Annotated in this window: 63 protein-coding genes and 1 riboswitch (1 of these 64 running past the window's edge); of the genes, 8 read left to right on the top strand and 55 right to left on the bottom strand. The window is 52.9% G+C overall.

Annotated elements, in window-relative coordinates; genetic code table 11:
* Positions 1-668 carry the final stretch of a phosphoglycerate dehydrogenase gene (serA, locus tag POTG_RS15850; protein ID WP_009225850.1) on the top strand. 922 nt of this gene lie to the left of the window's left edge, so the window shows 668 of its 1,590 coding nt (coding positions 923-1,590); the start codon falls outside the window, past its left edge; its stop codon occupies positions 666-668.
* A gap of 126 nt (positions 669-794) precedes the next feature.
* Here the strand turns inward: serA and POTG_RS15845 are convergent, their stop codons facing one another.
* The 17 genes from POTG_RS15845 to ribD form a co-directional block, all read right to left on the bottom strand.
* Complete coding sequence (locus POTG_RS15845; protein ID WP_009225849.1) at positions 795-2,234, bottom strand: ATP-binding protein; 1,440 nt, start codon at positions 2,232-2,234, stop codon at positions 795-797.
* Positions 2,235-2,951, bottom strand: a complete 717-nt coding sequence (locus POTG_RS15840) for a response regulator transcription factor (RefSeq protein ID WP_009225848.1) — start codon at positions 2,949-2,951, stop codon at positions 2,235-2,237.
* Between the two features lie 66 nt (positions 2,952-3,017).
* A complete protein-coding gene (gene ccsA / locus POTG_RS15835) occupies positions 3,018-4,283 on the bottom strand; it encodes a cytochrome c biogenesis protein CcsA (protein ID WP_009225847.1) in 1,266 nt (421 codons plus the stop codon).
* Entirely contained in the window at positions 4,280-5,950 is a 1,671-nt protein-coding gene (resB, locus tag POTG_RS15830) for a cytochrome c biogenesis protein ResB (protein ID WP_009225846.1), read from the bottom strand. The genes ccsA and resB overlap by 4 nt, the downstream gene beginning before the upstream one ends.
* A gap of 22 nt (positions 5,951-5,972) precedes the next feature.
* Complete coding sequence (locus POTG_RS15825) at positions 5,973-6,500, bottom strand: peroxiredoxin family protein (RefSeq protein ID WP_036645802.1); 528 nt, start codon at positions 6,498-6,500, stop codon at positions 5,973-5,975.
* A gap of 463 nt (positions 6,501-6,963) precedes the next feature.
* Positions 6,964-7,710 carry a pseudouridine synthase gene (locus POTG_RS15820; RefSeq protein WP_036645800.1) on the bottom strand — a complete coding sequence of 249 codons (747 nt, stop codon included), beginning with the start codon at positions 7,708-7,710 and terminating at the stop codon, positions 6,964-6,966.
* Positions 7,711-7,846: 136 nt separating this feature from the next.
* On the bottom strand, positions 7,847-8,380 hold the full coding sequence (locus POTG_RS15815; RefSeq protein WP_009225843.1) for a spore maturation protein: 534 nt from the start codon (positions 8,378-8,380) through the stop codon (positions 7,847-7,849).
* Positions 8,381-8,386: 6 nt separating this feature from the next.
* The gene (locus tag POTG_RS15810; protein WP_036645798.1) at positions 8,387-9,016 is read right to left on the bottom strand and encodes a nucleoside recognition domain-containing protein; all 630 of its coding nucleotides are present in this window, start codon (positions 9,014-9,016) and stop codon (positions 8,387-8,389) included.
* A gap of 50 nt (positions 9,017-9,066) precedes the next feature.
* Positions 9,067-10,266, bottom strand: coding sequence for a D-alanyl-D-alanine carboxypeptidase family protein (locus POTG_RS15805; protein WP_009225841.1), 1,200 nt, complete (start codon positions 10,264-10,266; stop codon positions 9,067-9,069).
* Positions 10,267-10,405: 139 nt separating this feature from the next.
* Positions 10,406-10,897, bottom strand: a complete 492-nt coding sequence (gene ytfJ / locus POTG_RS15800) for a GerW family sporulation protein (RefSeq protein ID WP_009225840.1) — start codon at positions 10,895-10,897, stop codon at positions 10,406-10,408.
* Complete coding sequence (locus tag POTG_RS15795; protein WP_009225839.1) at positions 10,870-11,553, bottom strand: DUF2953 domain-containing protein; 684 nt, start codon at positions 11,551-11,553, stop codon at positions 10,870-10,872. The genes ytfJ and POTG_RS15795 overlap by 28 nt, the downstream gene beginning before the upstream one ends.
* A 203-nt stretch (positions 11,554-11,756) precedes the next feature.
* On the bottom strand, positions 11,757-12,425 hold the full coding sequence (gene scpB, locus POTG_RS15790; protein WP_009225838.1) for an SMC-Scp complex subunit ScpB: 669 nt from the start codon (positions 12,423-12,425) through the stop codon (positions 11,757-11,759).
* Complete coding sequence (locus tag POTG_RS15785; protein ID WP_016311754.1) at positions 12,394-13,191, bottom strand: segregation and condensation protein A; 798 nt, start codon at positions 13,189-13,191, stop codon at positions 12,394-12,396. The genes scpB and POTG_RS15785 overlap by 32 nt, the downstream gene beginning before the upstream one ends.
* Positions 13,192-13,309: 118 nt before the next feature.
* Positions 13,310-13,777: a 6,7-dimethyl-8-ribityllumazine synthase gene (gene ribH, locus POTG_RS15780; protein ID WP_009225836.1), complete on the bottom strand. Its 468-nt coding sequence runs from the start codon at positions 13,775-13,777 to the stop codon at positions 13,310-13,312.
* A gap of 62 nt (positions 13,778-13,839) precedes the next feature.
* Complete coding sequence (locus POTG_RS15775) at positions 13,840-15,081, bottom strand: bifunctional 3,4-dihydroxy-2-butanone-4-phosphate synthase/GTP cyclohydrolase II (RefSeq protein ID WP_009225835.1); 1,242 nt, start codon at positions 15,079-15,081, stop codon at positions 13,840-13,842.
* A 147-nt stretch (positions 15,082-15,228) separates the two neighbouring features.
* Positions 15,229-15,903, bottom strand: coding sequence for a riboflavin synthase (ribE, locus tag POTG_RS15770; protein WP_036645792.1), 675 nt, complete (start codon positions 15,901-15,903; stop codon positions 15,229-15,231).
* A complete protein-coding gene (ribD, locus tag POTG_RS15765) occupies positions 15,903-17,024 on the bottom strand; it encodes a bifunctional diaminohydroxyphosphoribosylaminopyrimidine deaminase/5-amino-6-(5-phosphoribosylamino)uracil reductase RibD (RefSeq protein WP_009225833.1) in 1,122 nt (373 codons plus the stop codon). The genes ribE and ribD overlap by 1 nt, the downstream gene beginning before the upstream one ends.
* A gap of 292 nt (positions 17,025-17,316) precedes the next feature.
* A riboswitch (FMN riboswitch) is annotated at positions 17,317-17,479 on the bottom strand.
* A gap of 188 nt (positions 17,480-17,667) precedes the next feature.
* Here ribD and tlp point away from each other — a divergent pair.
* The gene (gene tlp / locus POTG_RS15760; RefSeq protein ID WP_009225832.1) at positions 17,668-17,895 is read left to right on the top strand and encodes a small acid-soluble spore protein Tlp; all 228 of its coding nucleotides are present in this window, start codon (positions 17,668-17,670) and stop codon (positions 17,893-17,895) included.
* 67 nt (positions 17,896-17,962) lie between these two features.
* Here the strand turns inward: tlp and POTG_RS15755 are convergent, their stop codons facing one another.
* The 6 genes from POTG_RS15755 to deoD all read right to left on the bottom strand — a co-directional run bounded on the left by POTG_RS15755 (position 17,963) and on the right by deoD (position 23,565).
* Positions 17,963-18,400: a peptidylprolyl isomerase gene (locus tag POTG_RS15755; RefSeq protein WP_009225831.1), complete on the bottom strand. Its 438-nt coding sequence runs from the start codon at positions 18,398-18,400 to the stop codon at positions 17,963-17,965.
* 142 nt (positions 18,401-18,542) lie between these two features.
* Positions 18,543-19,871 (bottom strand): diaminopimelate decarboxylase, encoded by a 1,329-nt coding sequence (lysA, locus tag POTG_RS15750; protein ID WP_009225830.1) that lies wholly within the window; start codon positions 19,869-19,871, stop codon positions 18,543-18,545.
* Positions 19,872-19,983: 112 nt separating this feature from the next.
* Positions 19,984-21,609: a spore germination protein gene (locus POTG_RS15745; protein WP_442852590.1), complete on the bottom strand. Its 1,626-nt coding sequence runs from the start codon at positions 21,607-21,609 to the stop codon at positions 19,984-19,986.
* A gap of 46 nt (positions 21,610-21,655) precedes the next feature.
* On the bottom strand, positions 21,656-22,078 hold the full coding sequence (locus POTG_RS15740; protein ID WP_016311746.1) for a stage V sporulation protein AB: 423 nt from the start codon (positions 22,076-22,078) through the stop codon (positions 21,656-21,658).
* Entirely contained in the window at positions 22,078-22,719 is a 642-nt protein-coding gene (locus POTG_RS15735; RefSeq protein WP_028538349.1) for a stage V sporulation protein AA, read from the bottom strand. The genes POTG_RS15740 and POTG_RS15735 overlap by 1 nt, the downstream gene beginning before the upstream one ends.
* Positions 22,720-22,857: 138 nt before the next feature.
* The gene (deoD, locus tag POTG_RS15730; protein WP_009225826.1) at positions 22,858-23,565 is read right to left on the bottom strand and encodes a purine-nucleoside phosphorylase; all 708 of its coding nucleotides are present in this window, start codon (positions 23,563-23,565) and stop codon (positions 22,858-22,860) included.
* A gap of 239 nt (positions 23,566-23,804) precedes the next feature.
* Between deoD and POTG_RS15725 the strand changes: the two genes are divergently transcribed.
* Together POTG_RS15725 and POTG_RS15720 are read left to right on the top strand one after the other, a co-directional pair.
* Positions 23,805-24,407 carry a chromate transporter gene (locus POTG_RS15725; RefSeq protein WP_009225825.1) on the top strand — a complete coding sequence of 201 codons (603 nt, stop codon included), beginning with the start codon at positions 23,805-23,807 and terminating at the stop codon, positions 24,405-24,407.
* Positions 24,404-24,946 carry a chromate transporter gene (locus POTG_RS15720; protein ID WP_009225824.1) on the top strand — a complete coding sequence of 181 codons (543 nt, stop codon included), beginning with the start codon at positions 24,404-24,406 and terminating at the stop codon, positions 24,944-24,946. Before POTG_RS15725 ends, POTG_RS15720 begins: the two co-directional genes overlap by 4 nt.
* A gap of 78 nt (positions 24,947-25,024) precedes the next feature.
* Here the strand turns inward: POTG_RS15720 and sigF are convergent, their stop codons facing one another.
* From sigF to POTG_RS15655, 13 genes are all read right to left on the bottom strand, one after another.
* Positions 25,025-25,780 (bottom strand): RNA polymerase sporulation sigma factor SigF, encoded by a 756-nt coding sequence (gene sigF / locus POTG_RS15715; RefSeq protein WP_009225823.1) that lies wholly within the window; start codon positions 25,778-25,780, stop codon positions 25,025-25,027.
* A gap of 11 nt (positions 25,781-25,791) precedes the next feature.
* The gene (gene spoIIAB / locus POTG_RS15710) at positions 25,792-26,220 is read right to left on the bottom strand and encodes an anti-sigma F factor (protein WP_036624713.1); all 429 of its coding nucleotides are present in this window, start codon (positions 26,218-26,220) and stop codon (positions 25,792-25,794) included.
* A 29-nt stretch (positions 26,221-26,249) separates the two neighbouring features.
* Positions 26,250-26,603, bottom strand: coding sequence for an anti-sigma F factor antagonist (gene spoIIAA / locus POTG_RS15705; protein WP_009225821.1), 354 nt, complete (start codon positions 26,601-26,603; stop codon positions 26,250-26,252).
* Between the two features lie 90 nt (positions 26,604-26,693).
* A complete protein-coding gene (locus POTG_RS15700; protein ID WP_009225820.1) occupies positions 26,694-27,884 on the bottom strand; it encodes a D-alanyl-D-alanine carboxypeptidase family protein in 1,191 nt (396 codons plus the stop codon).
* Positions 27,885-28,264: 380 nt separating this feature from the next.
* Positions 28,265-29,596, bottom strand: a complete 1,332-nt coding sequence (locus POTG_RS15695; protein ID WP_009225819.1) for a pyrimidine-nucleoside phosphorylase — start codon at positions 29,594-29,596, stop codon at positions 28,265-28,267.
* 21 nt (positions 29,597-29,617) lie between these two features.
* Positions 29,618-30,454 (bottom strand): purine-nucleoside phosphorylase, encoded by an 837-nt coding sequence (locus POTG_RS15690; protein ID WP_009225818.1) that lies wholly within the window; start codon positions 30,452-30,454, stop codon positions 29,618-29,620.
* Between the two features lie 51 nt (positions 30,455-30,505).
* On the bottom strand, positions 30,506-31,693 hold the full coding sequence (gene deoB / locus POTG_RS15685; protein ID WP_009225817.1) for a phosphopentomutase: 1,188 nt from the start codon (positions 31,691-31,693) through the stop codon (positions 30,506-30,508).
* Positions 31,694-31,726: 33 nt separating this feature from the next.
* Complete coding sequence (gene xerD, locus POTG_RS15680) at positions 31,727-32,698, bottom strand: site-specific tyrosine recombinase XerD (protein WP_009225816.1); 972 nt, start codon at positions 32,696-32,698, stop codon at positions 31,727-31,729.
* A gap of 106 nt (positions 32,699-32,804) precedes the next feature.
* Positions 32,805-33,062, bottom strand: coding sequence for a DUF4227 family protein (locus POTG_RS15675; RefSeq protein WP_009225815.1), 258 nt, complete (start codon positions 33,060-33,062; stop codon positions 32,805-32,807).
* 177 nt (positions 33,063-33,239) lie between these two features.
* The gene (fur, locus tag POTG_RS15670) at positions 33,240-33,713 is read right to left on the bottom strand and encodes a ferric iron uptake transcriptional regulator (RefSeq protein ID WP_009225814.1); all 474 of its coding nucleotides are present in this window, start codon (positions 33,711-33,713) and stop codon (positions 33,240-33,242) included.
* 227 nt (positions 33,714-33,940) lie between these two features.
* Complete coding sequence (gene spoIIM / locus POTG_RS15665; RefSeq protein ID WP_009225813.1) at positions 33,941-34,567, bottom strand: stage II sporulation protein M; 627 nt, start codon at positions 34,565-34,567, stop codon at positions 33,941-33,943.
* 99 nt (positions 34,568-34,666) lie between these two features.
* Positions 34,667-35,875, bottom strand: a complete 1,209-nt coding sequence (locus POTG_RS15660) for an endonuclease Q family protein (RefSeq protein ID WP_009225812.1) — start codon at positions 35,873-35,875, stop codon at positions 34,667-34,669.
* Positions 35,872-36,438 (bottom strand): NUDIX hydrolase, encoded by a 567-nt coding sequence (locus POTG_RS15655; RefSeq protein ID WP_009225811.1) that lies wholly within the window; start codon positions 36,436-36,438, stop codon positions 35,872-35,874. Before POTG_RS15655 ends, POTG_RS15660 begins: the two co-directional genes overlap by 4 nt.
* Before the next feature lie 108 nt (positions 36,439-36,546).
* Between POTG_RS15655 and mciZ the strand changes: the two genes are divergently transcribed.
* Positions 36,547-36,726, top strand: a complete 180-nt coding sequence (mciZ, locus tag POTG_RS15650; protein WP_009225810.1) for a Z-ring formation inhibitor MciZ — start codon at positions 36,547-36,549, stop codon at positions 36,724-36,726.
* A 3-nt stretch (positions 36,727-36,729) separates the two neighbouring features.
* Positions 36,730-37,293: a tetratricopeptide repeat protein gene (locus POTG_RS15645; RefSeq protein ID WP_009225809.1), complete on the top strand. Its 564-nt coding sequence runs from the start codon at positions 36,730-36,732 to the stop codon at positions 37,291-37,293.
* 87 nt (positions 37,294-37,380) lie between these two features.
* Here the strand turns inward: POTG_RS15645 and POTG_RS15640 are convergent, their stop codons facing one another.
* Complete coding sequence (locus POTG_RS15640) at positions 37,381-38,511, bottom strand: M20/M25/M40 family metallo-hydrolase (protein ID WP_009225808.1); 1,131 nt, start codon at positions 38,509-38,511, stop codon at positions 37,381-37,383.
* Between the two features lie 75 nt (positions 38,512-38,586).
* Here POTG_RS15640 and prli42 point away from each other — a divergent pair, with 75 nt between their 5' ends.
* A complete protein-coding gene (gene prli42, locus POTG_RS23455) occupies positions 38,587-38,685 on the top strand; it encodes a stressosome-associated protein Prli42 (RefSeq protein ID WP_085982549.1) in 99 nt (32 codons plus the stop codon).
* Between the two features lie 21 nt (positions 38,686-38,706).
* Here prli42 and lipB read toward each other — a convergent pair whose 3' ends face one another.
* From lipB to lpdA, 5 genes are all read right to left on the bottom strand, one after another.
* Positions 38,707-39,393 (bottom strand): lipoyl(octanoyl) transferase LipB, encoded by a 687-nt coding sequence (lipB, locus tag POTG_RS15635; RefSeq protein ID WP_009225807.1) that lies wholly within the window; start codon positions 39,391-39,393, stop codon positions 38,707-38,709.
* Positions 39,394-39,423: 30 nt separating this feature from the next.
* Positions 39,424-40,821 (bottom strand): dihydrolipoamide acetyltransferase family protein, encoded by a 1,398-nt coding sequence (locus POTG_RS15630; RefSeq protein ID WP_009225806.1) that lies wholly within the window; start codon positions 40,819-40,821, stop codon positions 39,424-39,426.
* A gap of 18 nt (positions 40,822-40,839) precedes the next feature.
* The gene (locus tag POTG_RS15625; protein ID WP_009225805.1) at positions 40,840-41,826 is read right to left on the bottom strand and encodes an alpha-ketoacid dehydrogenase subunit beta; all 987 of its coding nucleotides are present in this window, start codon (positions 41,824-41,826) and stop codon (positions 40,840-40,842) included.
* A 2-nt stretch (positions 41,827-41,828) separates the two neighbouring features.
* Positions 41,829-42,854, bottom strand: a complete 1,026-nt coding sequence (locus tag POTG_RS15620) for a thiamine pyrophosphate-dependent dehydrogenase E1 component subunit alpha (protein ID WP_036645781.1) — start codon at positions 42,852-42,854, stop codon at positions 41,829-41,831.
* Positions 42,855-42,981: 127 nt separating this feature from the next.
* Positions 42,982-44,403, bottom strand: coding sequence for a dihydrolipoyl dehydrogenase (gene lpdA / locus POTG_RS15615; protein ID WP_009225803.1), 1,422 nt, complete (start codon positions 44,401-44,403; stop codon positions 42,982-42,984).
* Positions 44,404-44,565: 162 nt separating this feature from the next.
* On the opposite strand from lpdA, the gene POTG_RS15610 reads away from it, so the two are divergent.
* Positions 44,566-44,892, top strand: a complete 327-nt coding sequence (locus POTG_RS15610) for a DUF2627 domain-containing protein (protein WP_009225802.1) — start codon at positions 44,566-44,568, stop codon at positions 44,890-44,892.
* A 61-nt stretch (positions 44,893-44,953) separates the two neighbouring features.
* Here the strand turns inward: POTG_RS15610 and POTG_RS15605 are convergent, their stop codons facing one another.
* The 13 genes from POTG_RS15605 to POTG_RS15545 form a co-directional block, all read right to left on the bottom strand.
* Entirely contained in the window at positions 44,954-45,163 is a 210-nt protein-coding gene (locus POTG_RS15605) for a hypothetical protein (RefSeq protein ID WP_009225801.1), read from the bottom strand.
* Positions 45,164-45,191: 28 nt separating this feature from the next.
* Positions 45,192-46,139: a cation diffusion facilitator family transporter gene (locus POTG_RS15600; protein ID WP_009225800.1), complete on the bottom strand. Its 948-nt coding sequence runs from the start codon at positions 46,137-46,139 to the stop codon at positions 45,192-45,194.
* A gap of 11 nt (positions 46,140-46,150) precedes the next feature.
* Complete coding sequence (locus tag POTG_RS15595; RefSeq protein WP_009225799.1) at positions 46,151-46,459, bottom strand: ArsR/SmtB family transcription factor; 309 nt, start codon at positions 46,457-46,459, stop codon at positions 46,151-46,153.
* 241 nt (positions 46,460-46,700) lie between these two features.
* The gene (gene spo0A, locus POTG_RS15590) at positions 46,701-47,504 is read right to left on the bottom strand and encodes a sporulation transcription factor Spo0A (protein ID WP_009225798.1); all 804 of its coding nucleotides are present in this window, start codon (positions 47,502-47,504) and stop codon (positions 46,701-46,703) included.
* Between the two features lie 380 nt (positions 47,505-47,884).
* Positions 47,885-49,216, bottom strand: coding sequence for a SpoIVB peptidase (gene spoIVB, locus POTG_RS15585; protein WP_009225797.1), 1,332 nt, complete (start codon positions 49,214-49,216; stop codon positions 47,885-47,887).
* A gap of 99 nt (positions 49,217-49,315) precedes the next feature.
* Complete coding sequence (gene recN / locus POTG_RS15580; protein WP_009225796.1) at positions 49,316-51,055, bottom strand: DNA repair protein RecN; 1,740 nt, start codon at positions 51,053-51,055, stop codon at positions 49,316-49,318.
* Between the two features lie 30 nt (positions 51,056-51,085).
* Positions 51,086-51,535 carry a transcriptional regulator AhrC/ArgR gene (gene ahrC / locus POTG_RS15575; RefSeq protein ID WP_009225795.1) on the bottom strand — a complete coding sequence of 150 codons (450 nt, stop codon included), beginning with the start codon at positions 51,533-51,535 and terminating at the stop codon, positions 51,086-51,088.
* Between the two features lie 69 nt (positions 51,536-51,604).
* A complete protein-coding gene (locus POTG_RS15570) occupies positions 51,605-52,084 on the bottom strand; it encodes a hypothetical protein (RefSeq protein WP_009225794.1) in 480 nt (159 codons plus the stop codon).
* A gap of 156 nt (positions 52,085-52,240) precedes the next feature.
* Entirely contained in the window at positions 52,241-53,104 is an 864-nt protein-coding gene (locus POTG_RS15565) for a TlyA family RNA methyltransferase (protein ID WP_009225793.1), read from the bottom strand.
* 12 nt (positions 53,105-53,116) lie between these two features.
* The gene (gene dxs / locus POTG_RS15560; protein WP_009225792.1) at positions 53,117-55,027 is read right to left on the bottom strand and encodes a 1-deoxy-D-xylulose-5-phosphate synthase; all 1,911 of its coding nucleotides are present in this window, start codon (positions 55,025-55,027) and stop codon (positions 53,117-53,119) included.
* A 176-nt stretch (positions 55,028-55,203) separates the two neighbouring features.
* The gene (locus POTG_RS15555) at positions 55,204-56,079 is read right to left on the bottom strand and encodes a polyprenyl synthetase family protein (protein WP_036645822.1); all 876 of its coding nucleotides are present in this window, start codon (positions 56,077-56,079) and stop codon (positions 55,204-55,206) included.
* Positions 56,080-56,126: 47 nt separating this feature from the next.
* Positions 56,127-56,408: an exodeoxyribonuclease VII small subunit gene (xseB, locus tag POTG_RS15550; RefSeq protein ID WP_009225790.1), complete on the bottom strand. Its 282-nt coding sequence runs from the start codon at positions 56,406-56,408 to the stop codon at positions 56,127-56,129.
* The coding region (locus POTG_RS15545; RefSeq protein WP_009225789.1) for an exodeoxyribonuclease VII large subunit at positions 56,383-56,789 on the bottom strand (407 nt) is incomplete at its 5' end. The genes xseB and POTG_RS15545, both read right to left, overlap by 26 nt.

Below are 56,789 nucleotides of genomic sequence, written 5' to 3'. Positions count from 1 at the left end.
TTAAGAATGCAGTTAATATGCCGCCGGTTGCAGCCAGCGTCATGAACAAGCTGCAGCCTTACTTCGGGCTCGGCGAGAAAATTGGTATTTTCCTGTCTCAATTGAACAATCAGGCTGTCAAAGAAATTCATGTCGATTATGCCGGTGATCTGGCGGAAGTGGATACGCAGCCGCTGACCCGTTACATTATCAAAGGTGTGTTGTCCCGTCATTTCGGTGGCGACGTGAATATCGTTAACTCGATGCACCTGGCGAAGGTCCGCGACATTAACGTAGTGGTATCGCAGGCTTCGGCTACCAAAGGCTTCACCAACCTGATCTCCGTGACGCTCAAGGCTCAGGACGGAGCGGAGCGCCGGGTCGCTGGTACGCTGCTGAACGGATACGGTGCACGCATTGTCCAAATCGACAAGTTCCCGGTTGATGTCGCGCCGGAAGGCCATCTCATCTTCATCTCGCATAACGACAAACCGGGGATCATCGGGCATGTCGGTACCTTGCTCGGGAAGAACGTTGTGAACATCGCCTCCATGCAGGTCGGACGTAAGCTGGTCGGCGGCGAAGCGATCATGGTTCTAACTGTGGATAAAGCAGTAACGAAGGAAGTCCTGGACGAGTTGACGAAGCTTCCGGAAATCAATAAAGCACAGCATATCATTTTCGCGTAACGGCGCGAATCAAGATAACACGAATATTCATGAGGCCGTAGATCAATCATTGTTCCACGATGAACAAGATTTATCTGCGGCATTCAACAAAAAAACATCCCTCTTCGCGAAGGATGTTTTTTGTTATCACGTAGTTTGTCCCGATTCGACAGGAAGCAAGAAATGAAATACGGTGCCCTTGCCGATTTCACTATCGGCCCAAATGGAACCGTGATGGGCTGCGATGATATTTTTGACGATCGAAAGCCCCAATCCCGTCCCGCCGTTCTCACCGCGAACCCGTGCTTTATCGGCTTTATAGAAGCGATCAAAGATATATCGCAAATCTTCGCTCGGAATGCCTACACCGGTATCCGATACGGCTACGTGAAGCTGCTTGCCCATTTCGCCGGTCTCCATATGAGCCTTGACCGTAACCTTTCCTCCTTCCGGCGTATGCCGGAAAGCATTGTCCAGCAGATTGGTCAGCACCTGCTCCAAACGGTCTTCATCGGCTTGCAGCTGCAGCTCTCCGTCTTCCAGCTCCAACACAAGCTCAACCCCGTTATCCTTGGCCCGGACCTGAAATTTACGGTCCACCCGCTCCGCCAATTCACGAAAGTCGATCTTGCGCATGACCATATCCGTATGACCTGCCTCCATCCGGGCCAGGTCCAACAAATCGCGAACCAGCCGTCCCATCCGCAGGGATTCGTCATAAATGACTTGGGCGAGCTCAGCGCTCTCTTCCGGCGAAGAAGCCATACCGTCGAGCAGCGCTTCACTGTACCCCTGCATCATCGAGAGCGGAGTCCGAATTTCGTGAGACACATTGGCCACGAAGTCGCGGCGCATCTTCTCCAAGTTGACTTCTTCGGTTACATCCCGAAGCACGGCAACGGCTCCGCGAACCTCGCCGTCCGAGGACAGCGGCGCCATATGTACGGACCATACGCCTTTCATAACGTGTACATTCATCTTCTGGTCGCTCTCTTGAACCAGCAAACGGCGGAACATCGGAAGCAGCGGTTGCGGAACCATCTGCCCTTCCCCGGCAGAGGCAGGTAAATCCTCCTCCCCATCCTCCGTCAGATCTCCCCAAAGCTGTAATAACCGATCACCCGGCGGGTTGGTTAAAATGACAGCACCCTCGCGGTCCAACGTAATTACCGCATCATTCATGCTTCTAAGCACACTGGAAAGATGTTCCTTCTCGTGCTTTAAGCTGCGGATCGTATTTTCCAGTTCTTCCGCCATATGGTTAAACGTAATGGCAAGCTCACCGATTTCATCACTCGTGCGCAGAGACAGACGCGTGTCGTACTTGCCCTTGCGCACCGCATCCGCAGCCCGAATCAGCTGCTGCATCGGCTGTGTAATCTTCGTGAACAGAAACAAAGCAAAAAACGTTGTGAGCGAAAACCCGATCATTGCGACGATCACAAATAATCGTTTGACCGCTCCAGAGTTTGTAAAGTTCGTATCGATGTAAGGCAGCAGGAACAGTCCCATTAACATCAGGACGCAAGCTACCAAGCAAATGATCGTAATCCACAGCTTACCAACGAGCGTTCTCCAGAAGTTCACTTACTTTGGAACCTCCAGCTTATATCCGACGCCCCATACGGTCGTGATCATGGCAGCGGACTCCGGCGACACCTTGTTCAACTTCTCCCGAAGCCGCTTCACATGGGTATCCACCGTACGCAAATCTCCGAAAAACTCGTAGTTCCATACGTCCTTCAGCAGCTCTTCCCGGGAAAACACCTTATCCGGCGATACTGCCAAATAATGCAGCAGCTCATATTCCTTCGGAGTCAGGCTGACTTCCTGCCCGTTTGCAGTCACCCGATGGGCATCATGCTCAATCACGAGATGAGGGAACACGATATTGTTGCTAGTTCCGCTTTCCTTCGTCAAATAAGCCGTTGCGGAAGCGCGGCGCATGATCGCTTTCACCCGGTAGATGACTTCACGAGGGCTAAACGGCTTCACGACGTAATCGTCCGCCCCAACTTCAAAGCCCTGTACGCGGTTGATTTCCTCGCCTTTGGCCGTCAGCATCAGTACCGGCGTTGCTTTTACTTGTCTCAATCGATTGCAGACCTCGACGCCGTCAATCCCCGGAAGCATCACGTCGAGCAAGATCAGACCATAATCGTTGGAAGTCGCCAATTTCAGGGCGGTCTCCCCGTCTTCGGCTTCATCGATTTCGTAGCCTTCTTTTTCCAAGTACATCTTTAGCAGCCGGCGAATCCGCTCCTCGTCATCGACTACCAGAATGCGGTTTGCTTGATCTGACATTTAACAACAACCCCTTCATCATCTTACCCAATCAGTTGAGCAGTCCATATGGTATTATTGCCTGAGTTAATCGGTACCCGCGTAGGAGTGCAGCCCCGCTATGATCAGATTTACCCCAACCAGTGTAAACATCACGACGAGAAATCCCAGAACAGCCAGCCACGAAGACTTGAGCCCCTGGAAGCCACGCGACAAGCGCAAATGGAGGTAAGCACTGTAAAATAGCCAGGTAATCAGCGCCCATACTTCCTTCGGATCCCAACCCCAGAATCTGCCCCAAGCCTGCTGCGCCCAGATCATGGCAAATACGAGCGCTCCCAGCGTAAAGATGGGAAATCCGATCGCAATCGCCCGGTAACTGATCTCATCCAAATCATCTGGGTCGATTCCCCGCAGTGCGGGCGATAACGCTGTGCCGAGCGGCTTGCGCAAAATTAACCGGAGCAGCAAATAAAGTACGGTACCAGTTAGTATTGCCCAAATTATTGTATTCAGTTTGCGGCCGGCCGTTTCCCCTCTCATCCAGGAAGGAGCATCAAACAAAGGCTTCTTCATGCCGAGGAACGGCTGAATGTGCTCCGGCTCGCTTTGATGCGGACCAACGATCGGTGGCAGATTATAAATTTCTTTATCTTCTATTGTACTATCCTGCTCCACTTGGGTGTCAATCGTTGTCTGATTTTGTACGAAGACAGCTTCATATCCGGCTGCCCGGAAGGCAAAGACGGATACAATGAAGCCCAATACTATAATAATAGAAAAAAGCGTAAATTCAACCCACCATTTTTGACGGCGGCCTGCCTTATCGGTCGCTTTAAAATCCACGGCCCTTAGCAGGTACATTAACCCTGCTACAAAACCAACGGCAAAGAACGCCTCGCCGGTAGCCGCCAGCGTTACGTGGATATAAAGCCAAATGGAACGCAGCGATGGAATCAGCGGCTGAACGTCCTGCGGGAATACAGCAGCGTAAGCCATAATGATAATCGCCAGCGGGAGTGCAAACATCCCAAGCAATATTTTGCGATAAATGATAAAGACAATGGTGAAGGCCACCATAATCATCATGGACAAGAACGTCATGAATTCGTACATATTGCTGACGGGTACATGTCCGCTATACGCCCAGCGGGTACCGCAATAGACAAGATGCGACAGCAACCCAAGCGAGGAAACGGCAAATGAAATGCGTCCCCATTTCTTCTCATGCCGCTTCGGGTCGCGGTTGCGCCACGTCTTGCCTGTTACGGCCACTACATAAAAAATAAAAGCCGCACAATAAAGCAAAAAGGCCGTCATAAATGCGACTCTGCTGATTTCCAAAAAGTTCATGGATGTTTCCCCCTATTTTCCAATGACTTCTCATCCGCTTCTACACCCATCGATTGGAGGAATGCGGAAACTTCGCGGCGCATGCCAAACCAATTCTTGGTCGTATGTCCGCCCAGCGTCAGCTGTCGGCCATCGACACGCAGCCATATGCGGCGATGCTGCCAGTAAAACCCTAAGACCAGTCCAAGCATCACGATCCCAAGACCCAGCCAAACGAACGGCATCGCCCGGTCAACCCGGATGTTCAAATAACTGGACGCTTCGATAAAGTCGACGTCTTCCATCCCAAGGACATCCAGCCGCAGCTTCGATTGTACGCCCCCAAGCTGCTCGTTAATCGCATCCTGCTGGAACCGCTCCTTGTCAACCTGTTTAGGAAAATAAATGTACTGTGCGCCTTCCTCCGGAAGATCCGGTCCTTTGATCAAAAATAAAAAGGCAGGCGCGTTAGGCTCGCCGGAAATGGATACCGGCTTTCCCTCGTCGTTCAGGGAAAAATCCATATATTTATTTTGCAGCGTTAACCGGTAAGGGCCAACTTCATACTCACGCTGGGGATTTCTCATGTCCAATTTGAATTTACCGTAGGATTTCCCGGTTTTAACATCCACTAAGGCTGGCTGCACCGATCTTAGCTTCGGCGTGAGATCAAAGTCGAACTGATACGCTTGAAGTCCTTTGTAACTGAGCGGATCGTTAACCCGAATGGCATGACGCTTGACTTCGCGAAGCTGCGGCTCCTTCGAAGGATCGTCGCAATCCGCCGTGCATTCATACAGTACGGCTTGGGTCTCAAACAGCTTCGGCACAACCTTGCCTCTGGCTTTAAATTCCTCGGACATTTCGTCCTCGCTGTAATATTCAACCGTAAACTTCTCATTTTTCAAATAAAGGTTCGTTTCGGGAATATGCGTGATTTCGCCTTCAGGGAACCAGTAATGTTTGTCCAGATGCAGACCCGGCAAACCGCGGAACAAGACCGCCAGGAGAAAAACGATCAGTCCGATATGAATAATGTAAGGGCCCCAGCGGCTAAACCGCTGTTTCTCTGCCAGCAAGGCGCTGCCGTCTGTATAAACCCGGTAATGCTTCTTTCGCAACGGTTGGACGGCTCGCTGAACCCATTCCGCGCCATCTTCGTTGATTTCCCCTTGATAAACGATTTTCTGCCGGGTGAGAAATTCCAGGTGCTTGCGCACTTTTTGCTTTGAAAGCGCTTTGTAAAGCGGAAGCACGCGATCCAAGCTGCAGATCACAAGCGACGCCCCGATCATAACCAGCAGCAGTATAAACCACCAGGATTCATACGTATGGGACAAGCCCAGCCGGTAATAAATTTCGCCGATCGTTCCGTATTTGTTCTTGTAATAGGTCGAAGGGTCGAAGTTAATGAAGTTGCTTTCCTGTTCAAATATCGTGCCTAACATCGCACCAATCAGTGTGATGATGATCAGATAAATCGCTACCTTGACGGAGGAGAAGAAGTTCCAAATCCGGTCAATGAAGTTGGGATTGGTCCGCTGCGACCGCCGGGCGACCCCGTCGTAACGCATCTCCAGCAGCCCGCCTTGCTGATCCTCCTCAAGCAGCGGTTTGCCGCAGGCTTCGCACAATACGGTTCCCACCCGGTTTTGGTGGCCGCATTCGCATTTTGTATTTTCGATCACCGATTATGTCCTCCTCTCGCCGTCAAAGCCCCACCAGCTGCTTGATTTGGTCATCCAACGTATCCAAATTCAGCTCGCCTTGATGAATGGAGGTAATTTTGCCGTTCTTGCCGATAAAGAACGTCGTTGGCATCGGCACGATGCCGTAATCGCGCGTTGTCGTATTGTCGGAATCAAATAAAATGGGAAAATCCACGCCCGTCTGCTTGACGAAATTTTGTACGGTCATCTCGTCTTCGCCCGTGTTGATGCCCAGGACGACGACGCCTTGATCGCGCCATTTTTCCCATTGGGCTTGTAATGCGGGCATTTCTTTCACGCAATAAGTGCACCAGGTAGCCCAGAAGTTCAAGACCACCGATTTGCCCTTATAGTCGTCTAACGTATGTACCTGTCCATCCAAACCGAGCAGTTTAAACGTCGGCGGATTCCCGCCTTGTTTAGGTTTATCGGCCTCGCCGCCGGACACTGCGGTCCCGATCGCATATCCGCCTAGGATGACGATCAACAGCAAGATGACGATTTGGATCGGCCGTCTCGCCTTCCCCATAGTTAACTTCCTTTCTATGAAAAATATCATGAAGTGTTGAACAAATCGTGAACACTCTATGAACATTATATCGGAATTCGCCGCAGTTTCAGCCCGGGGAAATATGAATATTATGTGACGCGCTAGAAATGAGGTGAAAATGCGATGAAAGGGCGGTAAGGTGAAAAGATTCGTATGATCCTGCTATCGCTTATAGGCCTTGATGTTGTTTGAACGACAGGTTAGCTACGACTGGGGCAACCGGGCAAAATGTTCTTACGATCGCTGTTGCTCGCGGAATTCTTAATCATAACAAGTTCAAGGTAGAATTCCGCTCACAAAGGCGAACGCTCCGCTTCTCCAGAATCATTTTATCCTTTTGCCATTCTCCGTATTTTTGTTCAATCTACAAGGCAAGACCTTGACGCTTCGCTGTTCAGAATCGTTCCACCCTGTTGCCTTTCGCCTCCAGTTCACCGCATTTCTAGCGCTTTGGAGTGGGGGGAGTAGTGGTGCGGGCGAGTTTGTAGAGGCTGTCGACTTCTTCTTTGGTCAAATGGCGGTACAGGCCGCGTTTGAGGTTACCCAGAACCAAATCACCAAAGGAGATGCGCTTGAGCCGTGTCACCGGGTGCGAAATCGCATCAAACATGCGGCGCACCTGACGGTTTCGGCCCTCATGAATTGTGATCGAGATGGTTGCGTATTTCTCCTCCGGGTCAATGTCATAGTACTCGACCTCGGCTGGTGCCGTCATCCCATCCTCCAGCATCACACCTTGCTTCAGCTTGTCCAGCGCTGTACCATGCGGTACCCCTTTGACCGTTGCCAGATACGTCTTCGGTACATGATGCTTTGGATGCGTCAGCAAATGCGCAAATTCGCCGTCATTGGTCAGCAGCAGTAGACCTTCCGTATCGTAGTCGAGCCGGCCTACTGGATAAACCCGCTCCTTGATTCCTTTTAAGTAATCGGTGACGATTTTCCGGCCTTGGGGATCGGAAGCGCTCGTGATGACGCCTTTCGGTTTATTGAACATCAGGTACAGCTTCTTCTCCGCGCCGATTGGCTTGCCCTCAACGGTAATCACATCCACGGACGGATCAGCTTTCGTGCCCAGCGTCGTAACGGTCTCACCATTGACTTGAACCTTGCCGCTTAGAATTAATTCCTCGCATTTACGGCGCGATGCCACACCGGCAGCGGCCAAAATTTTCTGTAATCTTTCCATATTTGCATTAGTCACCTCATACACATGATACCCACCTCATGGAAAAATCACAATAGCAGTCCCCATAAACCGCAAAAACCGCCCCATCAGCGAAGTGCTGCAGGCGGTTCAACGATCATAAAAGGTATGTAGTTATTTAACCGAATAAGAGCAAGCAAACGACGATCGCAGCGATAAAGCCAACGACATCCGAAAATAATCCAACCTTTAAGGCATAACGGCCGTTCCGGATCCCCACGGCCCCGAAATACACCGTCAAAACGTAAAGCGTTGTATCGGTACTTCCTTGAATAGTGGAAGCGATCCGGCCGATCATCGAATCTGGACCATAGGTTTTGATCAGGTCAGTTGTAAAGGCCAGTGAGCCCGTCCCGGTCAAAGGCCGAAGAAACCCAAGCGGCAGCACTTCCGGCGGAACATGAAGCCAGGATAGAAAGGGCGTCATCCACCCGACAAAGAAATCGAGCGCCCCGGAAGCGCGGAACACGCTGATTGCCACCATCATGCCAACCAGATGCGGGATGATCCCTATGGCGGTTGAGAACCCATCCTTCGCTCCGTCGACAAACGACTCATAGACCGGTACTTTTTTGAAATAAGCATAAAGCGGAATAAAGGCAATCATCACCGGTACGGCCCAAGCCGAAATAAGATTCACCCAATCGAGCAAAATGCCTCACCCTTTCAGCGAAATATCGGGTGGCGCCGAGATCCGCGGCGGTGTACAATACGTGTTCCGTCTGCGATACCAGCGATCAGCGACGATAGCCGCCCCTGTGGCGATGGCTGTCGCAAGCAGCGTCGACCCCACGATTTCTGCCGGATTCGCAGAATGGAAGTTGATGCGGATCGCAATCAACGTGGTGGGAATCAACGTAATGCTGGCGGTGTTCAGGGCCAGCAAAGTACACATGGCCGGGGAGGCCGTTTGTTTGTCTGGGTTCAGCTCCTGCAACGCCTGCATGGCGCGGATTCCCATCGGCGTAGCTGCGTTCCCAAGGCCAAGTAAATTCGCGCTCATGTTCGATAAAATATACCCCATCGCCGGATGGTTCTTCGGCACGTCAGGGAACAAATAAGCAACAATCGGTCCAAGCAGCCTGGAGATCGTCTTCACCAGGCCAGAATCCTCCGCCAGTCGCATGATCCCAAGCCAAAACACCAACACGCTGATTAATCCAAAACATACGGTTACGCCGGTCGCAGCCCCGTCAAACGCCGCTTGCGTCACCGTACCGATATCCCCTTTAATAGCTGCAAAGAGAAACCCAATCAAAATAAGTGCAAGCCATATTTTGTTGACCATTCGTTCTGCCCCTCCTTCGCCCAGTCTTGCCTCTCTCCCTTTACCCCACATCAAATATCAAACAACAAGGTTTGCAGCACCTTCTTTAACGCCGCAGACCAATCAGAAGGCCATTGAATCACCTGATGTTCCGAAGCGGATCCATAGGCTCCGCCGACATTCGGCTCATTCCCGTTGCCCATGATGGCGGGATTGTAGCTGGCCTTATCGTACACCGGCACCGTGCCGATTTCTTCTCCATTTAATCGAACGCTGATTCGCCCGCGATAACCAAACGAGCCTGTACGCGCCTCCACTAACTTCAGCCTTCTCTCAACTTTGCCGACTTCCTCCGGGGCCAGCGCATATTTGAAATCCGCCCCGGTCACCAGACCGTTTTCAATCGCTTGCCCTTTGCTGATCAACGTTGTCAGAGGAAAGTTCGCAAAACTGTAATCCAGCAGCTTGCGGTGATCATTCCAATCATCCCCGTCGTTTAATGTGACGACGGCGATTTGCTGTCCATTGCGGGTCGCGGAGCTCACCAAACAACGTCTTGCCGTCTTCGTATAGCCGGTTTTCACACCGTCTGCCCCGTCGTAGAAACGCAGCATCTTGTTCTTGTTTAACCACTTATAATCCCACGGATCATTGGGGTTTGGCGCGGTTTTGCTGGGTGTTCGAACGATCTCCTTAAAGTGCGGATTTTTCAATGCATAGCTTGTCAGCTTGGCCAAATCGTTGGCTGAAGAATAATGCCCTTTGGCATCTAAACCATGAGGATTTTGAAAATGGGTATGGGTTAATCCGAGAAGCTTGGCCTTTTCATTCATCAAATAAACGAAGCCTTCCTCCGAGCCGCCCACATGCTCCGCAATCGCGGTCGCTGCATCATTGCCTGAACGGAGCATCAGCCCGTATAGCATATTTTCCAGACTCATCTCTTCCCCTAAATGGAGATAGAGGGATGAGCCCTCCTTCCCGTATGCGTTCTTTCCAACGGTAACCATATCCGACAGTTTGCCGTGCTCGATCGCGACGATGGCGGTCATGATCTTGGTCAAGCTGGCGATGGGCAACTCGTCATCTCCGTGCAAGCTGTACAGTAGGCGACCCGAGGTCACGTCAATGACCGCAGCGGCCTGAGCATGGATCGAGGGCGCATCGGGAGCAGCTTGTACAGCCTGCGGATTCAACCAGGCGAACAGCAGAACCGCGGCCAATAAGCAGCAAAAGGAGTGTAATCTGCGGTCATGTGAATCTTTCTTCATAAGTTGATTCCTCCGGTAACAGGTACTATAGCAGGTACTTGTTTACTTATATGCAATTTTGCAAGAGAGTATGTCCCACCTAAAATCAAGAAAAAGACCCCTCCCGGCAGCCCGGAAAGGATCAACGGTCAAAAGGCAGTTATGCAAAAGGATTTATGCCGGTTCGGACGGCCGATTCCTGCATCTGGGCAGCTTGCGCTGTTGCCATCGCTGCATTCGCAGTTGCATTCTGGTTCGGGAACATGGACTGGATTCGGTCGATGATACCAGGTACGGTATCAATGATTTTTTCGACAAGATGTGTTTGGTTATCCAGCGGCACAATGTGTACGCCCGGCTTTCCTACGACGAGGAACGCGATCGGATTAATCGAAACCCCGCCGCCGCTACCGCCGCCAAACGGGCGGACATTGCTGTTCTCAGAAGAGCCTGTGGTCGATTTATTGTGTTCGTCATCAACAATAAAATCGCTCCCCCCGGCAGCAAAACCGAAGCCCACGCGGCTGATTGGCAAAATCACGCTGCCGTCCGGCGTTTCGACCGGTTCACCCACGATCGTGTTGACATCAACCATTTCCTTGATGTTTTCCATGGCGGTTTGCATTAGTCCTTGAATAGGATGGTCAGCCATTTCTTAACTCCTCCCTTCACTTTTAGCACGCGAACTATAAGTACCAGTCCAGCATAGATAGCATAACCGCAGCGAATTTGCGCTATGCAGCGGAATTCCGTGGAAAATAACGGCTTACTGTCGAATACAGGAACGACAAACAATTTAGGTCTCTGCTTCAAAGAAATATAACGGGTAAGCCAGCCAACAATCGTCGCTTTAACTCCCCATAGTACCCCCGTTAACGTCGCGGTATGGGCCGCATCCTCTAACGCGATGTTCGTTGACCATTCCAGCTTGCGGAAGGAGACGCGGCGAAGTGTGGATTGAAGCCAGACCCGCAGCCCGCTGGTCGCTTGAAGCAAACGTTCGAACTGATCCATCCATTGCTCGACCTTGTCTTTGTTCACCTCGTGGTCGACGCTGGTGGATTCCTTTTGCAGCACGTTCTCTGGCTGATTTTTCTCGATCTGCACACCGTCACGCCAATTTTTAATCCGGATCGTAGGTACCTGGTAACGTAAGTGAACAAAGCCATAGAGCATCGTAACTTCCAGCAACACCATGTCATCCCGATTTTTCTTGCGCAGGGTCAAATTGAACGTAATGGTAGACAGCAAAATCAAGGCAGCTATTAGCAGCAGCAGGATCAGGATGCCTCCGAGCCAAATCCACACGGGAAAGCCCTCCATACCTATCAGATAAAATACTCCATCGTAGTATGGCTATTCCAAAAGGAAATCATTCGATACGTTTCACGATTTAAGCAAAGTGTTCGATAACAAACTTAATGCGTTTTGGGGCCGAATAACAAACGATCCCGTCTCAATTTGAGCGGGATCGTCGGTTCGTTCTGCCTGCGGTTTCTTTGCGGATGTCCTCATAAATTCCCTGGTTCCATATCATCGGGATTTTCCCCCGGTGACTCCTCCTCCTTTGCAACAAAATCCTGATTTACATCATCAAACGTCAGCTGTTGTTCCTCTAAGCGCTGGAACAGGAGCTGCGTCTCCTCCTCCAGCTCCTCGGCACTTTCGAAATCGGCCAAGTCCGGCAAATCCTTTAGGCTGGCCAGTCCAAAATAGTCCAGAAACGCTTTGGTGGTCCCGTACAAAATTGGACGCCCGATCGCTTCAGCGCGGCCCACTTCTTCAATTAAATCCTTGTTGACCAGGGAATGAATCGCCCGCTCGGATTTCACCCCCCGGATTTCCTCAATCTCTACCCGAGTAATCGGTTGACGATAAGCGATAATCGATAACGTTTCAAGCGCAGCCTGGGATAAGGTCGAACGCGAAGGCGAATAAGCCAGCCGTTCGAAATAAGGGGCATGCTCCGGAAGCGTCGCCAGCTGGTAGTTGCCGGCGATTTGCACGATTTGCAGTCCTCTGCCGGCTCGCTCGAAGGACGATTTCATATCCAGCAAGGCATCGGACACCACCTCTTGCCGCTGCTCCGTCACTTCAGCCAGCTGTTTGAGGCTTAAGCCTTCCTCACCTGCCAAGAAGAGCAACCCCTCAATAATCGATTTCAATTCCTGAAAATTCATCGATACTTCCTTCCCCTCTCCACTCCATAACAATATCGTCGAAAAGCCGGTTCTGATAGCAGACGATTTGCTTCATCTTCATCAGTTCCAACACGGCCAAAAACGTGACGACGATTTCGTGCCGACTCATCTCCGTATGCAGCAGCTTGGAAAAGAGCAACCTGCCGCCTTTCCCCACATGCTCGAACGCGGACACGACTTCCTTCAGCCGGTCCTTAACGGAAATTTCGTCGCGGTGAATCCGCGCCACCGTGTTGCGCTTGGCTGCCCGACGCATCGCCTTCTGGAAGACGGCAATCAAATCAGCAGCATGCAGCCCTTTCACAGGGTTCTCCTGCACCTCCGGCATAAACGGCGTCAGATCCTCCGGTTCTTTCGAGAAAATCAAGCTGCGCTCCCATTCGCGTTCATGCAAATGCGCAGCGATCCCTTTATATTTACGGTATTCGATCAGCTTGCGGATGAGCTCGTCCCGAGGATCCTCTTCCTCCTCAAACAAGTAATCGAAATCATCGTCCATTTCGATGACGGGTGGTTTCGGCAGCAGCTGCTTACTCTTGATCGACAGCAGCGTCGCAGCCATGACCAGAAACTCGCTGGTGACCTCCAGCTCAAGCTCCTGCATGTCTTGCAAATATTCGAGGTACTGATCGGTAATCTCACTGATGGAGATTTGATGGATATCAATCTCGGCTTTATCGATCAGGTGCAATAGCAAATCCAGCGGCCCCTCGAAGGTTTCCAGCTTATACGTTACTGTCGTCAATGAACATCCTCCACCCGTAAGCAAACATGTATGTACATAAGTTTACCTTAAAAATGGTTTGTTGCAAAAGAAAAATGTAGTACCCCTTCGGCTCAGGGGTACTACATTAAGATAAGCATTATTGCAGCTGTTTCGTCAAGTTCGCCATTTCGATAGCTGCCAGTGCGGCATCCCAGCCTTTATTTCCGGCTTTCGTTCCGGCACGTTCGATCGCCTGCTCGATATTTTCGGTCGTTACGACGCCAAAGATCGTAGGCACGCCGGTTTTAAGGCCAACGGCAGCAACGCCTTTGGAAACCTCGTTGCAGACATAATCATAATGAGTGGTGGAACCGCGGATGACCGTACCCAGTGTAATGACTGCATCGTATTTGCCGCTCTCCGCCAGCTTCTGTGCCGCAAACGGGATTTCAAATGCCCCCGGTACCCAGGCGACATAAATTTCTTCCTCTTTGGCTCCATGCCGTTTCAATGCATCCAAGGCGCCGGAAAGCAGCTTGCTTGTAATAAATTCATTAAAGCGGCTGACCACGATCGCATATTTTAACCCGTCCGATACTAAATGCCCTTCAAATACGTTTGCCATGATTCATCAAACCTTTCTATTAGTAGAGTTAGATCATTGCTAAGAGGGAGTTTGCTTCGCCTTTAAACGCGAGTGGAGGATTCATCCTGCTCCACATCGTCAAATTTGAGCAAATGCCCTAATTTCGCTTGTTTGGTATGCAAGTACTTGGTGTTATCCTCGTTCTCTTTCATTTGGATAGGTACCCGTTCGACAACCTCCAGGCCATAGCCCTCCAAGCCTTTGATTTTACGTGGATTGTTGGTCATCAAGCGAATTTTGCGGACACCCAGATCCTTGAGAATCTGCGCCCCAATTCCGTAATCGCGCAGGTCTGCCGGAAATCCAAGCTTCAGGTTGGCATCCACCGTATCAAAGCCTTGCTCCTGCAGCTTGTAGGCCTTCAGCTTGTTAACCAAGCCAATGCCGCGGCCCTCCTGGCGCATATACAGCAGCACGCCTTTGCCAGCTTCCTCAATCTGGCGCAGTGCGGCTTCGAACTGCGGTCCGCAGTCGCAGCGGTGAGAGTGGAACACATCCCCGGTCAAGCACTCGGAGTGCACCCGCACCAGCACCGGCTCATCGCCGTTGATCTCACCTTTGACGAGCGCAACGTGTTCTTTATTATCCACGTCGTTCGTATAAGCGACGGCGCGGAATTCGCCGTAATCGGTTGGCATGCGCACTTCCACTTCGCGATTAACCAGCTTCTCCTTCTCATTGCGGTAATGGATCAGGTCCTTGACGCTGATCAGTTTAAGATCATAGGTTTTGGCGATCTCCACCAAATCCGGCAGCCGGGCCATCGTCCCATCTTCTTTGATGACCTCGCAGATGACGCCGGCTGGATAGGCACCGCACATCCGGGCCAGGTCTACTGCTGCTTCCGTATGGCCGGCGCGGCGCAGCACGCCGCCTTTCTTGGCGATCAGCGGGAACATATGGCCTGGGCGGCGGAAGTCCGACGGCTTGGCGTTGGGATCCATGATCGCCTTCACCGTCAACGAACGCTCATATGCCGAGATTCCCGTCGTTGTATCTTTATGGTCAATGGAGACGGTAAAGGCCGTCCCATGATTATCCGTATTTTGCGCCACCATCGGCTGCAAATCCAACTCCTCTGCCCGTTCCGCCGTAATCGGCAGGCAGACCAGACCGCGGCCTTGGGTGATCATGAAGTTGATCACTTCGGGCGTTGCCTTTTCAGCCAGTGCCACGAAATCTCCTTCATTCTCCCGGTCTTCGTCGTCGACGACGATAATGACCTTCCCCCGCATCAGTTCGTAAATCGCTTCTTCGACCCGGTCTAATACAATGTCACTCATCACTTTCCCCTCCTTAAAGTAAATGTTGATCGTCTGATGTAACAGAACTCTGAGACGTTATTCCTCAACACATTGGGAGATTTGCACTGCTAACGGAACTAGGAGGTCTTATTTAGCGCAGAGCTCTCCGTTCCGTTAAAATCAAATTTAAACGAACCCGTTCGCAGCCAGAAACGGGAGGTTGATTCCCGATTCGGCGCCGCTCGCTTCTTCCGTATCCTGACCGCCTCTGCCGTACTTGAGGAGATGATCCACGTATTTTCCAAGCACATCGCATTCCAGATTCACCGTATCTCCCGCCCGCTTGAAGGCGAGCACCGTCTCGGCTAACGTATGCGGGATGATGGATACCGTAAACGTCCCGCCTTCCGCTTCGACCACCGTTAAGCTGATCCCGTCTACAGCGATGGAGCCTTTAGGAATAATGTATTTGAATAAGGAAGGCTTACTTGGACGAATTTCAAACACGACCGCATTCTGATCCTGGCTCGTTCCGACAATGGTGCCGACTCCGTCGACATGTCCCTGTACGATATGTCCGCCGAACCGTCCATTCGCCGCCATGGCTCGCTCCAGATTCACACGGCTGCCTGGTTTCAAATCCTTTAGATTCGTGTTGCGGAACGTCTGCGGCATCACGTCTACCGTAAAGGAGGAAGCGTCAAACGAGGTGGCTGTCAAGCAGACTCCGTTCACCGAAATGCTGTCACCTAGCTTGATGCCTTCCGTCACAACCTTCGCCGAAATGTTCAGAATCATCGCTTCCCCTTTGCGGCTGATCGATTTCATCGTGCCGATTTCTTCCACAAGTCCTGTAAACATTAGTGATCTCCCTCCTTCACCTGCGCCCAGACCGGTACTCCCCGGATGCACACATTATCCCCGATTTGTTCGACTTCCATGTCGCGCAAGGTCACCGCATCCCGCATTAGATCATACCCGGCAAAGCTAAAGCTCGAGGGAGCTTCAGCTCCTCCGATCAGCTTGGGAGCAAGGAAAAGCACGATCTCATCCACCAGCTGCTGCTCCAATAGTGAACCGTTTAGACGTCCGCCTCCTTCTACGAGTACAGAAGAAATCCCTCGCTGTCCGAGTTGAACGAGCGCGTTCCGTAGATCAACCTGCGGACCGCTGCCGCAGCGGAGAACTTCCGCCCCAAGGTGGATGAGGCGTGCTGCCTTGTCTGGATCAGCCTGTTCCGTCGTCACAATCCATGTGGGAGCTTGCCCATCCCGAAGGACTTGTGCCGTCTCTGGAATGCGGAGCGTCGAATCCGCGATGATGCGAATGGGCGACAATCCCGGAACGGATAACCGGGTAGTCAGCTGCGGATCATCCGCGAGGATCGTCGAGGCGCCTACCATAATGGCCTGATGGCGATGCCGCATCGTATGGACGATTTCTCTTGCTCCCTCGTTGGAGATCCACTTGCTGTCCCCCGTCCGACTCGCCAGCTTCCCATCCAGCGTGCTGGCGGATTTGATCGTCACATACGGCATGCCGGTCGTGATGAACTTAATAAAGCGACGATTCAGCTTCAAAGCCCGTTCACGCAGCACACCAACTTCCACCTCAATCCCGGCGGCGCGAAGCAGCTCAATGCCTTTGCCGGCGACCAGCGGATTTGGATCTTCGCAGGCAACTACGACGCGCTGCACCTTCTCGTGAATCAAGCGCTCTGCGCAAGGCGGCGTTAACCCGTGATGGCTGCAGGGCTCCAAGGTGACATAAACGGTGCTGCCTTCTGCCTGGGAACCGGCCATGTTCAGGGCATGCACCTCGGCATGCGGAGTTCCCCGCTTCAAGTGCGTACCCAGCCCAACCAATGCCCCGTCCTTCACGACAACGGCACCAACGACCGGATTGGTCCCGGTTTGTCCCTGCGCGCGCTCCGCCATGTCCAGCGCTAGAGCCATGTAATATTCGTCGTCAATCACCTTCATCCGCGGTCCTCCTTACACCAATCCGTGAAGCGAAGAATACAAAAACAACCCTGCCGCAATCCGGCAGGGTTGAAATGAGAGTGGTTTTACGCATATCAAAAAGAGCAGCTTCGTCTCCTCCCTGTCGCCACGACACAATCTGAGATCGTACAAGACGACAAATGGACCAAAACGAAAGCTTGGCAACGTCAAGACTCTTCACCATCGTATATATGTGAAAAATAGAACTTGATCGTTTGAAGCTCTTTAGGTATGAACACCTTCGCAAATAAAATAACGTACGTGCTCTCGCGTTTTCCTTCTCCCATCCAGACTATACTGTCGGTCCCGGAATCTCACCGGCTCAGCCGCATGCTTACGTAAGCGCTGCGGGTCACGGACTTGTGCTTCATCGAACGAGCGTCCAATGAGCCATCACCGTCGGTAGGGAATTTCACCCTGCCCCGAAGGATTGCCAAATATTAAATTTGCATGACTGCAAGACGAATGTTAGCACTAATTTTGCAAAAAATCAAGCACACCTGTCACAACGCCAGCGAACCTCCACCTAGCGGATACTTGCAGATGTGCATAAAAACCGGCCTAAAGAGCTAACCTTAAGAACGATATCGTATGACAAATTCAATTCTCAGGAGGAATGAACGTGGCAAAACCGGATAATCGCTCCGACAATGTGGAAAAGCTGCAACGGAGCATCCAAAACACGATTAAGAATTTCCGTGAAGGACAAGATTACCTCAGCGAACATGCTGACGAAATCTCCCCTCAGGAGAAGAAGCAAATCGAGGAGAAGAACGAGAAACGACTGCACGCTATCGAAGGCTTACGCGAAGAGATCAAAGACGAAGCCGCTCACCAAAGAAAATCTTAATTCAATGAAAAGGGGCTCCGCGCCAAGACCAACTTGGATTTGCGGGGCCCTCTTACTTACTGGCTGATTAAGCTTCGTCCCAAACGGTAACTTCCTTCATTTTATCCCCAGGACGAATTTGGTCCACGTATTCCATACCCGAAATCACTTTACCGAAAACGGTATGCACTCCGTTCAAATGCGGCTGCGGCTCATAGACGATAAAGAACTGGCTGCCGCCGGTATCCTTGCCGGCATGGGCCATCGACAATACCCCGCGCTCATGCTTGGTCACGTTGGTATCTGTTTCGCATTTGATGGTGTAACCTGGGCCGCCTGTACCGTTGCCGATCGGGCAACCTCCTTGCGCGACGAACCCTGGAATCACGCGATGAAACGTAAGTCCGTTATAAAATCCGGAGTTGGCCAGCTTCTCAAAGTTCGCGACCGTTCCAGGAGCTTCCTCAGGCAGGAACTGAATTTCGACTTCTCCGCCTTTTTCCAAAACGATTTTACCTTTTTTCATATCAATGTACACACCCTTCTATATGAACGTCTGGGACAAACCTCTTACAGTTTACTAGAAAATCCGCGTACAAGCAAAACAAGGCCAAACAGGGAACGAATACACGCTCCCTCTCAGGCCTTGTTGCTTCAATCGCTCCTGCCTATTTCAGCGATGGCTGCTTCGCGATCCGTTCTGGAATCACGTCACATGCGACCAGATCCTGCAACGACTCGCGCTTCACGACAAGATCGCTGCGGCCGTCTTGCACGAACACGACCGCCGGACGACGGATCCGGTTGTAGTTGCTGGCCATCGCGTAGTTGTACGCACCGGTGCAGGATACGGCGAGCAGATCGCCGCTGTTCACCTTCGGCAGCTCTACGTCCCAAATCAACATATCGCCGCTTTCGCAGCATTTACCGGCAATCGACACGGTCTCTTCATTGGCATCGTTGGCGCGGTTAGCCAGCATCGCCTCATATTTCGACCCGTACAGCGCCGGACGTGGGTTGTCCGTCATTCCGCCATCAACGGCCACGTATTTACGTACGCCAGGGATATCCTTGCTTGTACCTACCGTATACAGCGTCGTGCCAGCATCACCTACGATGCTCCGGCCCGGTTCAACCCAGATTTCCGGAAGCTGCGGATAATCAGCGAACTCCCGTTTCACTGCATCCGTAATCGCTCCAACATAATCGGACACCTTCAGCGGTGTGTCGCCTTCCGTATAACGAATGCCAAAGCCGCCGCCCAGGTTAACCACCTTGAAGATCACACCAAGCTGATCCTTCACCTGCATAGCAAAAGCCGCGACGCGCTCAACCGCCAACTGGAACCCTTCCACTTCAAAAATTTGCGAGCCGATATGCGAATGCACGCCAAGCAAATGCAGATTCAGGCTGCGGTTGGCCAAATCAACGGCTTCCAACGCCGAACCGTTGCCGATATCAAACCCGAACTTCGAGTCCGTCTGACCGGTTGAAATATATTCATGCGTATGGGCTTCCACCCCTGGTGTTACGCGCAGCAGGACATTGACAGTAACGCCTTTCTCGGCGGCAAGCGCCTGCAGCATGTGCAGCTCCGTAAAGTTGTCAGCTACGAAACAGCCAATCCCGGCGGAAATCGCCATTTCCAATTCATCTGGCGTCTTGTTGTTGCCATGAAAATGGATTCGCTGCGCAGGAAATCCCGCTTGAAGGGCCGTATACAATTCACCTTCGGAGACAACATCCAGGGACAAGCCCTCCTCCTCGGCCAGCCGGCACATCGCCATGACGCAGAATGCTTTGCTGGCATAGGCGACCTGGAAAGACAGTCCCGATGCCCGGAAAGCATCCATATATTCACGGCATCTTTGCCGCACAAGGGCTTCATCTACGATATACAGCGGCGTTCCGTAGGTTTGCTTCAGCTCGACCGTATCGCAGCCGCCGATTTCGAGATGGCCTTTTGCATTAATTTTGCTGGTACCGTGTAAATACATCTATGCAGTCCTCCACTTTCACAATTTTACACCAGTATAGCAAACAACCGGGAAACTGAAAAATGGATTTTTCGGAATATCATTTGTGTTATTTGTTAAACAAGCCTAAGCCTCACTTTTTGCCCGGCATTCGCGTGTTGTCGCGCGGTTTGTTGGAGGACGGTCTCTGCTTGGATGTCATGACCGGAACGCGGAATAATACCCCGGCCATCGCCTTTGCATTAAAAGGTATGAACGGCCACATGTAAGACGAATTATTCGAGCGGCGCAGGGTCAGCAAAACGATAAATGTGGTGATCCCGACAATCAGCCCGCCGGCGCCGAAAATCGCCACGGCCACAAGCAAAGCGAGCCGCACGACGCGATTGGCCAGTCCCAACTCATAGCTCGGCGTTGCAAACATCCCGACGGCCGCTACCGCCATATAAAGGACAACCTCGTTGACGAACAGCCCCGTCTGGACGGCGATATCACCGATCAGGATCGCAGCGATCAAGCCCATCGCTGATGCCAGCGGCGTCGGCGTGTGCACAGCCGCCATCCGCATCAGATCGACGCCGAACTCGACTAACAGGAATTGGGCGATGAGAGGGATTTTGCCCTGCTCCTGAGGCCCGATAAAGGCAAGCCCCGCCGGCTTGAACTCCGGATGAACGACGATCAGCAGCCAAATTGGCAGCAGGAAGAGCGAGGCGAAAATCCCAAAGAAGCGGATCCAACGCAGGTAAGTCCCCATGAATGGGGTCTGCCGGTTCTCCTCCGCATGCTGGCATAGATCAAAAAAGGTCGTCGGCAATATCATCACGCTGGGCGATGTATCCACAAACACGACAACCCGTCCTTCGAGCAAATGCGAAGCAACGACGTCCGGACGTTCCGAGTAGCGTACCAACGGATACGGATTCCATCCTCGGTGAATGATCGCTTCCTCCAACTGCTTGTCCGCCAGAGGTATCCCGTCGATGTTCACGGCTTTAATTTTTTCTCGGATTGAATCGACTTGCGTCTTATCTACGATATCATCGATGTAGGCGATGCAGACGTCGGTGCGGGTCCGGCGGCCGACGCTGACCATTTCCAACTTCAGTCCCGGGTCACGTAGCCGACGGCGAACCAAGGTAATGTTGGTCACCAAGGTCTCCGTGAATCCGTCCCGCGAGCCGCGGACGACGCGCTCCAGCGAAGGTTCCTCCGGACTACGAGTTGGGTACTGCCGGGTATCCATAATCAGCGCGGTTTGCTCGCCTTCAATAAACAGCACGCTCATGCCGGCTAACGTTTTATTGATGGCATCGCTGAGCTTCTCTGTTTTTTCTACCTGAACATGAGGTATATAGAGTTCGAAGAAGGAGCGGAGCGCTCCGGTTGTTAAATTCTCCGGCGTCAAATACGTCAACCGCTTAATGATCTCCTGCATGGCTTCGGTGCTTGCAAATCCATTAATGAAGACCAAGCAGGTGCGTTTGCCGCCATAAGTCATTTCACGGAATACAACGTCAAAGCTCTCCCCCGCCCCGATGACTTCCTTCAGCGTATGCTTGGTTGTCGTCAGACTGCGGCTGATCGCATCGCTTTGCTGCCAATAGATCACCGACTCCTCAACGTTGTCGGACCGCTCCGATTCGCGTTTTCGTCGAATCGCTTCCTCTTCCGGATAATTCTCCTGCAGAAAATTTTCTTCTTCCTCAGGTACGAAATCCGGGATCGCCTGCGGCTGATCCATTCCGTCCTGCATCATATCCTGCGTATCTTGCTCCATCCAGATCTACCTCCGTTTCTTCAAATCACGGTCTGTAAATAAACCACTCAAACAGGGAGCCTGCCATTTTGCCAAACACCATCGCGAGCAAGAAGCCAAACAGGTATCGCTGCATATGCAGTCTCTTGGCAAGTATGGGAAGCACGTTCAGCACCTCGGTCAAAGCCGCCGCCAACATCCCGACAAAAACGCCGTTAAACAAACCAACGATGCCGGTAATCAGCCATGGCCCAGCCACCTTCCAGTCCCAGAAGTCCGCTACCGTACCAATCACCGCTCCGGCGATCATCGCCCCTTCGTACCAATGCACCTTGTCATAGGAATTTGTCACCTGGGCTAGGCGCGGAATCATGTCCAGCACGATAAATAAAGCGATCACGCCGCTGCCAATGGCCACACCGCCGGCCAGGCCTAGGAAGATCGCCAACCCCGCAGCTAGTGGTGACATCAGTTTCGCTTCGCCGACGAGTCGGCACGGTGCATTTTCTTTAACTCTTCGGCAACGACGTATTGGTTCAAGTTCTCCTGGTAGAGGAACATTTCGACTTCAAGCGGGGTGGGTTCCTCGTTCCATTTTTTCTTAAATAAATGATTAAAGAAGACGATCATCCCAAAACCGATGCCTACGGAATAGGCCCCTTGAAACAGGTAAGGATGCTCGTCCTTCTCCCCCGTGATCATCTCCACGATTCGGACCTGAACCTCGGGCATGCTGACGTCGGCGTGAAAGTTCATGATGGTCAAGGCCGCTCCGAAGAAGAGCAGCAGCCAAACTAAGGCAAACAGCAGCAAAGATGGTTTCTTCTCGGCTTTGATCATTTCCACGAGTACATGGGGCTCGCCAAGCAACTCAATCCGCAGCCCGGGAAACTTCGATTGAATCGCCGAAATGACCCGCAGCGTATCAATCACGATCAGATTCCCATCCCGTTGCTCCGGCCGGTCCAACTCCAGCTCCAGCAGCTTGCCCTCCAGCTCCGGCTCTGCCAGCACACGGGCTACGTCCCGCAGCCGAATCGGCGCCCCAGCGGGAAGCCCGACTTGCTTGCGCAGACGCAAATAGACGATGGACGCAGACTCTTTCTCCATGCTGACCACCCTTCCACTAGCGTATTGCCCATAGTATGCCAAGGGAGGAGAGGCTTTACTCTTACTCTTTGCACGCAAAAAAAGCATGGGACGTATGCTCACGCATCCGTTCCCATGCTTAATTCGATGGTTCTGGGATTACAGCGATGCTGCCGTATCCAGAGCCACTTCCATCATTTGCTTAAACGTCGTTTGCCGTTCCTCCGCCGTCGTCTCCTCTCCCGTCAGCAGATGGTCGCTGACGGTTAGAATCGTCAACGCCTTCACGCCGTATTTGGCAGCCAAGGTGTAGAGGGCCGTGGTTTCCATTTCAACGCCTAACACGCCGTATTTCATCAGCAGCTGAGTTACGCTTGTATCGTCGCGATAGAACATATCCGAGCTGAAAATGTTACCGACATGCAGCTTCAACCCTTTCTCCACACCGCGCTCATATGCTGCCTTCAGCAGCTCGAAGTTCGCAATCGGCGCAAAGTCGTAACCGCTAAAGACATGGCGGTTCATGCTGGAATCGGTACAAGAAGCTTGAGCCAAAATCACGTCACGCACATGTACATGCGGCTGCATGCCGCCGCATGTTCCCACGCGGATCAGATTTTTGACACCGTATTCCTTCAACAGCTCATTCACATAGATTGAGATCGATGGGATGCCCATGCCGGTCCCTTGAACGGAAATTCGTTTTCCTTGATACGTTCCGGTAAAGCCAAGCATGCCGCGCACTTCGTTATAACAGATGACGTCGCTCAAATACGTCTCGGCGATAAATTTAGCCCGGAGCGGATCTCCAGGCAGCAGGATCGTTTCGGCGATTTCTCCCGGTTTCGCTGCGATATGTACACTCATGTTCTGGTATCTCCCTTGCTTCCAATTTTGGTATTGATATCAACGCTCTTTATTATATAGGATGCGACAACCATCGTACATGGATGCAATCACCGCAGAACCGTATTGATGCATTGATGCACCTGCCTCACGATGCACATTTTTTCGCCGCTTCCCTCTCCTTCCCCCTATAATAGGGTTGACTGGTTATTCTAGGATTGGGCGAAGTCGGGTAACTTAAGAACAAAGGAGGGAACCGCTTGAAACCTCATCTTAAAGATTATTTGGACCTGGGCGTATCCATGGTTAGAACCGGCGTGTTAGGTTACGGTGGCGGACCTTCCGTCATCCCCTTGATCCGGCACGATGCCGTCAAGCGTTATCAGTGGCTTGGCGATGAAGAGTTTGGCGAAATTCTCGCCATCGCCAACGCCTTGCCCGGCCCCATCGCAACGAAGATGGCCGCCTACCTGGGCTATAAGCGTAGAGGGGTTCTGGGAGCGTTCTATGCTGTGATCATGCACATCTTCCCCAGTGTCCTGGCGATGCTCCTGCTGCTCTCAGCTGTGAATCTTCTAGCTGGGTCTCGCGTCGTGAAAGGGATGATCGCGGCTGTCTCGCCTGTGATCGCCGTTATGCTCGGAGTCATGGCTTATGAATTTGCGAAAAAAGGAATCAAAGGGCTCGGCGTCATCTCCGGTATCCTGTTCATGCTCCTGGCCCTATTGCTGCTGGTGGTCTTGCAAGTTCATCCAGCGCTCGTGATTGTGTTGTTCCTTGGCTACGGTGCCGTACATTACCGAGCGATGGCGCGCTTCCGCAGCAAGCGTAAGCGACCGGACGGGGAAGGAGATGGCCCATGATCGATTGGCTGAACTTGCTGCTTGGCTTCCTGATCGCCAATTTGCTGGGCTATGGCGGAGGCCCCTCCTCCATTCCGTTAATGTACCAGGAGATCGTGCCCCACTATCATTGGCTGTCGGATGCGGAATTTTCCAATATGCTTGCCCTCGGCAACGCCTTACCAGGCCCCATCGCCACCAAAATCGCCGCCTACGTAGGCTTTGAGGTCGGCGGTTGGATCGGCCTTGGACTTGCGCTGCTGGGCACCGTGCTGCCCTCGGCGGCCGGCCTTATCCTGCTGCTGCGCCTGCTTGCCAAATACCGCCAATCCAGCATCGTCAAAGGGATGACCTTGCTCGTGCAGCCGGTGATTGCGGTTATGATGATCACCCTCACGTGGCAGATGGCCAAGGAGCCCATGGGCACGATCGGCATCTGGCAGACGCTGGTGATCGCAGCCATCGCGTTCTGGGCAATGGAGCGCCGTAAAATCCATCCAGCCATTGTCATCGTAGCGGCGTTCATTTACGGTGGAGTAGTGCTCCAGCATTATGTTTAAGCGCGGTCTGTATCAATACACAAGCCCCTCGGTTCAGCGCGCCGTTGAAGGCTGACGCTGTCCGAAGGGCTTGCCCTTTCATTGCGCGATCTGATCGCGAATGCTTTGTAATATTTTTTTCTCGAGCCTGGACACCTGAACCTGGGATATCCCAAGCCGGGTCGCCACCTCTGATTGGGTCTGGTCGCGATAGTACCTAAGGTACACGATAAGACGTTCCCGGTCGGTTAAGCCGTCGATCGCTTCATGTAGTGCCAGCTTGTCGAACCAGCGCTCCTGGGTCTCGTCAGCAATTTGATCCATCAGTGTGATCGGATCGCCATCATTTTCAAATACGGTTTCGTGAATGGATGCCGGCGGTTTGTTCGCCTCTTGGGCAAACACGACATCCTCGGGTGTAACACCCAGCTCATCGGCAACTTCCTTGACGGTTGGAAGCCGGCCCAGCTGTTTGGACAGTTCATCCTTCTTCTTGCGAACCTTGTTCGCCATCTCCTTCAATGAACGGCTGACCTTCAGCGTCCCGTCATCGCGCAGGAACCGCTGAATTTCCCCGATGATCATCGGCACCGCATACGTAGAAAACTTCACATCATAGCTGAGATCAAACTTGTCCACCGACTTCAGCAGGCCGATACAGCCGATTTGAAACAAATCCTCGGGTTCGTATCCCCGATTCATAAACCGCTGCACGACGGACCAGACAAGTCGAATGTTGCAGTTCACCAGCCGGTCTCTAGCAGCGTTGTCCCCGGATTGACTCAGGGCGATCAACCGTTTCACTTCCGTGTCGTCCAAAAACTCTCTCGAGATTTGCTTCACTTCGGCATCCATAGCTCCAACCCCTAATTGTATAAAGCTTTCTTGGATACAATCCTCTTCTTCATCCGAATGCGCGTGCCCCCGCCAATCTCGCTGGTCACATCGAATTCATCCATAAAATTTTCCATAATCGTAAAGCCCATCCCCGAGCGCTCCAGTTCCGGCTTCGACGTATAAAGCGGCTGCTTCGCCAATTCCACATCCTCAATACCTCGGCCTTGATCCTCGATGATCAAGGTCACCGTATCGCCCTCAATGGAAGCAGAGATGGTGACAATCCCTTCCGGGTTCCCGTCATATCCGTGGATGATGGAATTGGTGACCGCTTCCGAAACCACCGTCTTCAAGTCGGTGATTTCATCCATCGTAGGATCCAGCTGAGAAACGAAGGCAGCGACGGTCACCCGGGCAAACGATTCATTTTCGGACTTCGCGGCAAATTGAAGTTTCATGAAATTCCCGGCTTGATTCGCGTTGGTACTCACAGGGCCACCTCCAGTTCCGTCAGCGCCAGATCCTCGTTTTCGAAGATGGACATAATTTTAAACAATCCCGACATTTCCAGCAGTCGATATACCGGCGGGTTGACGTCACATACGACCATCTTCCCGCCCTTTTGCTTGATCAGCTTATATCTTCCGAGGATGACGCCGATGCCGGAGCTATCCATAAACTGCAGCTCTTTGAGGCTTAACACCAGATTGCGGCAGTTCCCGCGGGCGATTTCTTCATCCATCCGCATGCGGACGTTGTCCGCCGTATGATGATCCAATTCCCCGCTCAAGCGTACAATTAATGTCTCGCGGTGTCTTACCATTTCCACATGCAAATTCACGCCTGTTCACTCTCCTCCCTAGACATGAACACAACAATTCTACGACCTCAGGCCGGATTCCTGCCGCCTGACAAAACTAGAAGAAAAGCCCTATGAATCTACAAAAAACAAGTGTGCCGCGGTTCGCTTGAACAATGTCCACCAGCCCGCTTTATCAATGTCCGCAGGGGCGGTCAGCTCGAACTCTGTCAACGTGCGGCCATCCTGATAGACGACCAGCTTGCCGATCGTTTGACCGGCTTTAATCGGTGCTGCAAGCTTTTCTGGTGCGATCAACTTATGCGTGATGCTGTCTTGCTTCACACCCTTTTTGACCAGTACATTCAGCGGTTTGGCGGCGGTCAGCTCCAACTGGGCGCTCATCCCCTTCTGCACCTTCACCTTGCCAATCGTTTCCCCGGCTTGATAAATCGGCAGCAACGCGTATTGCGAGAAGGCGTAATCGAACATCGCCGAGACTTCGCTGTTCCGCGTTTTAGTATTCGGCTCGCCCAGCACTACAGCGATCAGGCGAAGTCCGTCACGTTTTGCGGTAGCGGCCAGGCAGAACTTCGCTTCCGAGGTATAGCCGGTTTTCAGGCCGTCTGCCCCGCTGTAGAAGCGCACGAGTTTGTTCGTATTCACGAGCCAGAACGGCTTCTCGGTGCCTTGGCGCAAATAATCCTGATACGCCCCGGTATACTTCGTAATCTCCTCATGCTTCAGCAGCTCCCGGCTCATAATGGCGATATCGTAAGCTGAGCTATAATGGTCCGCCACCGGCAAGCCGTTGCAGTTCGCAAAATGCGTATCCTTGAGTCCCAGCTGCTGCGCTCGCTCGTTCATCATTTTGACGAAGGCTTTTTCCGAGCCGGCGATCTTCTCGGCAAGCGCCACGGACGCATCGTTCCCAGACGCCATAGCCACGCCCTTCAACAGCTCATCCACAGTCATCGTTTCGCCCGGCTCCAGAAAGATCTGCGAGCCGCCCATCGATGCCGCATATTCGCTTGTCGTCACCTTATCGGTCAGCTTCAGCGTGCCGTTATCGATCGCCTCCATGGTCAGCAACATCGTCATGATTTTGGTGATGCTGGCAGGTGGCAGCTTCTCATGACTCTTCTTCTCGTAAATTACTGTGCCGGTATCGGCATCGATTAAGACGGCGGACAACGCATTTTCCGCCAATGCGATTTCATCATCCCCGTCATGCGGACCGCCATGATTAGCACTGGTGTAGGTCGGCCACACCGATACGGCCAATACGAACGCGGCAAACCAGGTCAACATCCGTCTTTTCAAGGTTTATCCTCCTTCTAGACATAAGTCTGGATTCTGCTAACCTAGTATCGGCATGAAAGAGGAATAATATTCCTGGCACCAAAAGAAAAAACGCCTTTCGGCGTTTGATTTCTTGGCGTTACATGCCACAACCCTTTGAATAAGGGAAGTTTTAGGCCTTATTTTGTTGATATGAGGCGTTGATTCGCAAATAGAGGAACTTTTTACCCTTATTCTTCGGATGGAAGCGGAAATATCCCCGTTTGATCGTCTGCAGCCCAAAATAAGGCCATTCCATTCCTCTATTTCTCCATAAATCCTTCGTTCAGCGAAAATAAGGCCATTTTATACCGCTATTTCGTCATGCAACTTTCGGCTGTCCGGTGCAAATTCCGAACCGCTCAGAACCGCTTGATCCCGTCCGGCGTCACCAGCGCAAAAACCAGCGGCCGGCGCGGCACCTTCGTGCTGGAAATGCCGTAAGCGTTTAGAATGCGCCGCTCCGCCTCCGCGAGGCCTGCTTCATGGCTGCGGTTCAGATGCAGCACCGCCAGCGTTTCGCCCGCCTCAACCGGATCGCCGATTTTCTTGCGCAGCTCTACGCCGGCAGCCAAGTCGATGACGGATTCCTTCGTTTCCCGGCCCGCCCCAAGCATCATGGCGGCGAGGCCGATCTCCTCAGCCTGAATCGATTCAACAAATCCGCCCGCGGTCGCCTTCACGTCCACCTTCAGCTCCGCTTCCGGCAGCAGCTCTGGATGGTCGATCTGCTCCGTGTTTCCGCCTTGCGCCGCAACCATTTGCTTCAGCTTCTCCAGCGCTTGCCCGCTGTTGATCTGTTCGACCAGCATGGCTTTAGCCTCTTCCTCGCTCGACGCCTTGCCGCCGAGAATCAGCATGTGCGACGCCAGGATCAGGCAGACCTCCTCGAGATCGGCCGGGCCTTCCCCCCGCAGCGTTGCGACGGCTTCCTTGATCTCCAGCGCATTGCCGATCGCGTGACCGAGCGGTTGGTCCATGTCGCTGATCACGGCAACCGTGCGGCGGCCAACCTGCGTGCCGATATCAACCATGGCCTTGGCCAGACGGATCGAGTCCTCCAGCGTCTTCATGAACGCGCCGCTGCCGGTCTTGACGTCCAGCACAATGGCATCTGCGCCGGCGGCGATCTTCTTGCTCATGACGCTGCTGGCGATCAGCGGGATGGAATCCACCGTCGCGGTGACATCCCGCAGCGCATACAGCTTCTTGTCGGCTGGTGTCATATTGCCGCTTTGGCCGACGACCGCGAGGCCAATTTCGTTCACCTGGCGGAAAAATTGCTCCTTCGTAAGCTCTACAGAGAATCCCGAGATCGCTTCCAGCTTGTCGATCGTCCCGCCGGTATGCCCCAGCCCCCGGCCGGACATCTTCGCGACCGGCACGCCGGCAGCCGCCACGAGCGGGCCCAATACGACGGTTGTTTTATCGCCAACCCCGCCAGTCGAATGCTTGTCGACCTTAATGCCACGGATGGAGCCGAGGTCAATCGTATCCCCGGAACCGGCCATCGCCATCGTCAGGTCGGCCGTCTCCCGGGCGCTCATCCCTTGATAATAAACGGCCATCGCCCATGCGGACATTTGGTAGTCGGGGATCTGCCCCTCGCTGTACCCTTTGACCAAAAAGCCAATTTCCTCGCTCGTCAGCTCCTGGCCGTCCCTTTTTTTACGGATCAGATCTACCGCTCTCATCGCTCCCTGCCTCCGTTCTTCTTAAGCTTCGCCAATTTCCGGGATAATGGACAATACAAGGCTTAGAAACTTCTCGCGCACGCGCTCGGTCGTCTCCATAACCTCCTGGTGGGACAACGGCTGGTCCAAAATACCTGCCGCCATATTGCTGATGCAGGAAATCCCCAGCACCTCGATGCCGGCATGGCGGGCGACGATCGTTTCCGAAACGGTGGACATCCCTACCGCGTCAGCACCAAGCGTCCGCAGCATGCGGATTTCCGCAGGCGTCTCATAGGTTGGGCCCAGCAAGCCGGCATAGACGCCCTCTTGCAGAGGCACTCCTTTGTTTGCAGCGACCTTCCGTGCGATCTCACGCAGACGGCGGCTGTACGCTTGGGACATGTCCGGGAAGCGCGGTCCCAGCTCCTCGTCGTTTGGACCTACCAACGGATTACGGCCTGTGAGATTCAGATGGTCGGAGATCAGCATGAGATCCCCTGGCTCATAGGACGTGTTCACCCCACCAGCCGCGTTCGTGACCAGCAGCGTTGTAACACCCAGCTCCTTCATGACCCGTACCGGGAAAGCAGTCATTTCCGGCCCGTATCCTTCGTACATGTGGAAGCGGCCTTTCATCAGCACGACCGGCGTGCCTTGCACCGTCCCGATCAACAGTTCACCCGCGTGGCCTTCTACCGTCGACTGCGGAAAGAACGGGATATCGCGGTAGCTGATGCTGACCGGCTCCTCAATATGATCAGCCAATACGCCCAATCCAGAGCCCAGAATTAATCCTACCTTTGGCGTAAGCGTCGACCGGGAACGGATATAATCCGCTGCCTCCCGGATCATGCCAATGTTTAATGTCGTCGTCATATCAAAATCCTCCTGGTTCACAAGCTATAGATGACAGTTGAACTTCTACTCTTAAACGAGTTCGTGTAAGAAGCTCTTTCCGTGCTCGGTTGCATGCACCCCGAAATTGTCGGCGATCGTCGCGGCCAAATCGGCATACGTTGCCCGGATGCCCAGGCTGCCCGGCTTTTTCAGGCTTGGCCCGTAAACAAGCAACGGCACGTATTCGCGGGTATGGTCCGTTCCGGCATGAATCGGATCGTTGCCGTGGTCGGCCGTAATGATCAGCAAGTCGTTCTCACCCACATTTTTCAACAAATCCGGTACCGCCGCATCAAACTCCTCCAACGCACGGGCGTAGCCCTGCGGGTCGCGACGATGGCCGTACAAGGAGTCGAAATCCACCAGGTTCGTGAACAGCATGCCGGTGAAATCCTGGCCGATCCGCTGCAGCGTTTCTTCGATCCCATGCTGGTTGCTCTTCGTTGGATACGAAGCGGTAATCCCTTCCCCGGAGAAAATATCGCCAATCTTCCCGATGGCTACCACTTCCTTGCCGGCATTTTTCAACGCGTTTAGTACTGTTGGTTCCGGCGGTTTTACCGCATAATCGTGGCGGTTTGGCGTGCGCTGGAAGTTGCCCGGTTGACCGATAAACGGACGGGCGATTACGCGCCCAACGGAATGCTCCGGCTCAAGCGTCAGCCGACGAGCGATTTCGCAAGCCCGGTACAGCTCCGGCAGCGGGATAATCTCTTCATGGGCCGCAATTTGAAATACGCTGTCCGCCGAGGTGTACACGATCCAGCTTCCGGTTTTCATATGCTCTTCCCCGAGCTCCACCAAAATTTCCGTACCGGAAGCCGGCTTGTTGCCGATGATTTTACGCCCCGTTTCTTGCTCGAAGCGAGCGATCAAATCACGCGGGAAGCCTTTGGGATATGTTTGGAACGGAGTCTCGATCTTCAGACCCATCAGCTCCCAGTGGCCGGTCATCGTATCCTTGCCCGCAGAGATCTCAGCCATTTTACCGAAGTAAGCCAACGGCTCGTCCACTGGATCCAGATTCGGCAGCTCCGCGATATTCCCCAGTCCTAATTTTTGCAGGTTAGGCAGCTTAGTACCCGGTACGGTTTGCAAAATATGCCCCAGCGTATGCGCACCTTCGTCACCGAATTTTTTGGCGTCTGGCAGTTCGCCGATCCCCACGCTGTCGAGGACGATGACGGTCATTTTTCTAAAACGATTTCCATTTTCCATCTTCTATCACTCCTTTGATCTATGCAGCTATAGTTATCCCTTCCCAGAAGGAAAACCATTCTGACGATCCTTCGGGTCCCCTTCTTGTGCGGCTTCCGGCGCCATAGACTCCCGCATCGTCCGCGGATGAAAAGCGTCGTAGACCGTCTTCAGATTGGACCTTGAACGGCTTACATACATTTGAATCGTGGAAGCATCAGAATGCCCCAGCAGCTCCTGTACCGATCTCACGTCCGCCCCCCGCTCCAGCAGATGAACGGCGAAGGAATGGCGCAGCGTATGCGGCGTAATATCGGACGTAATCCCTGCTTCCTGGCCATACTTCTTCATCAGCTTCCAGAAGCCTTGGCGGCTAATCCGCCCGCCCCGACGGTTCGGGAAAAGAGCCGGGTTCTCCCTCTCATCCAGAATCAAATGGCTGCGTCCTTCCCTTAAATACAAATCAAGCCATTCCGCCGTGACTCCTCCAAACGGAAGAATGCGTTCCTTCCCCCGCTCCCCGGTGCAGCGGAGAAAATGAAGCTCCAGGTTCACGTCGTCCTTGTTCAGCGAGATCAGCTCGGATACGCGGATGCCGGTTGCATAGAGCAGCTCAAGCATGGCCTTGTCCCTTAAGCCTAACGGCGTGTCGGGCTTTGGGGCTTCCAGCAGCCGTTCAGTTTCCTCCACGGTGAGGGTTTGCGGCGGTTTTTTTTCGACTTTGGGCATTTCCAGCATGATGAAGGGATCCTGCTCAATCCGCCGTTCCTGCAGTAAATACCGAAAGAAAGCGCGAAGGGTGACAGACACGCGTTGAATCGTTGCCGGCGCCTTGCCGAGATCTTTCAAGTAAGCGAAATAGAGCAAGATGCCCGCACGGGTCACTTGGCGATAATCGCTGATCTGCTTCGATTGCAAATAGCTTATGTACTGCTTGAGATCCCGCGCATAGGACTCCCGCGTTGCTTCACTTAATCCCCGTTGCCCGGCCAAAAACGAAATAAAAGAGGCCGCATCCCGTTCCATGCGCTGCGCCTCCTTTCTTGGTTATCAAATGCAATATCTTCAGCCATCCGCCTTGATTACTATTTCCACATCCCTGCGAAATTTCCCTGCTCCCCCTGACAATGAACTACTCTCCATACCAGAAAAATAATTTCAGCCTCTCCGTCATGGTCTCCATCATGTTATTTCCGGGTACGCCTTCATAAAATACTTTCACCGCAGAGCCTTCGGGAACGCGGTACTTGTCCTCACGAAATAGGTAATCGTCCAGCAGTCCTAGCGCCTTATAAAAAGTATACGCAAGTGCGACAAACAGGATCAAATATTTCCCTGTTCTGAGCCATTTTCGAAGCGAGATGACCATGAGCCCCACCCTCTCTATCATTTGTGGAGGCGCCCGATTATCTGCTAGGACGCCCTATGTATTAAGTATATAGAGAGAGACTAGGGAGTATGCGGAAATGACTTCATAGGTTATGCGGCTTATGCCGCGTTTCCCCTCGTGCGAGGCAACGTAAAAAGCTCCCTACGGCAGGGCCGTAAAGAGCTCGGCTTAACGAAGTTATTTCTTATTGTCTGTTCCAGGCGAATCGTTATTCTTGTCCTTGCATCGGTAACAAATGCCTTGAAAATCCAACCGGTGATCCAGCACCGTAAAATTGAATTCCTTCTCCAAGCGTTCCTCGAGCGGTCCAAGCCAATCCTCGCGGATTTCATCCATTGCCCCACACTGAACACAGATCAAATGGTGGTGATGATGTTTGGTCGTATCGGTACGCAAGTCGTACCGGGCTACACCGTCGCCGAAGTTGATCTTCTCCACAACGTGAAGCTCGCTGAGCAATTCCAATGTTCGATAGACCGTGGCCAGGCCGATCTCCGGCGCCTTGTCTTTGACGAGCATGAAAACATCTTCCGCACTAAGATGATCGTCTTCATTTTCGAGCAAAACGCGTACCGTGGCTTCCCGCTGGGGCGTCAATTTGTAACCGTGGGATTGTAACTGCTGTTTGATTTTTTCGATCTTTGCTTCCATGTTATCCCTCCCCAGCCTTGCCGCACATCCAATAAGTTCATGACCACTTCTTTCATTATAGGGGGAGATATTCAACAAAGTCAAACATTTTGGTAGATTGCAAAATCTTGAGGATGGCACATCACCAGGATGTCACAATTTAGTAGAACGTGCTAGGAAAAACGAATATCCCCCGACTAGGCCAGCAGCCAGGTGCGGGGGATTTATTTTCCTACACAAGCATGAATTCAAGCAATCAATGGCGTAACCCAGCTCATCATCACCGGAGTCACCCACGTTTCGAAGGAAGAGATGGCGAGTAGCACCGCAGCCATGGCCAGCGTCAGCCCTGTATACGACAGGAAAGGCCGGGTGGCTTGGCCGGGACGGCTCATTAACACACGCGAGCGAATGATGTTGAGCGAGAAGCTCACCGCTGCGACGCTGGCGATCAGCAGGGCCGGAATCACGATCAGATTGTGCGGCGCTACGGACACGAGGGCGAATAGCAGCCCCTTCCAGGTATATTGGCCAACCAGATAGCCAACTGTAAAGCCGATCAATACCCCTTTTAGAAAATCGAGAATTAAGATCCCTGGGAGTCCGATCACGGATAATCCCAATAGCCAGATCAAGCCAAGCCATTTTAAATGCAAGGCAGCGACTTGCCAGAACATCATCGGCTGAAACTCGAACCCGCCTTCATTGATCGATAGAAAGAAATCACCCAAATACCGGGAGATATCCTGTTGTTGTTCCAACGTTAATGCGTTGACCATCAGCGCGCCGAATACGACGCCCATTAAAAACAGCACGGAAACAAAAACATATAGCGGCGTTTGGTCTTTTAATGTATGACGAATGGGGTGCAGCATCGAATTTTGCCTCCTAGCTTGTTCTATAGGGTCTTATCCTATCCCTATGAACAAGCCTGCTCGCTTATGCCTGCCGCTTGCCGGACCACCACCTGCAGATTAAGACTTTTTCACTTTGCCATAGATTCCGCCGCCTCCGGCGCTAAGTTCGAGCCTACCGCTGCGGGCCATGCCAATAAGTTGGGCCAGTTCCGCTCCCACCGCTTCAGCCAGCTCCGCCTCCGGCACATGATGCAGGATGTTCATCTCCGTGCCGAACCGCTCCAGCAGCAGCTCTAATTTCGCCGGCCCAAGGCCGGGGATAAACTCCAGGGGAACCTGGTAATGATACGGCGGACGATGAAGCGGTACGCTGGGCTCAGATCGATCTGCGATTGAGCGGATGCGGTCAAGCACACCCCGCACCAGCTTCGGGCTGCCGCAATAAGGACATCGCTCCACGTTGGCTTCTGCCTCATCGATGATATAGTTGCAGTTGCTGCAGTAGGTCCGGTGGTATTTGCCAAGGCGGGGGTTCAGCCCGTAATTCCCGGCCACTAGGCGCCCCTCCTCGCGCCGCAGCGCCTTAGCGAATTCAAGATAGCTCGCTTCCTTCAGCCGCAGCTCATTGTATTCCCGCCCGATTTTGCCCAGCGAGTGAGCGTCGGAATTGGTTAAGATCGGAAAAGGATCGAGCTCGCTGATCAATCCAGCCATCTCCGTATCGGCGCTGAGCCCCAGCTCCACCGCGCTAATTAGAGAAAGATCCAACACATCCGACATCCGGGGGGCACAGCTTCCGTAAATGCTGCGATGCGGCGTGAAAATATGGGCGGGAATGATCATACCACCGCGGGCATACACCTCCTCCTGCAGCGTGACCGCCGGAGCGTACACGCGCTGCGAGCTTAGCCCAACATTCTTCATCCTTGGCTTCAGCCAATCCGTAAAGCCACGAATCGTCTCCAGGTGCGGGAAAAAAGCAAGCAAATGCGCCGGCCCCATCCCCGGTTCACGGATTTCCAGCTCGCAGCCCAGCAAAATCGTCGTCCCCTGATAGGTGATGCCGCCATCCTTCAGTTCCTGCATCTCCCCCTGCTCCAGGCACCGGTCGATATCCTCCTGTACCCCGGGGGCATGACAGTCAATGATGCCAACAAGCCCGATGCCCTTGCGTTGTGAAGCCTCCCTGGCGATTCCAGCGAAGGTCAGATCACGGCTGCCGCTAATCTTCACCGGCTCCCCCCGCCCGGTTCGTCCGATGTGAATATGCAAATCGGCGAAAACGGTCGTAAGCGCGGCCGAGGTTGTTGTGGAGCTCGAACTCATGGTCTTGCCTCTGCCTGTGCGCGAGCATCCTTAAGCTGCCAAATATACACCGCCATAATCGTTTTGGCATCCGCAATCCGCCCTTCCGCAATCAGGCCAAGTGCCTCCTCCAGCGTCACTTCCTGAACCTCAAGGAATTCGTCAACATCCGGCGACATTTCTCCTGGACTCAACTGCTCGGCCAAATAGAGATGGATAATCTCATCTGCGAACCCCGGCGAAGTATAGAATGAGTGCAAATGCGTCAATTTATCGCAGCGATACCCGGTCTCCTCCTGCAGCTCACGGACCGCCGCTTCCGCAGGATCTTCCCCTAGTTCCAATTTGCCCGCAGGAATCTCCAATTCACACCGGCCCATCGCCTGGCGATATTGGTCCACCAGCAGCAATCGTCCCTCATGCACCGCCAGCACGGCGACCGCACCCGGATGCTTCACAATTTCACGGGTTGCCGTCGTTCCGTCCGGCAGCTTGACGGTATCAATTTGCAGGGAGATCACTCTCCCCTGAAAGACCGGCTCTGTCGAAACCGTGGTTTCCTTTAATTTATCGTTGGAAGCCATTTCTTTTTCCTCCCTTAATCGAGTCATCAACCGTTCCAACCATACATAACTTGTCCGCACCGGACATATGGTGTTATTATACCAAACCGTTCGGAAAGGAGCCCCCTTATGAAAAGCTATTTCACGGAAGACCGTGTACGCGCTCAGGGCAAAGCTTGGCAGATTCGCCTTCTGCTGTCCCAATGGAAAAAAGAATCAGGACGTGACGTAAAAATCACCGATTTGATTCATTCCTATCAAAATAGTTATTCAATTAAGGGAAATCCGGTTAATAAAAGGAGGGGGTGAATTATGCGCAGTCCTACCGGACAGCCTAAAAATATGGGAAAACTCGTAGAAATGATCCAGAACGCCGTATCCACAGGTCAGATTGACGTTGCTGAACAGCTGGCGGGGCAGATGGACAATTATTTGCTTAGCGAGCTGATCCAATCTTTATATAAAGAAGGTTATGTCGCACTAGCCAAAGAACGGCTACTGCAGATCGAACCTCGGTTGCTTCGCGAGCCCACTCCCCCCTTTTTGGAGCTAAGCCTGATTTGGGCGGAAATTTGCTACGATGAGAGACAATACGAAGAAGCCGCTCCCATCTTTGAAGCGCTTGCCGAGCGGAATCCCGATTTCGCGGCAGCTCGTTTCGGCGCAGCCTCCTGTTACTTGCAGCAGGCGATCGCCAATCTGGAGCGACGAATCCAACTGTATCACCCGCCTAAATCGGAGCAGGAGAAAATTTGCAAATATTTAGACGACTTCCACCAAGCTTTGAACTTAATTCAAGCTTCAGGCTGGCATACCGAATGGAGTCCTGCGCAGGTTCGTCACTTCCCGGCCAAACCGTCTACTCGACTGCATTAATGCGAACCAATCCGGGGAACAGCCGTCATCCTGCAAAAAAAGCCCGGTGCGAAATAGCGCACCGGGCATTCTGACATCCTTAAGGGATCAAGAAGAGGATACCGATTGACGAACGATCTCCAGCGCAAACTGCGCAGTTTTGACGAGATCGTCCTTCTTGATTCTTTCATTGGTTGTATGGATGTCCTCATAGCCGATCGCCAGATTCACCGTTGGAATCCCCAGGCTGTTAAAGATGTTCGCGTCGCTGCCGCCGCCCGTCGTAAACGTCGTTCCCGCAAGTCCGAGCGCAGCCGCCGCTTGCTTAGCGATCCGCAGAACGGGAGCCTCCTCCGGGATCCGGAACGCTCGGTACAGCACCTCACTGCGGAATTCCCCCTTGGCTCCAAAGTCGCGGCATGCGGATTCCACCGCTTCTTTCATGTCCTGCAGCTGCTTATCGACCTTCTCCTGGGACATGCTACGCGCTTCGCCATATAAAATGACGTGATCCGGAACGATGTTCGTCGCGCCGCCGCCTTCAAACTTGCCGATGTTGGCGGTTGTCTCCGAGTCAATACGCCCGAGCTTCATACGAGCCAGCGCCTTGCCGGCTACCTGAATGGCACTGATGCCGTCTTCCGGATTGACCCCGGCATGGGCCGCTTTGCCGTAGATCTCGATTTCAACCCGTGCCTGCGTGGGTGCGCCAACACAAATCGTGCCCACTTCACCGCCGGTGTCAATCGCGAACCCGAACTTCGAATCGACATACTGCGCCTCCAGCGCCCGCGCTCCGCGCAGGCTCGATTCCTCGCCAGCCGAGATGACAAACTGGATTTGACCGTGCGGAATTTGCTTCTCCTGCAGGACTTGAATCAGCTCCAGCAGCACCGCCACACCCGCTTTGTCGTCCGCTCCGAGGATCGTCGTGCCGTCGCTGCGAATCCATCCGTCCTCCCCAACAACCGGTTTAATCCCCTTGCCTGGGGTGACGGTATCCATGTGGCAGGTGAACAGGAAGGGTTCAGCGGACACGCCTTCACTGGCTTTTAACGTGGCGATCAGGTTCCCGGCGCCATGTCCCGTCACTGCCTGCGAACCGTCCTCCACAACGTCCAGTCCCAATTCGCTGAATTTCCGTTTTAACACATCGGCAATTTGGCGCTCATGCTTCGTTTCGCTGTCAATCTGCACCAGCTCCAGAAATTGTCCGATGAGGCGTTCCTCGTTAATCATTGGACTTTCCCCGCTTTCTTCGATACGATAATAAGAGTGAGAATAATATACGTTTAAGTCAAAGGAGTTACCACTATGCGTAAAAATCGGATGAGATTCGTCGTATATTTGATGTTGTTTGCCATGCTGGCTTCAACGCTGATCGCTTTCCTTGAGCCCTTCTTCATTCGATAATCAGCCCGCTTTGGGGGCGGATTAGGCCTCGACCCAAGCCCCCAAACGCCCAAATACCACGTTAAACTTCGGTACGATCTCCTTCGCGACTTGCTCAACCGTAAATGAGCGGCCGGTCACGTCTTCCAACGAGGTCACCCCGTATTCTTGAATCCCGCAAGGAATGATTCCGCGAAAGCCTTCCTCTTGAATGCCGGACTTCACATTAAAAGCAAACCCGTGACTGGTAATAAAACCTCGATGATGCCTGCATTTGTTGAACTTTACGCCAATCGCGCAAATTTTCACGTCGCCAACCCACACCCCGGTGTACTCCGGTTTACGTGAGCCTTCGATGCCAAACTCCGCCAAATAATCGATGATCACCTGCTCCAGCTGACGCAGGTAACCATGCAAATCCAGCCCACGCCCGGCCTCTAACCGAAGCAGCGGATAGCCAACAAGCTGCCCGGGGCCATGATATGTAATATCTCCCCCGCGATCGATTTCAAACACGGCAATGCCCCGCTCCTGCAGCTGCTCAGGGCTAAGAAGCAAATGCTCAGGATGGTTCTGGGAGCCAATCGTATAGGTCGGCGGATGCTGCAACAGCAGCAGGTGTTCTCCCTGCTGCTGCGCATCCATCTCTTTAATGAGCCGTTTCTGCAAATCCCAGGCTTCCCCATATTCCATCATCGGATAATAGCGTACTGTCAAGCCTTCGTTCATCGCATTGTCGCCTCGATTCTCTCGTTACGTTCAATACACCTGCGTGTCCAAATTGTAGCTTTCCATATTTTCCTTCACCCGCTGCATAAAGCGGCCGCAAATCACTCCGTCCAAAATCCGGTGGTCCAAGGACAAGCAGAGATTGGCCATCGAACGGACGGCGATCATATCGTTGATCACAACCGGCCGCTTCACGATCGATTCAAACGTCAGGATCGCGGCTTGCGGATAATTGATAATCGGCTGCGTCAAAATCGAACCAAAGGAACCGGTATTATTCACCGTAAACGTCCCGCCCTGCATATCATCCAGCTTCAGCTTGCCGGAGCGGACCTTCGTTGCCAGCTCCTCGATTTCCCGCGCCAGGCCGGCGATATTTTTCTGATCGGCCTTCTTGATGACCGGCGTCAGCACCGAATCCTCGGTTCCAACCGCCAAGGAGATGTTGATATCGCGTTTGACGATGATCTTGTCCACCGCCCACACCGAGTTCATGATCGGATAATCCTTGATCGCTCCCACAACCGCCTTCAGCAGGAAAGCCAGGTACGTCAGGTTGACGCCTTCCTTCTGCATAAATTCCTGCTTGATCTTGTTGCGCAGCTGCACCAGGTTGGTCACGTCGACCTCGATCATCATCCAGCCATGCGGAATTTCCGATACGCTTTGGCGCATCCGGGTTGCGATCGTGTTGCGGATCGGGGTTACGTCGATAAAATACTCGGAACGGTCGCCCCCTTCCACTTCGATGGTTGGGATCGGCGGGTTCTCCGTCAAGTGCAAGCCGGAATGGCGTACCGGTCCCGGAGCATCGTTGATTACGGCCGGGATGACGCGTTGCGGCGCCGGCGCAGCCGAAGGCGCTGCTTGCGCTGTCTGCGATGGCACGGACGGTGCTGCTGCTGGCGTCGTTGCCGGTGCTGCGGGTGTGGCAACACCCCCGCGACCGCCTTGCTCGATGTAAGCCAGCACATCCTTCCGCGTAATCCGTCCGCCAAGCCCTGTACCCGTAATTTGCCGTAGATCAATTCCGTGTTGAGCGGCCAGCGTCTGCACGGCCGGAGAATACCGGTGGCGCTGCGAGTGATCGGACTGTTCCCCCGCGCTTGCCGCACCGGCAGCCGGACGGGCAGCTTCGTTTACCGCTGGGTCGCCTGCTGGCGTATCAGTCGCATTCGCCGTCTCGATCCGGCAGATCACCGCGCCAACCTGAACCTCTTGCCCTTCCTCCGCCAGCAGCTCGCCCATCACACCTTCGACCGTCGAAGGGATTTCCGCATTTACTTTGTCCGTAATGACCTCAAGAATCGGCTCGTATTGCTCGACTGGATCCCCCGGCTTCTTCAGCCATTTCCCGATCGTAGCCGAGACGAGCGATTCGGCGAGCTGGGGTAATTGCACGTCTATCAATGTTTTATTGGATGACATTAGTATCCTCACTCCCAATCAATAAAGCGCCAATTGAAGCATCGCTTCTTTGACTTTATCTTTGCTAAGCATAAAGAACTTCTCCATCGGAGGGCTAATCGGCATCGCCGGAACGTCCGGTCCGCACAGTCTTGCAATAGGAGCATCCAACTCGAACAGGCACTCTTCAGAAATAATAGCCGAAACTTCTGCACCAATACCGCCGGTTTTATTATCCTCATGGATAATCAGAACCTTGCCCGTCTTGCGGGCCGCTTCAATAATGGCTTCGCGGTCCAGAGGCTGCAGCGTGCGCAAATCAAGAATGTGGGAGCTGATCCCTTTCTCTGCCGCCAGCTCTTCCGCAGCCTGCATGGCAAAATGCAGCGGCAAGCTGTAGCCGATGACTGTAATGTCACCGCCTTCCCGCAGCACCTTCGCTTTGCCGATAGGGACGATATAATCGTCCTCCGGCACGTCTTCCTTGATCAGCTTGTAGCATTTCTTGTTCTCAAAGAACAACACCGGATCAGGGTCGCGAATCGCTGCTTTCAACAAGCCCTTGGCGTCATAAGCCGAATAAGGCGCAACGATCTTCAGCCCCGGTGTTCCAAAGAATATCGATTCCGGACATTGGGAATGGTAAAGTCCCCCAAAGATCCCGCCGCCGATTGGAGCGCGGACTACAACCGGGCAGTTCCAGTCGTTGTTGGAACGATAGCGGATTTTCGCCGCTTCGTTGATAATCTGGTTCGTTGCAGGCAGCATAAAGTCCGAATACTGCATTTCTGCGATCGGCTTCATCCCGTACATAGCTGCGCCAATCGCAACGCCGGCGATCGCCGATTCCGCAAGCGGCGTATCGATGACGCGCATTTCACCGAACTGCTCCTGCAGCCCTTTCGTTGTCGTGAACACGCCGCCCTTGACGCCGACGTCTTCCCCCAGAACAAACACGCTTTCGTCCCGCTCCATTTCTTCCTTCATGGCCAGACGAATCGCGTCGATATACTCCATCACCGGCATGATTATTGCTCCTCCCCTTCGCTGGCATATACATGCAGCAGCGTGTCTTCCGGCCGCGGGAACGGCGCGTTGTCAGCCGCTTCCACCGCTTCCTTCAGCTGTTGTTGGATATCCCGCAACAGCGCTTCGTCCTGCTCCTCGCTCCATATGCCGGTTTCGATCAGGTACGACTTCATTTTGGGGATACCGTCTTTTTTCCAATTCTCTTCCACTTCTTCCTTCGTCCGGTACGCCAGATCATTGTCCGACGTCGAGTGCGGAGACAGGCGGTACATCATCGCTTCGATCAGCGTTGGCCCTTCGCCGCGAACTGCGCGTTCCCGCGCTTCCTTCACAACTCGGTATACCTCCAGCGCATCGTTGCCATCTACGCGAACCCCCGGGAATCCATAGCCTTGAGCCCGATCCACCACGCGGCCGCCTAACTGCTTCTTCACCGGTACGGAAATGGCATATTGGTTATTTTCGCACAGGAAGATAACCGGCAGCTTCTGAACCCCAGCAAAGTTTAAACCTTCGTGAAAATCGCCCTGATTGCTGGAGCCTTCGCCAAACGTGACGTAAGAAACGATGTCCTTCTTTTGCATTTTCGCCGCCAAGGCGACGCCGACGGCATGGGGAACTTGAGTGGTTACCGGACTGGAACCGGTCACGATACGCAGCCGTTTGCTGCCGAAATGTCCCGGCATCTGACGGCCGCCGCTGTTCGGGTCACCCGCTTTGGCAAATGTCGAAAGCATCAATTCTGTCAGCGACATGCCAACGGCCAGCACAAAGCCGTAGTCCCGGTAGTAAGGCAGGAAATAGTCGCGCTCGCGATCCAGCGCAAAGGCCGCAGCAACCTGCGTGGTCTCCTGACCGATCCCAGAAACGTGGAAATTGATTTTCCCGGCCCGCTGCAGCAACAGGTTGCGCTCGTCGAATTTGCGTGCGGTCACCATATATCTGTACATCTCAATGACTTCTGCATCCGTTAGTCCGAGTTGCTTATGTTTTGGCTCGGTTTGAACTACACTTTTGGCATTCATGGGAGTTACCTCCTTTGATTGGGGCATTACATAGCTTAATATTAACACCAGGTACTAAGACTTGGAATAAGTTTATTATAATCGTTTTACAGTGAAAAAGAAAACATTCATCTTTTCGCCCGTTGCCTCAAGCGTTTAAGGAGTTCCCGTCCACGGCCAGTGCCGCTTCCCCGATAATTTCCGCCAGCGTCGGATGAGCGAAGGTCACTTGTCCAACTTCCCAAGGCGTCGCATCCAGCACCTGGGCCAGTACCGCTTGGCTGATCAGCTCCGTCACATGCGGCCCGATCATCTGCACGCCGAGAATATCATTGGTGCGGGCATCGGCCACCATCTTCACAAATCCTTCGGTTTCGCCATGCACCAGCGCCTTCCCGATCGCTGAGAACGGAACCTTGCCGATTTTAACCTCCAGCCCTTTGGCCTTCGCTTCTTTGGCGGTGATTCCAACCGAAGCAACTTCGGGGCGGGTGTACACACAGCGCGGAATATGGCTTTCTTGATAACCGTGCGAAGCCTCCCCGGCTAAATGATGGACGGCAGTTAACCCCTCATGGCTGGCAGCATGCGCCAGTTGAAGACCGCCGATGCAGTCGCCAATGGCGTAAATATGCGGTTCCGTGGTTTGCATAAATTCATTTACCCGAATGAAGCCGCGTTCTAACCCGATGTCGGTATTTTCGAGTCCTATATTCTCCACGTTGGCCTGGCGTCCGATCGATACCAGCAGCTTGTCTGCTTCGAGGCGGATCGATTCGTCCCCTCGCTTCGCAGATATTTGTACCCGGTTATTGCCGATTTCTAAGGAACCGGGATCGACCGAAACCCCAGTGATCACTTGAATGCCGCGGCGTTGCAGCTGTTTCTGCAATTCGCGGGCAACGTCCTCGTCTTCCGCCGGCAGCAGCTGATCCGCTGCTTCCACCACGGTCACCTGCACGCCAAAATCGTTTAGTAGCGACGCCCATTCAACCCCGATGACGCCGCCTCCCACAATCAGCATCGAGCCGGGAAGCTCGGATAGCTGCAGCGCTTCATCGCTGCTAAGAATATAATTCCCGTCCGGCTCAAGCCCCGGCAGCATCCGTGGTCGAGATCCTGTGGCGATGATCAAGTTGGTTGGCACGACCGTCTCCATTTCACCATCCGGAAGTTCCACCGCAACAGCTCCGCTTTTTGGAGAGAAAATCGACGGCCCAATCACCCGCCCATTCCCTTGGATGACACGGATTTTATGTTTACGCATCAAATATAGGACCCCTTTATGCAGTTGATCCACGATGCTTTGCTTTCTTTCCTGCACTTTCGGGAATACCAGCGTCACGCCGTTAGTCTCGATGCCGTAGCTTGCGCTATCCTTCATTTGCGCGTAGAGCTCCGCACTGCGCAGCAGCGCTTTGCTTGGGATACAACCTCGATGCAGACAGGTCCCTCCCAACTTGTCCCGCTCAATAATTACAACGTCTTTCCCCAGTTGCGCGGCGCGAATGGCTGCGATATATCCGCCAGTCCCTCCGCCCAACACTGCTACATCACAAGTAATTGCCATAATCGATCTCCACCCATTCTATCAATTCAGTCACTTTCCCCTATTTTACCTTGTTTTTCCGTTATTACAAATCAAAGCCGTAAATAGACATCCCCTCAGGAAAAAGGTATGATATTTTTAACAATACATAGCCATTTCGAGAGGGAAAGGAAGATCTAGCTCATGAAGCTCAAGCTGTCCCGGTTTATCGCGATTATTTTGCTGGTGATCCCCGGCATTGCAGCGATGATCGGATTTATAAAAATCAAAGACACCTTATTTGATTATATGTCAGCACACGGCGACGATTCGTTAACTCGCGTCACGTTTGATTGGTTAAACTTCGGGCTAGGCGTTGTTTTGTTTGCAGCCGGCGCCGGATTTTTGGGCGGGTGGATCTTCTTCCGGGACCGCAAGCGGAATTACGTAGGGCCAAGATTTCGCAAAAAGGACGATGCCGCCAAAGCCGCCGTTAAAGAACCAGAACCCGCCGTGGTACAGCATGACTAACCTCAAGGTTCTTATGAAAAAACCTCTTTCGCCTTGTCTCGGCGTAAAGAGGTTTTTTAGCTTATTCGTATAACGCTTCCTTCAGTTTGGTCGACATCCGCGAGCTTTGCTGGGAATTCGCGCGAAGCAATGCCTTGCGTAATCTGACGTTTTCTGCACGAAGTTGTTCATAACGTTGAATTAGCTCCAGAAGGGCCTGCCGTTTATCTTCTTCCAAATCCGTGCCCTCCAGCAATTCCCGGTAAGCCGCCGGCTCAAGATCGTTAGTCATATGACGCTCATCCTTTCTTCTGATGGAATTATACCATAAGCTCCCGGTGCCGGATGTGCGAGGTTTCCACCTGAATGGTGGTGTGGCCGATGTGGAACGTCTTCTCCAAAGCGGTAATCGCTTCCTGCAACACGATTTGGCTCTGGCTGCCATCCTCAATCGTCAAATGACAGCTTAACGCATCCATCCCCGAAGTAATGGTCCAAATATGCAAATCATGGACTTCAACAACCCCCGAAATCCCTTCGAGACACTGCTTCACCTGACTTTGATCGATCGACGCCGGCGAGCCCTCCATCAAAATGTGCACCGATTGGGTGATGACGCCCCAGGCTCCGCGCAGGATCAACAGAGCGACGAGAACACTGATGATCGGGTCGAAAATATACCAACCAAACAACGACATCAATATCCCCGCGAAAATAGCGCCAATCGACCCCAAAGCGTCTCCAAGCACATGCAGGTAGGCGCTTTTCAGGTTTAAGTTGCCTTTGACGTCGCCTTTCTTCAGCAATACCGCCGCGCTTGCTAAATTCGCAAACAAACCGATCACCGCAATCACGATCATCGTATTACTGGACACGGTCGGCGGATCAAGCAAACGCCCGTAGGCTTCCCAAAAGATAAACCCGGCGATCACGAACAAGGCTGCCCCATTGAGCAACGCGGCCAGGATCTCCATACGGTGGTACCCGTACGTATTCCGCTTTGAGGCGGGGCGAGCGGCAAACCAAAAGGCAATCAGGCTGAGCAGCAGCGAGCTGGCGTCACTTAGCATATGACCGGAATCGGACAATAAAGCGAGGCTGTCTGTAATCAAACCGCCGCAAAATTCAAGAACGGCGATCGAAGCCGTAATGAGTAGAGCGATCCACAGCCCCTTCTTATTCCCCGAACGTGCCGCATGATGATCGTGGAAATGGCCGGCATGGCTATGGTCATGATCGTGGTGATGGTGAGCGTGATGATGTCCCATGGATCTCCCTCCTATTCGCAACAAGCGTGTTGAATCGCCTGTTTCAAGAGCGAAATCACATGCTCGTCGTCACAGCTGTAGTACACCGTATTGGCCTCCCGACGGAACTTCACCAGCCGCAAATTTCGCAGCAGACTCAGTTGGTGGGAAACCGCCGACTGCGATAAATTCAACACTTCCGACATATGCGTCACGGAACATTCTTCTTCCGACAGCAAATGAAGAAGTTTGATTCGGGTCGGATCGGACAATGCTTTAAAAATCGTAGAAACCTTCTCCAGTGTATCCGGGCTCAGATCGATGTGTAACTTTTTTTCCACCTGGTCGTTCCCCTCTCGAATAACAGTATATGAACATATGATCATATATAGGATAATCCTAAAGGGACTTTATTGTCAATCAGCAAGTGCGGATACCATCTCAGGCAAAATAAAAAACGGCCGCATCCCGGCATACACCGAGAGGGACCGCCCTTCATTTAACCCTTCTGGATCACTGCATAAGTGAACGACCAACGGCTTAATTTCTCCCGTCGTTATCACCATTCGTGTCCTCAGACTTTCAAGACACCTTATGCTCGATCCGCAGTTTATCCGCTACCATTGCGATGAACTCACTATTGGTCGGTTTGGATTTGGAGATATTGATCGTATAACCAAAAAGATGGCTGATGGAATCGATGTTGCCTCGGGTCCAAGCGACTTCAATCGCATGACGAATCGCACGCTCTACTCGGGATGGCGTCGTTTTGAATTTCTCCGCGATCGCCGGATACAGTGTTTTCGTAATGGCGCCTAAGATTTCGATGTTGTTGTACACCATCGTGATCGCTTCGCGCAGATATTGATATCCTTTAATATGCGCCGGAACTCCGATTTCATGTATGATCGATGTGATGTTCGCATCGAGGTTCTTCCCTTTGCCCAGAGGCACCACATTCGATTTGGCAAACGAAGTAGAAGGTGCACTGTTGCTTAAGGTTTGGACACCCACGAGCTGACGGATGCGGTTCGCCAACACTTCCATGTCAAAGGGTTTCAAGATGTAGTAAGAAGCTCCAAGCTGAACGGCACGCTGCGTGATGTTCTCTTGACCAAAGGCGGTCAGCATGATGATTTTAGGCTGAGGGGTCAGGTTGAGGTCGCGAATGCGCTCAAGCACACCGAGTCCGTCCAGATGGGGCATAATAATGTCCAGGATCAACACATCGGGAACTCTTGCTGCTTGATCAATCATCTCCAGTACTTCTTCCCCGTTATAGGCGATTCCTGAGACGACCATATCGTCTTGCTCCGAAATGTATTCCGCGAGCAAATTCGTAAATTCACGATTATCATCTGCCAACAACACTTCGATTTTCTGCACTGCCTACTTCCTCCTTCAGGTAATTGGATAGGTTTATTCATTGCTTCTCTTCTTACCAGAATAAGGATTCGACATGCAAAAGTAAATTCCTTCTGTCGAAAATTATTTTTATTTATTTTTTTGCATGATTGATATATAATAAATTATTTATTTACATAAAACGATCTCGTTCGGATTCATTCGACAAATGCATACAGATTCCAAGCCGGGTTTGTCGACCTTTGCTTGAGGAGTTTCACTTCCTCAAGATAAGAAAAACGTCAATCGACGTACATTCAATGTAGACAGACCGCGTTTAGCCGAAGTTTTTCTTGCGATATCAGGATGCCAATCCCCGTAGTTTATACTTTCTGATATCTAAAAAAATCTTAAGGCAGCGTTTAGCTCGCCTTAAGATTTTGCATCGTGTCTTTGGGGCTTTGTAAAATACCGGCATCCTGCAGCATCCATTCGATAAAGCAACCATATCCTGATTTCGGGTCGTTGACGAATACATGAGTCACAGCGCCGATGAGCTTGCCGTTCTGAAGAATCGGACTACCGCTCATGCCTTGAACGATGCCGCCGGTCTTCTCCACGAGACGCGGGTCGGTAATGCGGATAACTAATCCTTTGGTTTCCGGTACACTCTGCTTGGAAACATGGACGATCTCGACTTTAAACCGCTCTATGCGTTGACCTTCGACAACGGTCAGAATTTCTGCCGGTCCTTCCTTCACTTCTTCTGCAAAAGCGACGGGAATCGGTTTCTCATAGAGGCTATGCTCCGGGTTTTGCGACATCTTCCCGAAGATCCCAAAATTCGTATTGCGTTCGATATTGCCTAGGGTTTTCCCTTCTTTTAGAAAGTGAGCACGCTTCTCCCCGGGTTCACCGCTCTCGCTCTTGGAGATGGATGTGACGCTGGATTGCAGGATTTGCCCGCTGCCGACGACGATCGGCGTTTGGGTATTCATATCGGTAATGATGTGGCCGAGGGCTCCATAAACGCCGTGATCCGGGGCATAAAACGTCAAGGTCCCTACCCCTGCAGCAGAATCACGGATATACAAACCGAGTCTCCAAGCCCGATCCTGCTGATCATATGCCGGCTTTAAGGACGTTGTGAGTTCCCTATCGTTCCGCATATAGGTGATCTTAAGGGGCCGTTGATGTTTGCCCGCTTCGGCGGCAATTTCAGCTACTTCGCGGACATCGTGGAGCTTCATTCCGTTAATGTGGGTGATCAAATCACCGGCTTGAATTCCGGCCGCTTCGCCGGGTGAAACTTTGCTGGTATCTGTTACAACTTGATGATGCCCGACCACTAAGATCCCGGCGGATTTCACCTTGACACCGATGGTTTGTCCGCCGGGAATCACTTTAAGGTCCGGAATGACATTGACCTTGACGGTCTTTAGAGGAATTTGACCGAATAATTTCATGCGGAGGTTGGCTTCTCCACTCCGAAGCGACGAAAGCTTGAGCGGATGTCCTAATGATACTTTCATGGATGGGTTCGCCTGCCCGTTGACCATCACTACATCAGGCCGATCCACACTGACTTCAGCCTGTACGGGCAAAGCAAATGAAATTTGTGTTCCCTGACCCTGAAACAGGCGTAACTCGTCCGGCAGTACGGGAAGCCGCCCTTCAGCGGCAGACGTGCCGAGAAAACAAAAGAAGAAGGCAAGAAAAAGACCGAGCATTCGATTCCTGAGGTTCGGGTTCAATGGCTGTCACGCTCCCTTAGCTTCTTTCGCTTGACGAAACGGTGGTCGCCAATTGCGTACCTATAAGATACCCCGGGTCAGGTGTTTTATTACTGTCAATCATTGTGCCAGACTTAGTAAAACATCCTTTTGTGCCTGCGCCAGCTTCAGCATTTCTTGGGCATGATGCTGGGTCTTTTCCGTGATTTCTACCCCGCCGAGCATGCGGGCCAGTTCATTTACCCGTCCCGCTTCATCTAAGGAAGCAACGCGTGTCATGGTGCGGCCGTCTTCAACGACTTTCTCGATGAGGTACTGCCGATCCGCCATGCAAGCCACTTGCGGCAGATGAGTGATGGCGAAGACTTGGCACATCGCAGACAATCGCGACAACTTATCGGCAATCGACTGAGCCGCTCGTCCGCTGACGCCAGTATCAACTTCGTCGAAAATCAGTACAGGAACCTGTTCATGCCGGGCAAATATGCTCTTTAGTGCCAGCATCATGCGGGACAGCTCACCGCCGGATGCGATCTTGCTAAGCGGTCGGAGCGGTTCTCCGGGATTTGGCGAAATGAGGAATTCAGCATTGTCGATACCGTGTTTGCCGGGACGGATCTTCTTTCCTTCCCATTCCAATCCGTTGGCATCCTCTATGAGGCTTAACTTGACTTCGAGGGAGGTTCGACCCATTTGCAGGTCCTTTAGCTCCGTCTCGATCTGAGCGGCGAGCTCAACAGCCTTCTGCTGCCGTACAGCACTTAACTCAAAAGCCTGCTTCATCAGCCGCTCGGTTAATTTCTCCCGTTGCACCTGCAGCTGCTCCAGGCGTTCATCCTTATTCTCCAAGGCATCCACTTCCTGGCGAATCTTCTCATAATACGCAAGGATCCCTTGAATGTCATCACCGTATTTACGGCGGAGCGTCGAGATCAGGTCCAGGCGTTCCTCGACTTCTTCCAGCCGTTCAGGATTAAACTCGATCCGTTCGCGATAGTTCCGCAGGCTAAAGGACGCATCCTCCAGTTGATAATAAGCGGATTGAAGCTGCTCCAGGAGTGGAGATATTCCTTTGCTGTCATATGCGGATACTTCACTTAGCTTCGAGACAGCCTTCGCAATCGCATCCAGTCCCTGAGGGCCATACAGCAAATCATAGGCTTTCGAAATGGACTCCATCATTTTCTCGCTATGGGATAGCTTGACCTTTTCCTCCGCGAGTAATTCATCTTCACCCGGTTTTAACTCGGCTGCAGAAATTTCACTCAGCTGAAAACGGTATAAATCAAGCATTTGCAGCGCCTGTTGGCTTGTATTGCGCAGCTCGTGATATTCCTTGTCGATCCGTACGAATTCGGCGTAGGTCGCTTGGTAAGCCGCCTTCACCGGATCAACCGCCTCTGCCCCGTAGGCGTCCAGCAACTCTAAATGGCGTTCCGGTCGAAGCAGGGTTTGGTGCTCATGTTGGCCATGCAGGTTAATCAGCTTCTCCCCAACCTCACGCAGCATGGATAAATTCACGAGCTGTCCGTTAATGCGGGCTGAGCTCTTGCCTTGGACACTGATTTCCCGGCGAATAATCAGAAGCTCTCCGGGATCTCCCGCGATGCCGAATCCTTCCAGGGTTGTCCAAACCGGATGTCCTGCTGGCAGATCGAAGGAAGCCTCCATCTCGGCTTTATCACAACCATAACGGATTAAATCGGCTGACCCCCTGCCGCCGGCAATCAAGCTCAGGGCATCAATGATGATTGATTTGCCCGCCCCGGTCTCCCCTGTCAGGACATGAAAGCCGGAACCAAACGATACATCGACCGCTTCAACCACTGCCAGATTACGAATGGATAAATGAACCAACATCCGGGCAATCCTCCCCTACTCCCAACTCAATTAAGATATGTATCCCATGATCTGATCAATCAGATACCGGCTATAGTCCTCGTTGCGGCAAATCAGTAAGATCGTGTCGTCACCGCAAATTGTGCCAAGCAGATCCGGCCATTCCATATTGTCCAGCAGCACGGCTACCGAATTCGCGGTCCCCGGAAGACACTTCATGACAACCAAATTGCCGGTATAGTCGATATGCACGAAACTGTCGACCAGCGCCCGTTGCAGCTTCTGCACCGGATTATAACGCTGAGCCGTCGGCATGGAGTACTTGTACCTGCCGTCGTCCGTAGGCACCTTAATCAGCATTAATTCCTTAATGTCGCGGGAGACCGTCGCTTGAGTGACTTGATACCCCGCCTCGCGTAATGCTTCTACCAGCTCATCCTGGGTTTCGATTTCCCTGGCCGAAATGATTTCCCTTATCTTGATATGTCTATGCCCCTTCATTCTGCCCTCCATTAGCCTTATATGGTCGTATTTAGTCGTATTTAGTCGTATTTATCAGTATTTATCGGTTTAGGCGGATTCATCTTCTTCATTATCGTCCGTCGTTAGGGATATGACCTTCAGTTCCCGTTGCTCCGGATCTACGTATAACACGCCAGCGCATTCCGGATATAACAGCAGGAACGGCAACAGGTCCCGGCGCAAACCGCTACCCGTCCATTCCACCGGGCGGCGTTCCCGCGCAGTTCTAACAAGATAGAATTCCCCATTCTTGACTGCAATATAGTCAATAAAGAGACGGCTGTGCAGAAGTTCTCCGTCCACACGGAAGGTGAGCGGAACTTTCAGTTTATCGCTGACGACTTCGTACCCTGCTTCTTCCAGCATGTCCACCGCAGGGTGCTCTATAATCTCCTCATTCATCTCAAATCCGATGCCGGATCGTAAAGAAAACGGCTTGCGGACCCAGGAACGAAAACCGCGGTATAGCAAATACACGCCGATTCCCGCGATCACTACCATCAGAAGACCGTCCGAATAAGCTCCCACCGATATCACCTCATCCCTTATTTCGACGCTTCCGCGATTAGCTCCTGTCTAGAGAAGCACAAAATTTAGAAGGGAATGAGGACAACATCAAGGTTTTGATTCCATTATAGGGAACAAGCGTTCGATTTGCAAGATGCTGCAATGAAAAAAGACCCATCACTTGGATGGGCCTCCTGTAAAGGTGTTTGATGCTTCATGAACGACGCTGGCCGCCAGCTCGCGGATCCGTGTAAGCTGATCCACATCCTGCTCCTCTGCCGTACCAGCCGCAGCTTCTTCTTCCAATCTGAGATGAGCTAAAAATTCGATGTTCCCTTCCCCGCCGGTAATCGGAGAGAAGGTCAACCCGGCCACCTCATAGCCTTGCTCCACCGCAAAGCTCAGCACGGTCTCCAACACTTCCTGGTGTACTTTGGGATCGCGGACGACCCCCGATTTACCAACCTTTTCACGACCAGCCTCAAACTGCGGCTTAATGAGCGCAGCGATGTCCGCCGGCCGTTTCAACAACGCAAGAAGCGGCGGCAAAATGATTTTTAGCGAAATGAAGGAAACGTCGATACTGGCACAATCCGGCGGAGGACCGTCCAAATCCTGCGGCGTCATATAACGGAAGTTGGTGCGTTCCTTGACGTTCACCCGCGGATCGTTGCGTAGCGACCAATCCAGCTGATTGTATCCGACGTCAATCGCGTATACATATTCAGCACCATGCTGTAAGGCGCAATCCGTAAATCCGCCGGTCGAAGATCCGATATCTAGCATCGTACGACCGGTCAGATCCAGGTTAAACTGCTTGATCGCTTTTTCCAGCTTAAGTCCGCCCCGGCTGACATAAGGATGGATCGCTCCCTTGACCGACAACACGGTATCCCGGGGAATCTTCGTCCCCGCCTTCTCGATCCGTTCCTGTCCGCCAAACACCAGTCCGGCCATGATCGCGGCTTTCGCCTTTTCTCTGCTGTCAAAATACCCCTGCTCGACGAGCAGGACGTCTACGCGTTCCTTGGAAACCGACATGCCAATCTCCCGTCAATAATTTACTTTCTTGCCTAGCGTTAAATGTGGTTCGCTCCGTAGTTTGTGTACCTCACGAACGACGTTCTCGGCGGTCAAGCCGACTTCTTCCAATTGCTCCTTGATGCTGCCGTGCTCGATAAACCGGTCGGGCACGCCCATCAATCGGATGTCCAGACCCGTGATTCCTTGCTCTGCATAGAACTCCAAGATCGCACTACCCAAGCTTCCCGCCTGCGAAGCTTCCTCCAGCACGATCATGGTCCCGCTGCTTTGCGCGAGTTGAACCAGCATCTCTCCGTCCAGCGGTTTTAAGAATCTGGCGTTCACCACCGCAGCGGACACGCCTTCCCGCTTCAGCCTTTCCGCCGCTTCTTCGGCAACCTGCACCATCGGGCCAACCGCAACGATCGTCAGGTTGTCGCCTTCCCGCAGCAGCTCCCACGTTCCGATCGGAATGGGCACCAGCTCTTTGTCCAGCGGAACCCCCGGTACGTTGATCCGCGGATAGCGGTAAGCAATCGGCCCGTCGTTATATTCCAGCGCCGTCTTCATCATGTGGCGCAATTCATTTTCATCCTTCGGCATCATTAATACGATATTTGGAATATGACGCATAAAAGCGATATCGTAAACCCCTTGGTGGGTCTCCCCGTCCGCTCCTACGAATCCAGCCCGGTCGATGGCGAACATCACGTTGGCGTTCTGGCGGCAAATATCATGCACGATCTGGTCGTAAGCCCGCTGCATGAACGTGGAATACACCGCATAGACCGGCTTCAAGCCTTCCATCGCCATGGCGGCGCACATCGTCGCGGCATGCTGCTCGGCGATACCGACGTCAATCATGCGTCCAGGAAAACGTTCGCCGAATTTCACCAATCCGGAACCGCCCGGCATCGCCGGAGTCACCGCCACGATCCGTTCGTCCTGTTCGGCCAGCTCGATCAAGGTCTGTCCGAACACCTCCGTGTACATCGGATTCCCAACGGCCTTCAGCACTTGGCCGGATTCGATTTTGTACGGCGTGATGCCATGCCATTTATGCGAATCCTGTTCTGCCGGGGTATAGCCTTTGCCCTTGGTGGTCAGAACGTGCACCAAAACTGGTCCGCTGACGTTATTGGCCTGCTTGAAGGCATCGATAAGGCCCGGCAAGTCATGGCCGTCAACCGGTCCCAGGTATTTGAATCCGAGCTCTTCAAATAAGACGCCGGATACCATCAAATACTTCAGGCTGTCCTTCACCCGCTCCACGGTTTTGGCGACTTTGCCGCCAATGGCCGGGATTTTCTTCAGCAGTTGCTCCACTTCGTCTTTGGCCCGCAGGTAATTGCGGTCTGAGCGGATTTTGGTCAAGTAGTTATGCAAAGCTCCGACATTTGGCGCGATCGACATCTCATTGTCGTTCAAGACCACCATCAAATCTTTCTTCTCATGGCCGATATGGTTCAGCGCTTCAAACGCCATCCCGCCGGTTAACGCACCGTCCCCGATGATCGCAATCACGCGGTTCGATTCGCCCTTCATATCCCGGGCCAGCGCCATCCCCATAGCCGCTGAGAGGGAGGTGCTGCTGTGCCCTGCTTCCCACACGTCATGCACGCTCTCGCTCCGTTTGACGAACCCGCATAATCCATGATGTTTACGAAGCGTGTCGAACTGGTCCTTCCGCCCGGTTAGTATTTTATGTACATAGGCTTGGTGTCCTACGTCAAAGATGAGTTTATCCTGCGGACTGTTGTAGCAATAGTGCAGGGCGATCGTCAATTCCACCACGCCCAAATTCGAAGCCAAATGCCCGCCGGTAACCGACAGCTTCTCGATCAAGAACTGGCGGATTTCCTCAGCGAGCGGCGTCAATTGCTCCAGGGACAAGTTTTTTAGATCGGCAGGCTCATGTATTTGCGAAAGCAGCACAGCCATTCCCCGCTTTCCTAAATGTATGGTTCAAAAAGCCGGCATCTAAGTCCGGCCTTTTCTTGCACATGTTGATAATAGCCTTCATTATACCATATGTCATCATGATGTCGAAATCACTTGCGGCGGATAGGTAAGTCATTTTTCCCTGATTTCGACCAACGCCTTCGATGGGAAAGTGACTAGTGATCGCGGCGAAGCAGCAGATCGGCAATTTCCAGCAGCCGCTGCGGGTTCGGAATCGCTCCGTTTTGTAACGCCTGCTTCGCCTCACTCGTCAGCCGTTCGACTTCCGCCCGGGAAGCCTCGATGCCGATAAAGTAAGGATAAGTCACCTTCTGTTGGATGACATCGCTTTGCGTTTTTTTGCCGAGCTTGCTTTCATCCCCGATCAGATCCAGGATGTCGTCCTGAATTTGAAACGCATGCCCCAGCGCCCGTCCGTACCGCTCCAAAGCCTCAAGCTGCTCTGCATTTCCCGAAGCGATATGTCCGCCCGCTCTGACCGAAAATACGATCAGATCTCCGGTTTTGTGCTCATGAATGTAGCGCAGCTGGTCGAGATCGGTCACTCCCTGCTCGCCTTGCATGTCGGCCACCTGGCCGCCCACCATGCCGCCCGGCCCGGCAAACCGCGACAATTCCTCCACGATCGCTAAGGAAGCCTCGGCCGGCACCCCTTGCTTGCGGCTCGCTTGAACCACGCTGTAAAAAGCATGCGTCAACAGCCCATCCCCGGCCAAGATGGCCATCGCTTCTCCAAACACTTTATGATTCGTTGGTTTCCCGCGACGGAAGTCATCGTTGTCCAAGGCCGGGAGATCGTCATGGATCAGCGAGTACGTATGTACCATTTCCACGGCGCAGGCGACGGGCATTGCCGCATCCCGGCTGCCGCCGAGCGCCTCCGCCGCAGCCACGACGAGCAGCGGCCGAAGCCGTTTCCCACCCGCCATCAGCGAATAATCCATCGCCCGGCTTAGCGTTTCCGGCACCTGCCATGCCGCCGGAAGGCTGGAGGACAAGCGTGTGGACACGGCTTCAGCAATCTCCTTCATGTATGCCTCTATCGATAATTGCTGCTGCAACAAGATCACCGCTCTCCTCAGAAGTCCAAACTATCGCTTAACGGCGGCTGAAACGGCTGCTTCTCTACCGCCCCGTCTTCTTCAACAATCATTTCGATCTTACGTTCCACCTGTGCCAGCTTTTGACCGCAGATTTGCGAGAGCCGCATGCCCTGCTGAAACAGATCAATCGCTTTCTCCAACGGCACGTCTCCGCGTTCCAGCTGAGACACGATGTCCTCCAGCTGGTTCATCGCATCTTCGAAATTTAGTTCCGCTTGCTGCGCCTCTGCATTAAGCTTGGTTTCCTGTTCCTTCATCTTCCCCCGCTCCTTCCGGCCTCATGCCCCAAACTTGACAATCTAGTTCTCCGTCCGTCACTTTCACCGTTATCCGGTCGCCCAGTTCGACGTCCGATAACGACTTGATGATCCGTTCTCCTCGTTCATCGTAGACGAGGCTATAGCCCCGCGCCATGACTTTAAGCGGGCTTAGCGCATCCAGATGGCGAATGCCCGAGGCCAGCTGGCTGGACTTCTCCCGCAGGATGCCCTGCATCGCTTGCCGCAGCAGGCGATCCGCCTCCCGCCGCCGGCGTCCCGCGAACTGCAGCGCATCCCGTGGATGGAAGCGCAGCAGACGCTGGTGCAGGCGGTCTTTCGCCGCGCCGGCCAATTGCAGGCGCGTCTGCATGTGGCCCG

This window comes from Paenibacillus sp. oral taxon 786 str. D14 (assembly GCF_000159955.1).
GTDB classification, from domain to species: Bacteria; Bacillota; Bacilli; order Paenibacillales; family Paenibacillaceae; genus Fontibacillus; species Fontibacillus phoenicis.
This window is presented reverse-complemented; position numbering and strand designations above follow the sequence as displayed.

What these genes read in the sequence shown, in the direction of transcription:
- POTG_RS15840 (WP_009225848.1), bottom strand. Translation starts at nt 2,951, where the DNA reads ATGTCAGATCAAGCAAACCGCATTCTGGTAGTCGATGACGAGGAGCGG.
- ccsA (WP_009225847.1), bottom strand. Translation starts at nt 4,283, where the DNA reads ATGAACTTTTTGGAAATCAGCAGAGTCGCATTTATGACGGCCTTTTTG.
- POTG_RS15825 (WP_036645802.1), bottom strand. Translation starts at nt 6,500, where the DNA reads ATGGGGAAGGCGAGACGGCCGATCCAAATCGTCATCTTGCTGTTGATC.
- POTG_RS15820 (WP_036645800.1), bottom strand. Translation starts at nt 7,710, where the DNA reads ATGGAAAGATTACAGAAAATTTTGGCCGCTGCCGGTGTGGCATCGCGC.
- POTG_RS15810 (WP_036645798.1), bottom strand. Translation starts at nt 9,016, where the DNA reads ATGGTCAACAAAATATGGCTTGCACTTATTTTGATTGGGTTTCTCTTT.
- POTG_RS15805 (WP_009225841.1), bottom strand. Translation starts at nt 10,266, where the DNA reads ATGAAGAAAGATTCACATGACCGCAGATTACACTCCTTTTGCTGCTTA.
- ytfJ (WP_009225840.1), bottom strand. Translation starts at nt 10,897, where the DNA reads ATGGCTGACCATCCTATTCAAGGACTAATGCAAACCGCCATGGAAAAC.
- scpB (WP_009225838.1), bottom strand. Translation starts at nt 12,425, where the DNA reads ATGAATTTTCAGGAATTGAAATCGATTATTGAGGGGTTGCTCTTCTTG.
- ribH (WP_009225836.1), bottom strand. Translation starts at nt 13,777, where the DNA reads ATGGCAAACGTATTTGAAGGGCATTTAGTATCGGACGGGTTAAAATAT.
- POTG_RS15775 (WP_009225835.1), bottom strand. Translation starts at nt 15,081, where the DNA reads ATGAGTGACATTGTATTAGACCGGGTCGAAGAAGCGATTTACGAACTG.
- ribE (WP_036645792.1), bottom strand. Translation starts at nt 15,903, where the DNA reads ATGTTTACAGGACTTGTGGAAGAAATCGGCACGATGAAATCGATCAGC.
- ribD (WP_009225833.1), bottom strand. Translation starts at nt 17,024, where the DNA reads ATGAAGGTGATTGACGACGAATATTACATGGCTCTAGCGCTGGACATG.
- POTG_RS15755 (WP_009225831.1), bottom strand. Translation starts at nt 18,400, where the DNA reads ATGAAAAAAGGTAAAATCGTTTTGGAAAAAGGCGGAGAAGTCGAAATT.
- lysA (WP_009225830.1), bottom strand. Translation starts at nt 19,871, where the DNA reads ATGTATTTACACGGTACCAGCAAAATTAATGCAAAAGGCCATCTCGAA.
- POTG_RS15745 (WP_442852590.1), bottom strand. Translation starts at nt 21,609, where the DNA reads ATGATGCAGGACGGAATGGATCAGCCGCAGGCGATCCCGGATTTCGTA.
- POTG_RS15740 (WP_016311746.1), bottom strand. Translation starts at nt 22,078, where the DNA reads ATGTCACCACTAGCTGCGGGGTTGGCGATCTTCCTAGGCCTGGCCGGC.
- POTG_RS15735 (WP_028538349.1), bottom strand. Translation starts at nt 22,719, where the DNA reads ATGGAGAAAGAGTCTGCGTCCATCGTCTATTTGCGTCTGCGCAAGCAA.
- deoD (WP_009225826.1), bottom strand. Translation starts at nt 23,565, where the DNA reads ATGAGTGTACATATCGCAGCGAAACCGGGAGAAATCGCCGAAACGATC.
- POTG_RS15720 (WP_009225824.1), top strand. Translation starts at nt 24,404, where the DNA reads ATGATCGATTGGCTGAACTTGCTGCTTGGCTTCCTGATCGCCAATTTG.
- sigF (WP_009225823.1), bottom strand. Translation starts at nt 25,780, where the DNA reads ATGGATGCCGAAGTGAAGCAAATCTCGAGAGAGTTTTTGGACGACACG.
- spoIIAB (WP_036624713.1), bottom strand. Translation starts at nt 26,220, where the DNA reads ATGAAACTTCAATTTGCCGCGAAGTCCGAAAATGAATCGTTTGCCCGG.
- POTG_RS15695 (WP_009225819.1), bottom strand. Translation starts at nt 29,596, where the DNA reads ATGAGAGCGGTAGATCTGATCCGTAAAAAAAGGGACGGCCAGGAGCTG.
- POTG_RS15690 (WP_009225818.1), bottom strand. Translation starts at nt 30,454, where the DNA reads ATGACGACGACATTAAACATTGGCATGATCCGGGAGGCAGCGGATTAT.
- deoB (WP_009225817.1), bottom strand. Translation starts at nt 31,693, where the DNA reads ATGGAAAATGGAAATCGTTTTAGAAAAATGACCGTCATCGTCCTCGAC.
- xerD (WP_009225816.1), bottom strand. Translation starts at nt 32,698, where the DNA reads ATGGAACGGGATGCGGCCTCTTTTATTTCGTTTTTGGCCGGGCAACGG.
- POTG_RS15675 (WP_009225815.1), bottom strand. Translation starts at nt 33,062, where the DNA reads ATGATAGAGAGGGTGGGGCTCATGGTCATCTCGCTTCGAAAATGGCTC.
- fur (WP_009225814.1), bottom strand. Translation starts at nt 33,713, where the DNA reads ATGGAAGCAAAGATCGAAAAAATCAAACAGCAGTTACAATCCCACGGT.
- spoIIM (WP_009225813.1), bottom strand. Translation starts at nt 34,567, where the DNA reads ATGCTGCACCCCATTCGTCATACATTAAAAGACCAAACGCCGCTATAT.
- POTG_RS15660 (WP_009225812.1), bottom strand. Translation starts at nt 35,875, where the DNA reads ATGAGTTCGAGCTCCACAACAACCTCGGCCGCGCTTACGACCGTTTTC.
- POTG_RS15655 (WP_009225811.1), bottom strand. Translation starts at nt 36,438, where the DNA reads ATGGCTTCCAACGATAAATTAAAGGAAACCACGGTTTCGACAGAGCCG.
- mciZ (WP_009225810.1), top strand. Translation starts at nt 36,547, where the DNA reads ATGAAAAGCTATTTCACGGAAGACCGTGTACGCGCTCAGGGCAAAGCT.
- POTG_RS15645 (WP_009225809.1), top strand. Translation starts at nt 36,730, where the DNA reads ATGCGCAGTCCTACCGGACAGCCTAAAAATATGGGAAAACTCGTAGAA.
- POTG_RS15640 (WP_009225808.1), bottom strand. Translation starts at nt 38,511, where the DNA reads ATGATTAACGAGGAACGCCTCATCGGACAATTTCTGGAGCTGGTGCAG.
- prli42 (WP_085982549.1), top strand. Translation starts at nt 38,587, where the DNA reads ATGCGTAAAAATCGGATGAGATTCGTCGTATATTTGATGTTGTTTGCC.
- lipB (WP_009225807.1), bottom strand. Translation starts at nt 39,393, where the DNA reads ATGAACGAAGGCTTGACAGTACGCTATTATCCGATGATGGAATATGGG.
- POTG_RS15630 (WP_009225806.1), bottom strand. Translation starts at nt 40,821, where the DNA reads ATGTCATCCAATAAAACATTGATAGACGTGCAATTACCCCAGCTCGCC.
- POTG_RS15625 (WP_009225805.1), bottom strand. Translation starts at nt 41,826, where the DNA reads ATGCCGGTGATGGAGTATATCGACGCGATTCGTCTGGCCATGAAGGAA.
- POTG_RS15620 (WP_036645781.1), bottom strand. Translation starts at nt 42,854, where the DNA reads ATGAATGCCAAAAGTGTAGTTCAAACCGAGCCAAAACATAAGCAACTC.
- lpdA (WP_009225803.1), bottom strand. Translation starts at nt 44,403, where the DNA reads ATGGCAATTACTTGTGATGTAGCAGTGTTGGGCGGAGGGACTGGCGGA.
- POTG_RS15610 (WP_009225802.1), top strand. Translation starts at nt 44,566, where the DNA reads ATGAAGCTCAAGCTGTCCCGGTTTATCGCGATTATTTTGCTGGTGATC.
- POTG_RS15605 (WP_009225801.1), bottom strand. Translation starts at nt 45,163, where the DNA reads ATGACTAACGATCTTGAGCCGGCGGCTTACCGGGAATTGCTGGAGGGC.
- POTG_RS15600 (WP_009225800.1), bottom strand. Translation starts at nt 46,139, where the DNA reads ATGGGACATCATCACGCTCACCATCACCACGATCATGACCATAGCCAT.
- recN (WP_009225796.1), bottom strand. Translation starts at nt 51,055, where the DNA reads ATGTTGGTTCATTTATCCATTCGTAATCTGGCAGTGGTTGAAGCGGTC.
- ahrC (WP_009225795.1), bottom strand. Translation starts at nt 51,535, where the DNA reads ATGAAGGGGCATAGACATATCAAGATAAGGGAAATCATTTCGGCCAGG.
- POTG_RS15565 (WP_009225793.1), bottom strand. Translation starts at nt 53,104, where the DNA reads ATGTCGGTTTCCAAGGAACGCGTAGACGTCCTGCTCGTCGAGCAGGGG.
- dxs (WP_009225792.1), bottom strand. Translation starts at nt 55,027, where the DNA reads ATGGCTGTGCTGCTTTCGCAAATACATGAGCCTGCCGATCTAAAAAAC.
- POTG_RS15555 (WP_036645822.1), bottom strand. Translation starts at nt 56,079, where the DNA reads ATGAAGGAGATTGCTGAAGCCGTGTCCACACGCTTGTCCTCCAGCCTT.
- xseB (WP_009225790.1), bottom strand. Translation starts at nt 56,408, where the DNA reads ATGAAGGAACAGGAAACCAAGCTTAATGCAGAGGCGCAGCAAGCGGAA.